Below are 57,671 nucleotides of genomic sequence, written 5' to 3' on the forward strand. Positions count from 1 at the left end.
CGTAGGACAGACGATGCTCGATATCCACGTTGCCGATGCGGTGGAAATCGAAGCGCTGGCAGCGCGAGAGGATGGTCTCCAGAATCTTTTGCGGATCGGTGGTGCACAACACAAAGATCACGTGCGCCGGCGGCTCCTCGAGCGTCTTGAGCAGCGCGTTAAACGCCGCCGTCGTGAGCATATGGACCTCGTCGATGATATAGATCTTGTACTTGCCACGCACCGGGGCAAAGTTAACGGAGTTGATGATCTCCTCGCGCACATTGTCCACGCCCGTACGGCTTGCGGCATCGAGCTCGTAGACATCGGGGTGGTTGCCCTCGGCGATGAGCTCGCACTCTTCGCAAGTGCCATCGGGCATGCAGCCGCTTGCGCCCTCGGCGCGCGCCGCCTCGGCATTGCGGCATAGCAGCGCCTTGGCCAGAATGCGCGCCATGGTGGTCTTGCCCGTGCCGCGCGGTCCGCAGAACAGGTACGCGTGGGACAGGCGTCCCTCGGTGATGGCGTGCTCGAGCGTCGAGACGATATGCTGCTGGCCCACCACGGAGTCGAAGGTGAGCGGGCGATACTTTCGGTACAACGATTCCATGGGTGCTCCCCCGGGTATACTGAGTTTTGTTGCCGCGACGGCCATGCGGTCGCACGGCATACTGCACTCATAATAACCCGTACGGCGAGCCCGCCGCGATAGGAGTCCAAAGAGCATGGCAGACGCAGAGAGCAACCTCGTTCCCTCCGAAGCAGCCGACCAGGTCGAGGTCGCGCTCGAGAAACAGGCAGCAGCCGACGACGGCATCCTGTACCTCAACGAGTATCAGTACGAAAACGACCTCGTCACCGACTTCGCCCGCTTGGTCGCCTCGCCCAGGCGTCGCGGCTCGCTGTATGTCGCCGCGGCAATTGCCGCGCTGCTCGGCATCGGCATGTTGGTGGCCGGCGGCAACTGGATCAAGTTTGGCGTCGTCCTGATCGTGTTCGGCGCCTTTTTGGCCTGGTGGAGCAAAAACCTGCACCACACGCTCGCCCGCGACTTTATCGACGCCGTCGAGGCCGACAAGTCCATGGGTGGCCGCTATCGCCGCGTCGCCGCCAACGAGGACGGCTTGATGGTTTGGGGCAAGAGCGGCAAGTCGCAGTTCTTCCCGTTTGAGAAGCTCGACCATGTACTCGACGGCGAGCGCATCTTTGTTGCCATGTTCGCAGACCAGGGCGTGACGATCCCCAAGGACACCTTTGTTCGCGGCGACGCCGAGCAGTTTGGCTCCTTCCTTAAGGCGCGCATCAACAAAAAGCTCCGCATCGAAACCAAGAAGAAGAAAATGAAGGCCGAGAAGGCTGCAGCCGAGGCCAAGCAGGGAGACAAGGCAGACAAGCCCCAGGACAACAAGGGCAAGCAGTGCAAGCAGAAGAAGGGCAAGAAGAAGCGCTAAGGCCAAGTCAGACAGGCAGCCTCGCATCCCGCTATCCTCCCCATGCACCAGAGCGTGCTACACTAGCAGCATCTATGCCACCGCGAATGGCTCGGCCCCGCGCCCGCCGCTCGCAAACGAACTTTAAACGCACGAGGGTTGGCCATGCCGCTTTTCTCGCAACATACCGCCCGGTTCTCGCCGGACGTCCCTTTGGAGGGCACCAGCTCTCGCGAGCTGCTCAAGCGGTACCAGCCGCTCGAGACGCTTGCGACCGGCGGTTTTGGCTCCATCGAGATTTGCCGCGACACGCACCTGCGTCGTCGCGTGGCCATTAAGCGCATCCCTCTTATCAACGGCTCCGGCATGCCCGCCAGCGACATCATGGATGTACTGCGCGAGGCGCATACCGCCGCCATGCTTCAACATCCCAATATCGTGCAGGTTATCGACTTTACGCATGACACCGCCTATGCCTACCTGGTCATGGAGTATGTCGACGGCATGTCGCTGGCCGAGTTTTTGCATCGCGTGGACGGCCACTCGCTCACCTTTGACGAGGCAGCGACCATTGCCGACGCGTTGGGTCAGGCGCTCACCTTTGCCCATGCAAACGGCGTGCTTCATCTGGACATAAAGCCCGCCAATGTGCTCATTGACCACTCGGGCAATGTAAAGCTCACCGACTTTGGCATGGCGCGGCTGTCATCTGCCGGCGGCTTTGGCGGATCGCGCGGCGGCACCATCGGCTACATGCCGCCCGAACAACTCGATATCGAGACCGGCACGGTCGACGAGCGCGCCGATGTCTTTGCCCTTGCCTGCGTGATCTACGAGGGCCTGTGCGGCAGCGCCCCCTTTATGGCGGCAACGCCTGCCGACTCGCTCGACCGCATCATCGGCGGCGCCACCTACCCCAGCGAGCTGATCCCGCACTTTCCCCCGGGAGCCGAGGCAGCGCTCATGAGCGCCCTCTCCCCTATGCCGCAAGACCGCCCCGATAGCATCGAGGCATTCTGCGACCAACTCCTTGCCGGCTTGGGGAGCGTGCGCGAAGGCCGTCGCAGCTTGGAGCAGATGGTAAGCGAGCTATCGGACGACGAGCACGCGGCAGACGATATGGAGTCGCTGCCTTACGAGGATAACGCCATCGAAGTCGACCCCGCGCTCGGTTGGGCGGGCACGCGCTGGAGCTGCGCGCGCGATTACACCATGCGCGGCATCTCGGCGCTAACGTGTGCAACCTTCAGCTTTTTGTTTATGCAGACAGCGGGCGTCGCGGCGCTTCCCGGGCTGGTCGCCGCGGCCATCGCTATTGGCGCGGCGGCAGGCTTGGCACCGCAGATCGGCTCGGCTATCTCGGCCGTAGGCTTTTTGGTGCTCATGGCCAACGCCACCATGCAGGCGCAGGGCATCCTGTCGATGCTGCCGGTCGCGGTCATTTTTGCCGCCGCCATGTCCGGATGGTGGATTGCCTGGGGACGCACCGAAGCGGCCGCGAGCGCGGCACTCACCTGCACGCTTGCGCTAGGTTGTCTAACCGGCGACGCCATCCTTGCCGCCGGGGCCGCCGCGGGCTTCGCGGCGTTTTGGCTCGGCCCGGCAAGCGCCGCTGCCGCCACGGGTATAGGCGCGCTTTTTGCCCGCCTGGCCGCAGCTGCCCTCCCTACGGGAGGCGTGCTGGGGCTTGGCAATGTCGCCGCAGCGCTGGGCGACGCGTTCCTCTGGGCCGCCTTCGCACTGATTGCAGCAGCAGCCGCGGCAACGTCGCTGCTGCTCAATGCCCATGCCAAGCGCGCCGAGCAGGGGTCAAACCTCGCCGCCATCGTCGCAATTGCCGTCGCCGGTATCGGCTCGGCCGTATCGTTTTGTCTTGCACACCATATGGAAATTGCCAGCCTTGCGGGCACGGTCGTCGCCAAGGCGGCGGTTGCGGGAATCCTATCCTCTATAATCGTTGGGATATGCCTGTATTTGCTCGGATACCAAAGAACCTATACGGAGAGTGATCTTTCGTGAACTTCCTGAACATCTTCGAGGACCACGTGGCCGGCATCTTCGGTGCCACCCGTGCCCCGTTCTCCTTTAAGAAGCTTGCCAAGCAGGCTGCTCGCGACATGGAGGATCAAACTCTGGTGATCAACGGCGTCAACACCGCGCCGGCGCTCTATACCATCCTGATCGCCACCGATGACGATCCCATGCTTGCCCCGTTCTATCCCGAGCTTTCGCGCGAGGTGCGCGAGTTTGTGAAGGCGCAGGCCGAAAAACGCCGCTACGTCTTTGTCGGCGAGCCCCTTGTTCGCTTTATGATCGACCCTCAGCTGCGCGCCGGCAAGTTCTCGGTCTTTGCCGAGAACGTCGACGCTCCCACACTCGGCCGTCTGTACGAGGAAGAGCGCGCCTATCAAAATGGCCTGGGACAGAACAGCTCGGCCACAAGCCGTGCCGCAAGCGCCCCCCGCGCCGGTCAGCAGCAGTTTGCATCGCCGCAGCAACACCCGGCCGCCATGCCCCAGCAGCAGCCGACACCCCGCGCTGCCACTCCCGACCCGCTCGCTGTGGCCGACCCCTTTGCACCCAATGTCCCCGATCCCGCAGCCCCCATCCCTGTGCCGCAAACCGTCTCGCGCGACGCACTTGCCGGTATGGGCGGAGCGGCTGCCACTGGCGCCGCCGTGGGCCTTGGCGCTGCGACCAGCATCGCCTCCAACATGGCAAGCCCCCGCGCCCCGCAGCGTCCGCTCGCCCAACTCGTCGACGTCGTGAGCGGCGAGAGCCACAACATCACCTCCGCGCAGGTGACCATCGGTCGTGAGCGCTCGGTATCCGACATCGCCCTGCGCGATCCCAACGTGTCGCGCCGTCATGCCCAACTCACCTTTACCGGCTCTGACTGGTCGATCGAGGACCTCAACTCCACCAACGGCACGCTCGTCAACAACCGCCGCATCACGCGCTGCCCGCTGCGCAACGGCGATCTGCTAACGTTTGGCCTGAGCACCTTTGAATTTAGGGGTTAATCGCTTATGAACATCGATATCGTCCTTTTTGCAGGCCGCATCGTACTGGTCGTCCTGCTTTATATCTTCTTGTTCGCCGTCATGAAGACCGGCGTGGGGCTCGTGCGCGGCCAGCGCCGAGACTCTGCCATCTGGACGATCGATGTGGACAAGGGCCCGCGCGGCATCCGCGGTATTCACGTGGATATGCTTGGCCCCGTCATCGTCGGTCGTTCGCCGTCATCTGACATCTGCATCAACGAGCCGTTTGTCTCTGCCTCGCATGCGCGTTTTTCGCTGCAGGGCCCGGCACTTATTATCGAGGACCTCAACTCGCTCAACGGCACCCTTGTTAACGGCCGCCAGCTGGTGGAGCCCGCAACGCTGCGCGAGGGCGACGAAGTCCAGATTGGCGACGTGGTCATGAAGGTGAACCGTCGATGATCGACGAGGAGAACAAGTCCACAACCATGTCCGAGGCGCTGGCTGCCCCCGCGGCCGTGCCGGCTCATGCCGCCCCGGCGGGCCCTGCGCCCGTTGAGCCCGAGGACACCGTGTTCTCCCTGCCTCTTTCGCATGTAACGCAAGACCATCCAATGCCCATCGATGGCCAGGATGAAGATAATTCCACCGATGCCCCCATCGGCGCGCACGCCGTTGCCGATCAACCTTCGGCACCGGAAACTACACCTGCGCCGGCCCACTTTGCCGAGTCTGTCGCCGCGGCAATCGATGAGAGCGCCGCGGTGTTTTTGGCCCCCGAGCCCACGGCACCGGTGTTTCCCGTAGTTCCAGCACCCACCGCAGCGCCCGAGCCCGCATCTACACCGGCACCCGCGGCGGCATCCTCCCCCGCGGCCGCATCGGCGCCCGAGGCCGTGCAGCCTACGGCCGAAGAGATGCCCGTCACAGCGACGGAGGACGCCTCTCAGCCCCACAGCACGCCCGCGCCCGCGCACTTCGCGGCACCCGAGCCCGCAGCCGTCGCCCCGCAAGACGAAGAGCCTGCCGACAACACAACCGAAGTGCCCGCCACGTCTAAAGTCGACGATCCGAGCAACGAGGCCAACGCCGTCTCGCCCGGCGACACGGCTGAGATTGATGTCGCCGCCGTGGAGGCCAAGCTCAAGGACCCTGGTTCGACCATGAGTTTTGAGCCGCTGGCCGACGAGCGCATCGAGACCGATTCGACCTACGATGCCGGCACCACCACGCAACTCATGTGGGGCGCCCGCTCCGATGTTGGCTGCGTGCGTCCGCACAACGAGGACTCCTACCTGGTACAGTCGCCGCTCTTTTGCGTGTGCGACGGCATGGGTGGTCACGCCGCCGGCGAGGTAGCCTCCTCCATCGCGGTCGAGACCATCGCCAAGACGGCGCCACAGGCTGCCGACGCCGCGCGCCTAGCCGCAGCCGTCGAAGCTGCCAACGCCGCCGTCATCGAGGCCGCACTCAACGGCCTGGGCAAGCCCGGTATGGGCTGCACGGCAACCTGCGCCTATATCGAAAACGACATGCTCGCCATCGCCCACGTGGGCGACTCGCGCGCCTACCTGCTCCACGAGGGCACGCTCATCCGCGTGACCCGCGACCACTCCTATGTGGAGGAGCTCGTGGACGCTGGCGAAATTACGGCCGACGAGGCGCGCGTCCATCCCAACCGCTCGGTTATCACGCGTGCGCTGGGTTCGGACCCCGCCATGTATGCCGACCACTTTACCCTGCACATCGAAGAGGGCGACCGCCTGATCCTGTGCTCGGACGGCCTTTCGAGCATGATTCCCGATAGCGAAATCGAAAACATCGCCACGCAATCGTCTACGGCGCAGATTTGCGTCGACAACCTGGTGGACGCCGCGCTCGCTGCCGGCGGCCACGACAACGTGACGGTAGTCGTTGTGGACCTGGTCGACGACGGCGTCATGCGCGAGGCAAAGCGTGTTCGCCGCCGCAACGTCACCATTGCCGCCATCCTGGGCATCGCTTTTGTGCTGGCGGCAACCATCTGGGCCTACGCGGGCGTCACCGGCTCGTATTACCTGGGCACCTACAAGGACACCGTCGCGGTCTACCGGGGCATTCCCGGCAAGCCGCTCGGCCTTAAGCTGCACTGGCTCGAGAGCACGACCGCCATCAAGCTATCCGACCTACCCGAAGACACGCAGAATCGTCTGAAAGCAGGCATTCCGCAAACGAGTGTCGACGACGCGCAGGACACTATCTCCAAGTACCGTCATCAGATCGATGAGGAACAGACCCGCCAGGTGATCGACGCGCAAACGATTCGCGACAACACCGACCAGGAATCGACTTCCAAATCGAATTCCGAAAAAACCGCCGAACAGTCCGCCGAGGCCGAAGCCTCCGATAAGAATTAGAAAGGGAGTGCCGCTTATGAGTCGCCGCAACACCGAAATGCTCTTGCTCATCGCCTCGGCGTTCCCCGTCATCCTGCTGTATGCGATGTACGTGCTCACCGCAGGCGCTTCCATCTCGTTTGAAACGCTCGCCGTGCCGATCGGTCTTTTTGCCGCCTTCGCCGCGGCGCATATCGCCGTGCGCATCCTGGCGCCCGGTGCCGATCCGGCCATCCTGCCCATCGTCTTTGTGCTTTCGGGTATCGGCATCACGTTCGTAACGCGTCTGGCACCCGCCCTCGCCATCTCGCAGCTCGTCATTCTGTTTGTCTCGGTGGCACTGATGGTGGGCACGCTCGCGATGATCAAGAATCTCGATGTGGTCATGCGCTACAAGTACACCTTTGGCATCATCGGCATCATCTTGCTGATGCTGCCCATCTTTATCGGCACCACCATCTCGGGCTCCAAGCTGTGGATTCGCATCGCCGGCTTCACCATCCAGCCCGGCGAGTTCGCCAAGATTTTTATCGTATTGTTCTTGGCCGGATACCTAGCCGAGAACCGCGAGCTACTCTCCATCTCCAATCGCAAGATCTTGGGCCTCAAGGTCCCGCGCCTGCGCCTGCTGCTACCGCTGTTCGCTGTGTGGGGTGTATGCCTTCTGGTCGTTGTCTTCGAGCGCGACTTGGGCTCCGCCGTGCTGTTCTACACCATCTTCTTGCTGATGCTCTACGTCGCCACGGGACGTTTCTCGTATGTCGTCATCGGCCTTGCGCTTTTGGCAGTGGGTGCCGTGGGCGCCTACAAGTTCCTGTCGCATGTCCAGGTACGTTTCCAGATCTGGGCCGACCCCTTTAAGGATGCCCAGGGCCAGGGCTACCAGATTGTGCAATCCCTTTTCTCGTTGGCTGACGGCGGTCTTATCGGCGTTGGCATCGGTAATGGCATGGCCAATAACATCCCCGTCGTCGAGTCCGACTTCATTTTCTCGGCCATCGGCGAGGAAATGGGCCTTTTGGGCGGCGGCGCCGTACTCGTCCTGTTTATGCTCTTTGCCGTGCGAGGCCTGACCACGGCCGCCCGCGCTAAGTCTGACCTTGCCGCATTTAGCGCCACGGGCCTCACGGCCGCCATTAGCTTCCAGGCCTTCTTGATCGTTGGCGGCGTTACCCGCCTGATTCCGCTGACCGGCGTCACCCTGCCCTTTATGAGCCAGGGCGGCTCCTCGCTGCTGGCGAGCTTTATCATTGTCGCGCTTTTGCTGCGCGCCGGCGATGAGGCCACCGGTCGCGAGGCCGAGCTCACCGGCACCGGCACCATGGCCGCCATCACTGACGACCAGGTCGCTTCTGCCGCGGCGCATGCCGGCACGCGCTTCGCTTCTTCGTCTTCCTACGGCCGTGGCAGCCACTCCACCGGCTCGCGCATGCGTCGTCGCCTGCTCGATACGCCCGAATCTGGCGTGCTCGGCCGCGTGGCGCTCGCTAACCGCCTAACCCGCGCGGTATTTGCCTTTACGGCCCTGTTCGCCATCCTCATCGGCAACCTCACCTATGTCCAGGTCATCAAGGCCAAGGATTACCAGGATATGCCGACCAACAATCACACCATCGCCCGTTCCAAGTACATCCAGCGCGGCTCCATCATCACGTCCGACGGCGTGACGCTGGCCGAATCGCTGCAACAGGAGGACGGCACCTACGTACGCTCCTACCCTAACGGCAACCTGGCCGCCCATGTGGTTGGCTATGTGAGCCAGCAGTACGGCACCGCCGGTATCGAGAGCGTGATGAACGACACGCTCACCGGTTCCAAGGATTACTCCAGCTGGAACAACGCCATCGCGTCGCTCGCGGGCCAAAACCAGCCGGGCAACACCGCCAAACTCACCATCGACTCCCGCATCCAGACGGCTGCCGAACAGGCTCTCAAGGGCTTTAAGGGCGCCGTTGTGGTCATGGACCCGCGCACTGGCGCGGTGCTCGCATGTGCCAGCTCGCCCACCTACGACAACACCAACATCGACGCCCTGCTGCAATCGGGTGGCGGTGAGGACGGTTCTATGTACGACCGCGCCATGGACGCCCTCTATACTCCGGGCTCCACGTTTAAGGTCGTCACGCTTTCGGCGGCGCTCGAGTCCGGTGCAGCGACGCTCGACACCACCTATAGCGCTCCGGCCGAGATGGAGATCGGCGGCGCTGCCGTCACCAATGCCGACGACATCGGCTACGGCACCATCTCGCTCCGCCGCGCGTTTGCCGTGTCGTCCAACGTCGCCTACGGCCAGCTGGCCCGCGACCTCGGCGCCGAGACGCTCGTCAACCAGGCGAACGCCTTTGGGTTTGGCCAGTCGCTCGGCCAAGACTTCTCCACCACGCCCTCCATCATGCCCGACCCGTCGGTGATGACGGAATGGGAGCTCGCCTGGGCCGGCGCCGGCCAGCCCGTCGGCATGGACCACACGCCGGGTCCGCAGACCACCGTCATGCAGAACGCCGTTATCGCGGCGGCCATCGCCAACAGCGGCGTCGTCATGGACCCGTTCTTCGTTGCCCAGGTGCTCGCCCCAGACGGAACCGTGGTCAAGACCACGCAGTCCCGCTCACTGGGCCAGGCCGTCAGCGCCACCACGGCCGAACAGGTCAAACAGGCCATGCTCGACGTCGTTCAATCCGGCACCGGCACCGATGCCCAGATTCCGGGCGTCAAGGTTGCCGGCAAGACCGGCTCTGCCGAGATCGTCGGCACCAAGGTCAACTCGATGTTCGTCGGTTTTGCGCCTTACGATTCACCCACGGTCGCCATCTCGGTAGCCTTGGAGGATTACGACAAGCACGACGTCGAGGCGGCAAAGATCGCCGGCATCGTCCTGACCGCGGCGCTTGCCGCCCAGGGAGCGTGATGCCCGTGATTGATGCGCAAGCATGGGGCGTGCCGCGGCCGATAACACTAGCGGCAATGCGCCACACGGCCCCAGCGGCCTCAAATTTGGTACTACACACATCGTTGAGCGAATAGTCATGTTAGGAGCAGGAATGGAACAGAGGGTCCTCGGGGGAAGATACCTCCTCAAGGATAAGGTAGGGACAGGCGGCATGGCGACCGTCTACCGTGCACAGGACCAGGTCCTCGACCGCACGGTAGCTATCAAAATCATGCTGCCGCAATATGCCGGCGACGCCACCTTTGCTGCACGCTTTAAGCAGGAGGCCCAGGCAGCCGCCGGCCTCTCCTCCCCCTATATCGTCGGCGTCTACGATTGGGGCAAGGACGGCGACACCTATTACATCGTCATGGAATACCTGCGCGGCACCGACCTTAAGAGCGGCATCAAGAGCCACGGCGCCCTTGATCCCAAAAAGGTCGCTCAGATCGGCTCGCAGATCAGCTCCGCACTTTCGGTCGCCCACAAGCACGAGATCATCCACCGCGATATTAAGCCGCAGAACATCATGGTGCTGCCCGACGGCAACATCAAGGTCATGGACTTTGGCATCGCGCGCGCCAAGAACAGCCACCTTACGCAGGACAACAACGTTTTGGGCACCGCCCACTACGTAAGCCCCGAGCAGACCCGCGGGCAGGATCTAGGCCCCACCTCGGACATTTACTCGCTGGGCGTCGTGATGTACGAGTGCGCCACCGGCCGCGTGCCTTTCGACGGCGACGATGCCATCTCGGTCGCACTCAAGCAGGTCAACGAGCTGCCCGTGCCGCCGAGCCAGATCAACTCCGGTGTCGATGCCGATCTTGAGCGCATTATCCTCAAGTGCATGGAAAAAGATCCGGCTAACCGTTTCCAGACGGCCGACGAGCTGCGTCAGGTGCTCAACAGCTACCTGTCTGGTCGCGCCGTCAACGTGCCGGAGCCTACGCGCGTTATCGGCGCCGTTGGCGACCTGGGTGCCACCAAGACCCGAGAGCTATCCGACCAGACGCGCGCCATGGTACGCCCCGTCTCGGGCGTGAGCGGACAAAATAACGCTCGCAGCTCCGTCTCGGGTTCAACCGGCTCTTACGCCACCGAGCAGCCCAAATCCAACAAGAACAAGATCATCGCCGCCGTAGTTGCTGCGGTAGCCGTAATCGGCGTCATCGTGGCCTTTGCCACCGGACTCTTTGGCGGCGAGCAGGTCCCGGTTCCCGATGTGTTGGGTAAGGACCAGGAGACCGCCGTCGAACTGATTAAGGATGCCGGCCTTGACGTCGGAACCATTGACCAGAGCTACAACGACGACGTCGACGAGGGAAAGGTTGTCGAGCAGACTCCTAACGGTCACACCAAGAAGCCCAAGGGCACCAAGGTGAATCTGGTAATCTCCAAGGGTCCCAAGCCCTCCGAGAAGGTTGATGTCCCGCAGCTCGTTGGTCTGACCAAGGACCAGGCAGAGGCGGCGCTGGCAAGCGTCGGCCTTAAGGGCAATGCCACCGAGGAAGCCAACGAGGCCGAAAAGGGCGAAGTCTTTGAACAGGGCACCGATGCGGGCAAGGAAGTCGAGAAGGGCACGACCATTTCGTACAAAGTCTCGAGTGGACCCGACACCACCTCCGTTCCCGATCTGACCGACATGACCGAGGCTCAGGCACGCAACGCCCTCGATATGGCCGGCTTCGGCGTCGATGTGACCTACCAGGAGAACGATTCCGTCACCGAGGGCACCGTCATTAGCTGGAACCCCAGCGGTAAGCAAAAGCCCGGCGCCACGATTACCGTCGTCATCGCCAAGAAGTCCGGCAAGGCAAACGTTCCGGGCAACCTGTACGGCAAGAGTATCTCCTCCGCCGTCACCGCGCTCAACAACGCCGGATTCTACAACATCGCATTCTGCGATCAGAACGGCAACCCCGTGAGTGGTAACGAAAACGCCACCGTGACGGGCGTCTCCCCCACTGGCAAGCAGTCCACCGACAGCACGATCACGCTGACGGTTTCGATTTCTGGCTCTGGCACCGATTCAGGCGACGATTCCGGCACGACCAACTAGTCATCGAGACATTGCCCACAGCGGCTGATGCCGCAAACATATTCGCTCACAGGCGCCCGCTTGCTCCCCCAGCAAGCGGGCGCTTTCTTTATCCGAAGCAGCGAAAACTACAGCATGCCTTTAAACCAGAAGAGCCCGGTACCGCAGCGGTACCGGGCTCGATATTACTCTGGTGCCCCCGGGCGGATTCGAACCGTCGACACCCGCTTTAGGAGAGCGGTGCTCTATCCCCTGAGCTACGGAGGCATGTTGTACTAGTGTAGCAGATTTACTGCATCGCCATACGCCCCATGAACAGACTTCAAAGTTGCGATGGAATAGTTCCTGCCTGATGCGTCTAAAGCCGCATTTAGGAACTTTTCCACCGCAACTTATGAGGAGCTAGTTGCCTTTGTGGAAAAGGCCTTTGATGACGGAGGGGATGCTCTTGGCGCCCTTGGCCGTCACATCGATAAAGTCGGGCGAACGCACAAGCTTATCCTCGTCGACGTACTTGCGAACTGCACGAAGCGTCTCTTTGTCGTCGCGCGTCGAAAACGTAAAGTGGCCGTTATCCTTGGTAAAGATAGCAAAACGCGTGATCTTCTTGGTGCCACGCAAAACCTCGGCGGCAATATAGTCGACCTCGTCCCACGGAATTTGAATAAAATCCTCGGGATTGCGCTCGTTATAGTACTCAAACGCCTTATTGCCCACCATCACGTTACCGTGGCTAGTAAGCCCCATCAGGCAGGTCGCCGGCGTTGCAAGATCGACCGTGCTGTTCTGAGATTGCGCCATACGCGCCTCGCCCTCCAATAAAAACAAAACCGGACCGCATCCAGTGTACCCACCGGGTGCGGTCCGTTTCAATGGCTCAAAAGCCCTTGCCTAGCAACTCTCGGTCTTAAGCCGAAGCGTGCTTACATGAAGCCGCAGACGCGACCGATGATGCCGACGGCGAAGAGAGCCAGGATGATGACGATCGGGCTGACCTTCTTCTTGAGCAGCTTGCAGACGAACAGCGTCAGGCACACGGCAGCAAGGCCGGGGATGAGCTGATCGAGGTTAGCCTGAAGCGTGGTGACCTTCACCTGATCAAGGGCGGTAGCACCGACGGAGTTGTACATCGTCAGCGCTTCCTTGATGCCCTCGGCACCGGAAGGCAGGTTAGCCCAGTCAATGAAGGCGCCGGCAGACTGCGTGACCTTGGAGACGACCGGGGTGAAGGAGATGGACACCCAGCGCTCGACCAGGGCGCCGATGATGAACATACCCAGGATGGAAGCACCCTCGGTGACCTTGCCCATCAGACCGCCGGAGAGGTCCTTGGCGATGGAGGAGCCGACCTTATAGCCAAACTCCTGCGTGTACCACAGGAAGGCGTAACGGATGATGTTCCACGCGAAGAAGAACAGCAGCGGACCGGCGATGCTGCCGGACAGGGCCAGGGAAGCGCCCAGAGCGCCCAGGATCGGGCGAAGGGTGAACCAGAAGGCGGGGTCGCCGACGCCGGCGAGCGGGCCCATCATACCGACCTTGACGCCCTGAATGGCGACGTCATCGATCGGTGCACCGTTGGCGCGCTCCTCCTCGAGAGCGAGGGTAACGCCAATGACGGGGGCGGAAACATAGGGATGGGTGTTATAGAACTCCAGGTGGCGCTTAAGCGCGGAAATCTGGTCGTCCTTGCTGGTGTAGAGCTTCTTGATCGCAGGGATCATTGCGAAGCACCAGCCGCCATTCTGCATACGCTCGTAGTTCCACGAGCCCTGAAGGAACTGATGACGGAAGCAAACCTTCTTGCGGTCAGCCTTGGTGAGCTGAATCTTGTTCTCTGCCATATGTATCACTCCCCTCCTACTCGTAATCGTTCAGAATGTCGCCGAGCGGGTCACCGGAGCCACCGCCCATGCCGCCACCCTGCTTGGCCAGATCCTTGAGGCCAAGGTAGATGAGGGCAAGGGAGATGCCAATGAGACCAAGAGCGATCAGCGTGAGCTGAGGGATGGCAGCAAGGACAAAGCCGAGGATGAAGAACGGCCAGGTCTCCTTGGTGGCCATCATGTTGATGACCATGGCGTAACCGACGGAAGCGACCATGCCGCCGCCGACAGCCATGCCGCCGGACAGCCAGTCGGGCATAGCGTTAAGCGCGTTGGTAACCGCCTCGGCCGGGATGATGCACAGAAGTACTGCCGGGATGGCGATACGAAGGCCCTGCATGAGGATGGCGGCGTACTGCCAGCGCTCGATGCCGGAGAAGTCGCCCTTCTCGGCGCAACCGTCCATGGCGTGAGCGATAGCGGTAGCCAGGGTACGGCAGATCATGGTCAGGAACAGACCAGCGACCGACAGCGGGACGGCGACGGCGATGGCGGCGGTAACGGCCTTGGCCGAATCGGTGGCGCCACCGTTGAGGGCGAGCACCATGATAATCGAAGAAGCGACCGAGGCCAGAGCGGCGTCAGGCGCGACGGCAGCGCCGACGTTAGCCCAGCCAAGGGCCATCATCTGGAGCGAACCGCCCAGGAGGATGCCCTCCTGAAGGTGACCGGTTACGAGACCGATAAGCGTGCATGCCACGAGCGGCTGATGGAACTGGAACTCATCCAGAATGCCTTCCATACCGGCAAGCAACGCGACAATCGCAACAAGCAGAATAGTGATTGCAGACATGTATCGGACCCTCCTTTACTATGCTTGAGCGGCCAGTTCGGCCTTAGCTTTCTTCAACATGGCGTCGAGATCCTCGGAGGAATCCGAAGGAACCTTGCGGACCTCGAACTTGACGCCCTTGGCCTTGAGGGCCTCGAGAGTCTTAACGTCGTCATCTCCCATAGCGACGGCGTTGGTGACGACGACTTTGCCCTTGGAGTGAGCCATGGAACCGATGTTGACTTCCTTGATGTCGACGCCGGCCTCGATAGCCTTGAGCAGATCCTGCGGGTTCTCAAAGAGCAGCATGGCCTTGGTGTCACCAAAGCGCGTGTCCTTGACAACCTCGGCCATCTTCTTGATGGGCACGACGTTGGCATGGACTCCCGGAGGGGCAGCCTGCTCGATCATGGTCTTGCGGAGCTCGTCGTGAGCAACGCCGTCGGAAACCACGATGATGCGGTTGGGGTTGATCTGCTTGGTCCACGTGGTGGCCACCTGACCATGCAGCAGACGGGTGTCGATACGGACGTGGGCGATCTTGATGTGCCCATCGCCGATGACCGTTCCCGGAGGGATGGCGCCTGCAGGAGCAGCGGCGGCCGTGGCCGGCTTCTTCTCCTCGGGCTCCAGAGACTCGGGCTTGACGCGCACGCCAGCCTTAGCCTCAGTCACGAGATGTTTTGCGATCGCATGTGCAGTGTTCTTTGCGTCAAAGCGCTGCGAATATGCCTCGATGAGCATAGGCAGGTTGACACCGGTGACGATAGCCCAGGAATCGTGGCCCTCGATGAGACCGCTGATCTGGTTGAACGGCGTGCCGCCCCACAGATCAACGAGGAAGAGCACCTGCTCCTGGTCCTCGAAGGAAGCGATTGCTTCCTCGACCTTGGCACGGAAGTCGTCGGGGCCCATGCTCGGCTCGAGCGAGACCACGGCCACAGACGGCTGATCGCCAAAGACCATCGAGCCCGTCTGCTTGATTCCGGCTGCCAAGTCCCCGTGGCTAGCAAGAACAATACTTACCATCACATAACCTCCTCTTTGTCTACGTATTTCCTACACGACATGAAAGGAGTATACCTGTTCGTCCTGTAAAATTATAGAGAAAAATGCGAATGATTGGATAATTTGTTTAAACGTCTAGGTTTGTTACAAGTTGATTACGTTACTGCTTTTTGACGGATTACGCGCCAAGGCGTCACTTATCAAGCCATTCATTTTACAGATACAAGCAGGCTGGTCATTAATATCGATTTTAGGCAAGCGCGAATGCGCTTGTACTGCAGTTATTTTGTTTAAACAGACATAACTTGACTATTAGCGTGACTTATGCACTAACGTAAGTAGTCATTGGGGACGTTCTTAAACGACTAGTCAAACAAGAACGTCCCCAACGACTAGGGGCTAGGCGATGTGGAGAGGGTTGGCGGCGTCGACGGCGTCGGAGGGGTCATCGGGAACAGTGTCTGCCGGGTCCTCGTCGGGGGTCTCAATCTGCTTGATCATGACCTCCTGGCCCTGCAGCAGGTATGTCTCGCCGCTACCGCAATGGGGGCAGATCTTGCCGTGCTCGACCGTCGCATAGTCGCGGCCGCACGCCTCGCAATGCGTCACGGCCTCGACAGGCTCCACGATAAGCTCCGCGCCCTCGGTGATAGGCTTTTTATCTGCCGCCCAGCGCCAAGCGTCGAGCAGCAAGTCGGGAACGACGCCCGAGACCTCGCCCAGCAGCAGCGTGACGCTCGAAACGCGACTCACGCCATTGGCGCGCGCCACGTTCTCGACATCGCGAATAATGTGATAGACGATTCCCAATTCATGCAAGGTAGAAACCTTTCAGCAACGGTTGATGCGATGTCAGCCAAACGTCAGCGAGCGGCGATCCAGGTGCCCCAGGTTGCCCCGAAACAAGGCGTCCGCTGGGCTTTTGCCCGCGGCGCCGCAGTTGAGGGGCAAGATGGGGTATCTGGGCGCCGCGCAGCGTCGGCAGTGCCGCCGTTCGTTAGAACGGCGGAACCTCATTACTTCTTCCCGAATTTGATCTTGATGGCACGCTTGAGCGCGTACTTGCCCAAGCTGGGGAGCTTTTGCTCGTATTTAACCATCGTGGAGCACTCGGGGCGGTCGCGATCCAGATGGATGGCGTCGAACGCGCACTTGGTGGTGCACAGACCGCAGCCGATACACTTGTTGGGGTCGACGATCGAGGCACCGCAACCCAGGCAGCGGGCGGTCTCGGCGCGTACCTGCTCCTCGGTAAAGGTCTCGACGTACTCGCTAAAGGGCGCGGCCTTCTCGCGCTCGCGGTCGACATGTGCCACCTCGCGGCTCGCGTTATCGTAGCTCTCGATCACGACATCGTCGCGATCGAGCGCGATGTAGCGGCGCTGGTTGCGGCCGATGGTGAGCGTGGAGCCCGGTTGCACAAAGCGGTGGATGGACACGGCGGCCTCGTGACCGGCAGCGATGGCGTTGATGGCAAAGCTCGGACCGGTGTAGACGTCGCCGCCCACAAAGATGTCGGGCTCGGCGGTCTGGTAGGTCTGAGGATCGGCAAGGGCACCCTGGCCACGGCCAAGCTCCACCTTGGAGCCAGCCAGCAGGTCGCCCCACACGATGGACTGACCGATCGACATGACCACGCGGTCGGCGTCGACACGACGCAGGTCGTTCTCGTCGTACTCGGGCGCAAAACGGCCCTCGTCGTCAAAGACACGCGTGCAGCGCTTGAAGGTGATACCGCACACACGACCGGCCTCGTCCAGATGGACCTCCTTGGGGCCCCAGCCGCAGCTGATGTGGGCGCCGTCCTCAACGGCCTCGCGACGCTCCTCCTCGCTGGCGGGCATCTGGGCCTCGCTCTCCAGGCAGAATATCTCAACGTGCTCGGAACCCAGACGGCAGGCGTTGCGCGCGACGTCGATAGCCACGTTGCCGCCGCCCACCACGATGGTGCGGCCGGACAGCGCGTCGATCTTGCCACTGTTGACCTTGCGCAAAAAGTCGACGGCCACGGTCACGTCCTCGGCATCCTCGCCCGGAATACCGGCGAGGCGGCCGCCCTGGCAGCCAATGGCAACATAAAAGGCCTTAAAGCCCTGCTCGCGCAGCTCGTCGAGCGTCACATCGCGACCGACCTCCACGCCATAGCGGAACTCGGCGCCCATCAGGCGAATGACCTCGACCTCGGCCTCGATAACATCCTTCTGCAGCTTAAAGCTGGGAATGCCATAGGTGAGCATGCCACCCGGGCGCTCATTCTTCTCGAACACGACGGGCTTGTAGCCCTTCTCGGCCAGGTAGAAAGCGCAGGACAGGCCGGCCGGACCGGCACCGATGATGGCGATCTTCTGGTCGAAGCCGCCGGCACGCGTCGGGGTCACCACAGGTGGGACATAGCGGGTCGCGGCATCCAGATCGCGCTGGGCGATAAACTTCTTGACCTCGTCGATGGCCACGGCCTCGTCCACGCGACCGCGAGTGCAGGCATCCTCGCAGCGGCGATTGCACACACGGCCGCAGATAGCGGGCAGCGGGTTCTCGCGCTTGATGAGCGCTAGCGCCTCGTCATAGCGGCCCTGCGCCGCGAGCTTCAGATAGCCCTGAACGGCAATGTGCGCGGGGCAGGCCGTCTTGCAGGGCGCGGTGCCGGAATCGTGTGTCTCGATGCGGTTGTCGTTGCGGTAGTTGGGCGACCACTTGGTGTGGTCCCACTTGGTGGCATCGGGCAGCTCCTGGCGCGGATACTCGGGCACCTGTCCGCCGGCCTTTTTGCTGCAGAGCTTCTGGCCGAGCTTGACGGCACCGGCCGGGCACACCTCAACGCAGCGACCGCAGGCCACGCACTTGTCCTTCTCGACCTTGGCGACATAGGCCGAGCGCGACAGGTTGGGCGTGTTGAACAGCTGCGAGGTGCGCAGGGCGTAGCACACGTTGACGTTGCAGTTGCAGATGGCGAAGATCTTGTTCTCGCCGTCGATATTGGTGATCTGGTGCACAAAGCCGTTGTCCTCGGCCTGGCGCAAGATGTCATAGACCTCCTCACGCGTCACATAATGGCCGCGGTCGGTCTCAACCACATAGTCGGCCATATCGCCCACGGCAATGCACCAGTCGGCGGGGTCGTCGGCGCAGCCCTCGCCCATCACACGACGGCTCGCGCGGCAGCTGCAGGTGCTGGCGGCATATTTGCCCTCGTATTTGTCGAGCCAATGCTCGATATGCTCGATCGGCACCGAGGTGCTCGAAGCATCGATAGCCTTCTCGACCGGAATGACGTGCATGCCGATGCCGGCGCCTCCGGGCGGCACCATCGGCGTGGCTTTGGACAGCGGCCCCTTGGACGCCTGCTCAAAGAACTTGGCATAGACCGGATGCTCCTCGAGCTGGTTCACGCGCATGTTGAGGAACTCGGCGGAACCCGGTACCAGCATGGGCAGCACCCACTGCTTGGCGCGCTCGGGATTTTCCCAGTTGTACTCGAGCAGACCCGTGTAGCTCATGTCGTCGAGCATCTTCTCGATCTGGGCCTCGGGCATGCCGGTGAGCTTGGCCATCTCGGGCAGCGTATAGGGACGGCGCATCTTCATCTTGCAGAGCACTTCGGCCTGCTCGTCGGTTGCGGCCTCGGCAAACGACCAGTACTCGTAGCCCAGCAGCTCGTTGCGATGCAGCAGACGGTTGGTGCAATGCTCGCACAGCTTGACAATGGCCTCGCGCGGATGCTCCGGCAGCGGCGGCACGAACTCCGAACCGATGTCGGGCTCGGTGTAGCTAATTCCCGGTCCGTTGAGAATCATGGTTGTCCCTTCTCTTGCCGCAGCCCGACGAGGCCGCAGCGCCCCTCTTTTTTGCAGGCCGGGCATGCCCCCATGCCGTTCACCCGCCATTGTTGACATTATGTCAAAAATAGTATTGACGAACCGTCAACACTATTCAAGACTATTAGGCGAACGGTCGGGCCCAAACGGATGAAAGGCAGCAAGCGCATGAGCGATAACGCAGCGAGCACCCCTGTGGCCGACGCCGTCCCCACGCCCGACAGCGCGGCAAAGCGCCTGACAGGTGACGAGCGCCGTCGCGAGATTCTCGCCGCCGTGCGCGCCGTGAGCTCCGAGCTGGGCGTGTCCCATCTATCCGTCTCGGCCGTGACCAAGCGAGCCGGCTGCACGCGCTCGCTGTTCTACCACTACTTCGTCGACATGGACGCTGCCGTCACCGCCGTCATGGACGAGGCAATCGACGGTTTTATCTCCGAGCTCGAGCAGTGGAATGCCAGCCGCATCGTCGGTGATATCGAGGGCGCACTCGACACCGTCGCCCCGCTCTTTAAGCGCCTGGTTGTGAGCGGCCACGAGCTGCCGAGCACGCTCACCTCGAGCAGCGGCGCGCTCTACGGCGGCTTTCTGCACAACGTGGTCCAGCGCGTGGCGCAATACATCTGCGACACCACCGTGGTGGACTTTGTCGCCCATCATGACCTGCGCATCGACCATGTCTACGAGACGTTTTACACCCTCATCATGGGACTGTTGATGTACATCCGCACGCACCCCGATGTGCCCGACGAGACGGTTAAGGAGATTATCGCCTCGACACTCCACATCGAGGGCTACACCGCCAAGTATTCCGAGCGCAAGCCCAGGAACTGATGACATTTGGCCAAACTGCCCGCGACGGAAGAGGGGCCGCGGGCGTATGAAAGGAGAGCAGCATGCTGTTCGATGTTTGGGGTAGCGATACCCTTATCCACTGGGCCGGCTGGGCGATGGTCTTTATCGGCTTGATCGTACTCAACGAGGTCGGCCGCCGTACCAAGCTCGGCGCGGCCATCATCTTTGGCGTGGCTCCGCTGGCCATGACCATCTACTGCATCGCCATCGCCGTCGGCGTTTCGCAGGGTGCCGAGTGGGCGCTCACCAACCCCACCCATGTATACCAGAACAGCTGGTTCCATTACGCCAAGGTATACGCGGCGCTGGCCGGCTGCTGGGGCTTCATTGCCATTAAGTACCAGTGGGGCAAGATCGGCAAGGCGCATTGGTTCCGCGCATGGCCGTTTGTGATCGTCGCCATCAACATCTTGATCGCCGTCGTGTCCGACTTTGAGAGCGCCTATCACTTCTTTGTCCTGGGCGAGTCCACCTGGGTCACCTCCGAAGGTGCTACGCAGCTGGCCGGCTGGAACAACGTGTTCAACGGCATCGCGGGTATCATCAACATCTTCTGTATGACCGGTTGGTGGAGCGTCTACGCCTCCGAGGACAAGACCGACATGCTGTGGCCCGACATGACCTGGGTCTACATCATCGCCTACGATATCTGGAACTTCTGCTACACCTACAACTGCCTGCCCACCCACTCCTGGTTCTGCGGCTTTGCGCTGCTGCTGGCGCCCACCGTCGCCGCCTTTATCTGGAACAAGGGCGGCTGGATCCAGAACCGCGCCTTTACGCTGGCCATTTGGTGCATGTTTGCCCAGGTGTTCCCCTACTTCCAGGAGGAGTCCATCTTTGTGACGCACTCCACGCTCGACCCCGGCGCCGCCACCGCGGTCTCGATCGTCGCGCTGGTCGCCAACATCGCCGCGATCATCTACGTCGCCTACCGTGCCAAGAAGCTCGGCCGCAACCCCTACAAGCAGGATGTCTTTGAGGGCACCAGCGATTGGGAGAAGGCCACTGCCCGTCGCGCCAAGGTTGATTACGCGCACGCCGAGTAACGCGCCTGACGCAAACATCGCTTGAGCACGAAGCGGCATAGCCGGCTCCGCGCAACTCAACGCACTGCAGAGCCCCCGGAATGTGATTCGTTCGCGTTCCGGGGGCCTTTTGCTGCCGCGAGGATGCGGCTGAACGATACGCTCGGGTTAAATCGGATCTTATATTTCGCATGCGCTTTATATGACTCCATTTTTGGGTACAGTGTTGAGCCGATATTGCATTGGGGGATATATGAGCGATGAGACACGTGGCCGCGAGGATGCGGCCCAGGATGCGGAAGCATGTGCCGAGGCCCTGGAGAGCCTTGACCGGATTGCTCTAGACGAGCTCTCGTTGAGCGATTTGGCCGTCGACGCGCAGGACGAGGTGTGCGAAGGCACTGAGGGCGAAGGCAGCGACGCCAAAGACGCTTCTGACGAGGCCGAAGCCGAAGAGGACGATAGCAAGGACGACGTCCAGTCGGAATCCGCCTCGGGAGAAGAGACCGCCCTGCTTGGCAGCTTGCCTGCCGATGACTCGCTCACCCGCGAGCTTCCTGGCCTGGGTTCTGCGCCGGCCGTCGACGAGACCATCGCCATGGGCGATATGCCCCTGCCGTCCGTTCCCTCGGCACGCGAAGCCGAGGCTCGCCATCACAAGATGTCGCCCAAGCGACGCAATTTGATGGTTGCCGGCGTCGTTGCCGCCGCGCTCGTTGCCGGCGGCGCGGGCTATGCCGCTTGGAACGGATACCAACAAGAACAGGCCGCCGTCGCTGCCGTCAACGCCCACACCATGATGTCGGTGCAGATTGGCGTACATGCCGCAGGGCTCGACTGCTCCACCGGCTCCAAGATTCCCATGCAGGTGAGCGGGCAAGACTCTGACGGCTCCTCCGTGAGCGAGACGCTCTATGTTGATGAGCACGGTCGCGGTATTAAGCTGCTGCCTGGCGACTATACGCTCTCCATCGCTGGGTCCCCCATCGCAGCTGACGGTACCATTTACACCGTGCCGGCCACCAAGGCGCAGGTTAGCGTAAAGAGCGACGGGCAGGACCTGAGCGCTCAGGCATCCTTTAAGCTTAAGGTACCTTCGGCAGACACGGTGACCGACGACCAGATCGATGCCGCGGCCAAGTACGCCGAGGAGGGTGGCGCGAGCTCTGCCGCGGTCGCAAAGGTGCTCCAGCAGGCGGCAACCGCGCGCCGTGACGCCGCCGTCAATGCCATGAGTTCCCGCGAGGCGCAGGCGGCCCGCGACGCCGATGCTCGGCATAAGGCAACGAACCTGTATCAGCTCGATATTCCCGTTGAGTGGTACGGCAAAGTCGCGACTTGGCAAAACGGCAATACGCTGTGCATCTATCTTGCCAGCGACAGCAATACACCGATCGTGACGCTTGTCGCAGTGCGCGACGGCGAGAGCTTTACACCCGATAAGGGCGATACGGTTTTGGGTGCGGCAAGCCTTGGCAACGGCTACACGGTCTACGCCAGCGGCCCCGTCTATCCGTATGTGGTGCCCCAGACCATCAACGGGCGCACGCAAGACCCCGTGTCGACCTACCCCATGGACACGGCCATCGATCTTGTCGAGCTTACAACCGGCAACCGCTATACCTATAGCCAGATCAAGAACGTACTGGTCGGCAAAGACGGCAAGGCAGACGCCGCCACCAAACTCGAGACCGACTACCTCGCTCAGATTCTGATGCCAAGCATCAAGGCCCAAGACTAGCCGGCCGCAGCGAGGGTAGCTAATTTGGGACGGGGCTTTTTTTTCTGCCCCGCCCGTTAAACGACTAAACCGGCCCATTACCAGCCGGGGCAGCTAAAAAAGCCCCGTCCCAAATTAGCTACCCTGCAGGAGTTAGCGCCACGGATCGGCTTCGAACATCGGCTCGCGCTCGGGGCGGCGATCGCTGTAGGGATCGTAGCCGTCGTCGTCCTCGTTCTCGGCACGGATGTAGGGGTCGCGCGGCTTGGGTGCGGGTTTGGGAGCAGCCTTCGGTGCGACCGGCGCGGCGGGCGCTGACTCAGGCGCCGGTGCGTTCGTCTCGTTCTCGTCTTTCATCTGCGTAGCTCCTTGCCATGTACTCATGTTCAACATCATCGATTGTCGCACGAAAAAGGGCGGCGGACCCAATTGGATCCACCGCCCTTGGCGTTTGGCTCAAAAAGTAGATTTTAAGGCATGGCCCAACAATCTACTCGGCGTCAGGCACCTCGTAGGTGGCAGACGGCGTGTTATCGCACACGACGGTAAAGGCACCGTCCTTGTCGACGTCAACCGTCACCTGATCACCCTCGCGCACCGTACCGTCGATGATAGCGGCGGCGATAGCGTCCACGACCTCGCGCTGCACCAGACGCTTGAGCGGACGGGCACCAAAGACCGGGTCCAGACCGCCCACGGCGAGCATCTGCTTGGCCGCCGGGGTGATGGCAAGCGTCATGCGCTCCTTGGCCAGACGTGCGCGGACGTCGGCGAGCTGAATATCGACGATCTTTTCGATCTGCGCCATGCCGAGCGGATGGAACACCACGATATCGTCGATACGGTTGAGGAACTCAGGGCGGAAAGTCTGAGCCATGGCCGCGTCGATCTGATGGCGCATCTCCTCCTCGTCCTTGCCCGAAAGATCGGCGATAGCCTTGGAGCCCACGTTGGACGTCATGATGATGATCGTGTTCTTGAAGGACACCTGACGACCCTGACCGTCGGTCAGACGGCCGTCGTCAAGTACCTGCAACAGCACGTTGAAGACATCCGGATGGGCCTTCTCCATCTCGTCGAGCAAGATCACGGAGTACGGGCGACGGCGCACGGCCTCGGTGAGCTGCCCGCCCTCGTCGTAGCCCACGTATCCCGGGGGCGCACCGATCAGACGCTGAACGCTGAACTTCTCCATGTACTCGGACATGTCGATACGCACGAGCGCGCGCTCGTCATCGAACAGGCACTCGGCCAGCGCCTTGGCGAGTTCGGTCTTGCCCACACCGGTGGGGCCCAGGAAGAAGAAGCTGCCGATGGGCTTGTCCGGATCGGAGAGGCCCGCACGGCTGCGGCGCACGGCCGCGGCGACGGCGGAGACGGCCTCATCCTGGCCGATGACGCGCTTATGCAGCTCGCCTTCCAAGCCCTTCAGCTTGTCGAGCTCACCCTGCATCATCTTGGAGACGGGCACACCGGTCCAGGCGCTCACGACCTCGGCGATCTCGTCGGAGGTCACCTGCTCGTTGAGGCCTTCACCGTCCTGCTGCTTTTGTGCCTCGAGCGCGGCCTCGGAATCCTGAATCTGCTGCTGCAGACCCGGAATCACGGAGTAACGCAGCTCGGACGCACGGCCCAAGTCTCCGTTGCGCGTCGCACGTTCCTCTTCGCTCTTGGCCTCATCGAGCTGGCCCTTGAGCTCCTGCACATGGTCGATGGCGTTCTTTTGGTTGAGCCAGCCGGCCTTTTGCACGTTGAGCTTTTCCTGGACCTCGGCGATTTCCTGGCGCAGGGTCTCCAGACGCTCCTTGGAGGCGTCGTCGGTCTCCTTCATGAGCGCCTGCTCCTCGATCTGCAGCTGGGTGAGCTGACGCGTGGTGGCGTCGATCTCGACCGGCATGCTGTCGAGCTCCATGCGCAGGCGGCTTGCCGCCTCATCGACCAGGTCGATGGCCTTGTCGGGCAGGAAGCGGTCGGCGATGTAACGATCGGAGAGGTCGGCGGCGGCCACGAGCGCGCTATCGGTAATGTGCACGCCGTGGAAGATCTCGTACTTCTCCTTGAGGCCACGCAGAATCGAGATGGTGTCCTCGACGGTAGGCTCGGAGACCATCACAGTCTGGAAACGGCGCGCGAGCGCCGCGTCCTTCTCGATGTACTTGCGGTACTCGTCAAGCGTGGTCGCGCCGATCGCGTGCAGGTCGCCACGGGCGAGCGCAGGCTTGAGGATGTTGCCGGCGTCCATGGAGCCCTCGGTGGCACCCGCGCCCACAATGGTGTGGAGCTCATCGATGAACAGGATGACCTTGCCTTCGGACTTCTGCACTTCCTTGAGCACGGCTTTCAAGCGGTCCTCGAACTCGCCGCGGTACTTGGCACCGGCGACCAGCGCGCTCATGTCGAGCTCGATGAGGTCGCGGTCGCGCAGCGTGCTCGGCACGTCGCCGGCCACGATACGCTGGGCGATGCCCTCGACGATGGCCGTTTTACCGACACCCGGCTCGCCGATGAGCACAGGGTTGTTCTTGGTGCGACGGGACAGGACCTGGATAGTACGACGGATCTCGTCGGTACGGCCGATAACCGGATCGAGCTTGCCGGCACGGGCCAGGTCGCAGATGTTGCGGCCGTACTGCTCCAGTGCCTCAAACTGTGTCTTGTCCTCGGCGGACGTCACGCGGTCATCGCCGCGCAGCTCCTCGTAGACCTGCTCGATACGCTCCTTGGTAACGCCGGCGTCGCGCAGCACGCGGCCCGCCTCACCTTTGTCCTCGGCAAGCGCCATCAGCAGATGCTCGGTCACTACAAAGCTGTCGCCCATCTTGGTGGCCTTCTTCTCGGCCTTCTCGATGACGCGAACGAGCTCGTTGGACAGGCCCATCTGCTGGCCCTCGCCCGAAACCTTGGGTGCGCGGTCGATGGCATCTTGCGTGGAGTGTGCAAGCTGGGCTGGGTCGGCGCCGATGCGCTCGATAATCACGGAGATATTGCGCTCGCCGGCACCGAGCAGGGCGGACAGCAGGTGAATCGGCTCCACCGCGCCGGCCTGTGCGTCGGCAGCCGTGCTCATGGCGGTCTGCAACGCCTCGCGCGACGTCATTGCTAGCTTATCGATTCTCATGGAATCACCTCTCTTGGGGCGGCCGCCCTACGGGGCGGCTTCACGTTGTCCGAGAAGTATTGTTGCCAGCTTTGTACGATCTTATACACAAATCTAAGTCTCTATATATAAGATTTTCTGAGTGATTAAGAGATAGGGGGCAGGCACGCTCACCCGCTGCGGTCTCGTCCCCTTACTATCTCAATCTGTAACATCTAGCGGCTGTTTATGGCTCCAGATGTTATAAATCAAGATGAAATGACCAGCGGCACCCGTTTGTCTCAATCTGTAACATCTACTCGGCAAATAGAGCTCTATCTGTTACAAATCGAGACGAACAGAAGACACCCGAATCGAAAATCTAAATCTGTAACACCAGGCCCACTTTTAGCGGCCAAGATGTTACAGGTCGAGAAAAACCGAGAACCGCCACAAAGGTGCCTGTCCCCTTTGTGGCGGTTCTCGACAAAAAAGAAGCCGCCCCATTAACAGAGGCGGCATCAAGCAAGTCTATTTATTAGCGTCCCTCAAGACCCAACGAGAACGTCGCGGTAGCCCCGGACACACCTTTCCCTCGGGCGACCCTCGCGAAGCGCGTGAGCACGAGGGAAAGGTGTGTCCGGGGCGTACAGCAACGTTACTCGGCAGCGGCCTTGAACTTGTTGTAGTTGATCAGGCAGCCGGCCTTGACGATGGCACGCTCCTCAGCCGTCATATCGGCAATGTAGAGCTCAATCTGCTCGACCGCACCATCGGCGCGCACCACGTAGGCGGCGATGTCCTTTAGGTCGCCGTCGAGCGCAGCGCGGATACCCGGCACGAAGACGTAGTCGCCCACCTCAAAGTTGGGCTCGGCCTCCATCTGGAAGGGCACCATGCCCCAGTTCATCACATTGGAGCGATAACGCTTGGTGGCGTACTCGTGGACGATGTTGGCCAGACCGCCAATCACGCGCTGGCAGCTCGCGGCCTGCTCGCGGGCAGAACCGTCACCGGGCTTCTTGGCATAGAGCATGGAGCCGTACTCGGTCGCCTTGGCATCGGCCACGACGCCGGCGCCGGCCAGCGCCTCAAACACGCCGGCAAGCTCGGCATCGAGCGCGGCCAAGTCGCCCGCGGCCTCGCCGGCAACGCGGCGCTTCTCCACCGCGTCGACCTCCTTGGAGCGGCCCACGTAGGCCGGATCGCGGCGGCTGAGCGTAAACTCTGCCAGGCCCAGCGGATTGGAGCGGAAGGAGCTCGTCTCGCCCGAGGGAATGAGCTCGTCGGTCGTGGTGACCGGGTCCATGATCTTGGAGCACACCTTGAGCAGGATATCGTCGCCGAGAGGCTCCATCGCGGGCCATGGCTTGATGTTGGGTCCTTCGACCAGCTCGTCGGCAGGCTCGGCCTTGCCAAAGCCCCAGTACACGCGCTTTTTATACGGCGCGTCGTCAAAGGTGTACTCGCAGGCCTCGTCCCAAGTCTCCTCGGGCAGGTCGGTCGCCGGCGTCAGGACGCCGCCGTTGGCGGCCGTCGCCGCAATGGAGCGAGCGTCCATTAGGGCCACGGCGCTCAGCTGACCATTGCCCGGCTTGGAACCCTCGCGGTTGGGGAAGTTGCGCGTGGTGTGGCGGATGGACAGGCCGTTGTTGGCAGGCGTGTCGCCGGCGCCAAAGCACGGACCGCAGAACGCCGTGCGCACGATCGCGCCGGCCTCCATAAGGTCGTAGATATAGCCACGGCGCGTAAGTTCGAGCGCCACGGGCTGGCTCGTGGGATAGACCGACAGCGAGAACTCGCCGCAGCCGGTATTGGCACCCTTGAGCACGCGGGCAGCCTGGACCACGGAGTCGTAGTTGCCGCCCGAGCAGCCGGCGATAACGCCCTGTTGCACATGCAGCTTGCCGTCGACGATCTTGTCGAGCAGGCTAAAGTGCGTCTTGCCCTCGCCGATCTTGGCGGCCTCGAGCTCCACCTCATGCAGGATGTCCTCGAGGTTCTCGTTGAGCTCCTCGATCTCAAAGCCGTTGGAAGGATGGAATGGCAGCGCGATCATGGGCTTGATGCTCGACAGATCGACCTCGACGCAACCGTCGTAGTAGGCGACATCGGCGGGCTTGAGCTCGCGGTAGTCGTCGCCGCGACCGTGCATGGCCAAAAACGCGTGCGTGTCCTCGTCGGTGGCCCAGATGCTCGACAGGCAGGTGGTCTCGGTGGTCATGACGTCGACGCCGTTGCGGTAATCGGTCGTCATGCTCGCGATGCCGGGGCCCACAAACTCCATGACCTTGTTCTTGACATAGCCCTTGGCAAAGACGGCACGGATGATGGCGAGCGCCACGTCGTGCGGGCCGACGCCGGGACGCGGGGCGCCCGTGAGGTAGATAGCGACGACGCCGGGATAGGCAACGTCGTAGGTGTCGCGCAGCAACTGCTTTGCCAGCTCGCCGCCGCCCTCGCCCACGGCCATGGTGCCCAGGGCGCCATAGCGGGTGTGCGAGTCGGAGCCCAGGATCATCTTGCCGCAACCGGCGAAGTTCTCGCGCATAAAGGAGTGGATGACGGCGATGTGCGGCGGAACGAAGATGCCGCCGTACTTTTTGGCCGCGGAAAGGCCAAAGACGTGGTCGTCCTCGTTGATGGTGCCGCCCACGGCGCACAGCGAGTTATGGCAGTTGGTAAGCACGTAGGGCAGCGGGAACTGCTCCATGCCCGAGGCGCGCGCCGTCTGGATGATGCCGACAAAGGTGATGTCGTGGCTCGCCATGGCATCGAAGCGAATCTTGAGCGCCTCGGGGTCGCCGGACGTATTGTGTGCCTGGAGGATCGAATACGCGATGGTGCCGCGCTTGGCATCCTCGGGCGTCTGCGTAATACCGCGCTCGGCAGCCTCGGCCGCAGGCACAACCTCGCTGCCGCCGCGCAGGTAGATGCCGTCCTCGTACAGCTTGACCATACTGTCTCCCACTCTGCCCAAAAGATTTGGGCGCATAGCATGCATTCGTTCAATATCGTGCCATAGAACGGTTGCGAATGGGTTACGAATCTGCACGTTCACTTTATCTCGGTAAAGTACAGGACGAGCCCGATGTGGGTCAGCAGATTTGGTGCAAGAGCGTCCCTTTCGACTAGTCATTTAAGAACGTCCCCAATGACTACCCATAACAACGCCGCTGCTTTGGCAACGACAGCGAGCGGGTCCCAATGACTACCAACGACTACCGCATCCGGAACAAGGCAACGCCGCAGGTAGAGGATGGACAGCGAGCGGGCCGCATTTCCAAAGTGAGGAACGTCCCCAAGTGCCGCATCCGGACCATGGCAACGCCGCAGGTAGAGGACGGACAGCGAGCGACGTCCAGAGCGAACAAGTTGGCATGAAAAAGGCAAGGCATAGACCTTCTGGTCATGCCTTGCCTTTTGAATGACAAATTGTCGCCCTGGGCGGCGCGCAGCGTCGACCGGTCCGCCGTTCGTTAGAACGGCGGAACCTAGAGATCCCCGCCGGCGCCCAGCAGCTTGCGCATGACCTGTTCGGGATTAACCGAGCCATCGCGCGGGGCCAGGGAGGTGATCTTCTTCTGCATCTTGTACTCGTGCAGCTCGTCCTCGAGCTGGCGCATGCGGGCGCGGAGCTTTTCGTTCTCGCGCTCGCGCTCCTCGGCACGCTCCTTCATATCGAGGATGCGCACCACGCCGGCAAGGTTGATGCCCTCGTCGGTCAGCTGGTTGATGAGCTCCAGGCGCTCGATATCGGCACGCGAATACAGGCGCGTGTTGCCGCCCGAGCGCTGGGGGTTCACCAGGCCCTTGGACTCGTAGACGCGCAGAGTCTGCGGATGCATGCCGGTCAGCTCGGCCGCCACGCTGATCATGTACAGCGGTTTGTTCCTATTGTCCTCGGCCATGCTACCTGACCCCTTTCCGTCTCGTTATCGTCCATCATAAGCCCGCAGGCGTGGGCGTGCACCGCGACCGCCCTAGAACGTCGCCTTGTAACGGTTGACCTTCTCGCGGTAGTCGCGCGTGTCGGCCTCGCGCAGCTTGGTCATGGCATCGCGCTCGTCATCGGATAGGTTCGTGGGAACCTGTACCTTGATCTCGACGAGCAGCGCGCCCGTACGGCCACGGTGCTTAACGTCGGGCGCCCCCATCTCCTTAAAGCGGAACTTCTTGCCCGTCTGGGTACCCGCAGGCACTTTCAAACGGACCGTCGCACCGCCGGGCGTGGGCACGTCCACCGTGCAGCCGAGCGCCGCCTCGTAGACCGAGACCGGTACCTCCATGGTCACGTCGGCGCCTTTGCGCTTAAACAGCGGGTGCTCCTCCACATGCGTGGTCACGACCAGGTCGCCGCGCTCGCCACCGGCGACGCCATACTCGCCGCGACGCTTGTAGCGTAGCTTGCCGCCGTCGACCGCGCCCGCGGGCACCGAGACCGTAATGGTCTGCTGCTCGCCTGTCGAGGGAATGCGATAGGTGACCTTGTGCGTCACGCCGCGAAACGCGTCCTCGGCCGTCACATCGACGGTCAGCGACAGGTCGCCGCCCTTGCGAGCGCGGCTGCGACCCGCGCCGGCACCGGCAGCGCCCGCAGCCCCGGCAAAGCCCGAGCCCCAATCGCTGCCCCAGGCGCCGTTGCCGCTAAAGATGCTGTCGAAGATGTCGCCCCAGCCGCTGGCACCCGCGCCGGCACCGTAGCCGCCGCCATACGCGCCGCCTGCGCCCGGCATGCCGCCAAACATGAGCATCTGGTCGTACTCTTTGCGCTTCTTCTCGTCCGAAAGCGTCTCGTAGGCCTCGCTGATCTCCTTGAACTTGGCCTCGTCGCCGCCGGCGTCAGGGTGATATTTTTGCGCGAGCTTGCGAAACGCGCTCTTGATCTCTTTGTCGGAGGCGCTCTTGGATACGCCCAGGATGTCATAGAAGGTTTTGCCTGCAGCCATCGTAGCTCCTCTCCTGTTTTATCCGTCGCCCAGCGGGCGGCGGTTCATGCTTTCATATGGCACTAGGCCAGAAAGGGCCCCGGGTGTTGCCCCGGGGCCCTTCTCAATTACTCCTCGGCGCTCTCGGCCGTATCGGCCGCAGCATCCTCGGGCGCCGCTTCGGGCTCCGGTGCGGGGCGCTTTTCGCCACCGTAGGTCACCGTCACCATCGCGGAACGCAGGATGCGGTCCGCCATGCGGTAGCCCTTCTGGTACACGTCGTTGACGGTCTCGTCGTACTGCGACGAGTCCTCGACGCGACCCACAGCCTGGTGCTCGAGCGGATCGAACGCCTCGCCCTTGGGGTCGATGGGCTCAACGCCCTCGTGCGCAAACACATCGAGTAGCTTGGCATGCACCGCGTCGACGCCGTCGACGAACTGCTTAAAGTCGTCGGCAAGCTCTTGGCTGCGGGCATGGTCGATCGCGCGCTCGATATCGTCGACCACCGGCAGCAGCGCAGTGACAAGCTTCTCGGTCGCGCGCTCACGCTCGGCGATACGCTCGCTGGCGGTGCGGCGACGGAAGTTCTCCCAGTCGGCCTGCAGACGGGCGGTGCGCTCGGTGGCGTCCTTCGCCTTGTCCTCGGCAGCCTTCTGAGCCTCTGTCGCAGCATCGAGCTCATTGCGCACGTCGGCAAGCTCCTTCTGGGCCTGCTCGAACTTGAGCTTAAAGTCGTTGTCGGCGGCTTCCTCACCGGCGCGGATAGCGGCTTCCACCATCTCGTCCTCGGTCATCGTCGCCTCCTTGTTGGAATCCTCTACCTGGTTCTCGACAGCCTCGGCGGCCTCGGCCTCGTTGGCCTCGGTATCGTCGACGGCCTCTACGGGAATCTTCACGTCCTTCTCCTCAGAGTCAACGGGGGCGGCTCCAACGGCAGCCGCCTCCGTGCGAGCTTTACGGGCGGACATGATTACTTGTCCTCGTCGTCCACAACCTCGTAGTCAGCGTCGACGACGTCATCGTCGGCAGGCTGGGCGCCGGCGGCACCGTCGGTCTGCTGCTGGGCGTCGGCGTAGACAACCTGAGCCAGCTCGTAGGCCACGGACTGCAGGGACTCGCCGGCGGCCTTGATGGCCTCGACGTCAGAGCCCTCGAGCGCCTTCTTGGCATCGGCGATAGCGGCCTCGGCCTTGGACTTCACGTCGGCGGAAACCTTGTCGCCCAGCTCGTTGAGGGTCTGCTCGGTGGAGTAGCACAGGCTGTCGGTCTGGTTGCGGACCTCGACCTCTTCCTTCTGCTTCTTGTCCTCCTCGGCATGAGCCTCGGCGTCCTTGACCATACGATCGACTTCTTCGTCGGACAGAGCGGTGGAGCCGGAGATGGTGATCTGCTGCTCCTTGCCGGTGCCCTTGTCCTTAGCGGAGACCTTGACGATGCCGTTGGCGTCGATGTCGAAGGTGACCTCGATCTGCGGCACGCCGCGGCGGGCAGCCGGGATACCGGTCAGCTGGAACTTACCGAGCGACTTGTTGTCGCGGGCAAGTTCGCGCTCGCCCTGGAGCACGTTGATCTCGACGCTGGTCTGGTTGTCGGCAGCGGTGGAGTAGACCTCGGTCTTGGAGGTCGGAATCGTGGTGTTGCGGTCGATCATCTTGGTCATGATGCCGCCCATGGTCTCGACGCCCAGCGACAGCGGGGTAACGTCGAGCAGCAGGATGCCCTCGACGTCGCCGGTGAGCACGCCGCCCTGGACGGCAGCGCCGTCGGCAACGACCTCGTCGGGGTTCACGGACATGTTGGGCTGCTTGCCGGTCATGGTCTTGACGAGCTCCTGGACGGCGGGCATACGGGTGGAGCCGCCGACGAGGATGACCTCGGTCAGATCGGAGAGCTTAAGGTTAGCGTCGCGCAGGGCGTTGGTGACAGGCTGCTTGCAGCGCTCGAGCAGGTCGCGGGTGATCTTCTCGAACTCGGCGCGGGTCAGCGTGTAGTTGAGGTGCAGCGGGCCGGACTGGTTCATAGTGATGAACGGCAGGTTGATAGTGGACTGCTGGGCGGCGGAGAGCTCCTTCTTGGCGTTCTCGGCGGCCTCCTTCAGACGCTGCAGGGCCATGGGGTCCTGACGCAAGTCGACACCGTTCTCCTGCTGGAACTTATCGGCCATCCAGTCGATGACGCGCTGATCCCAGTCGTCGCCGCCCAGGTGGTTGTCGCCCGAGGTGGACAGAACCTCAAACACGCCGTCGGCGAGGTCGAGGATGGAGACGTCGAAGGTACCGCCGCCCAGGTCGAAGACCAGGATGCGCTGGTCGGAGCCCTGCTTGTCCAGGCCATAGGCCAAAGCGGCAGCGGTCGGCTCGTTGACGATACGCTTAACGTTGAGGCCGGCGATCTTACCGGCGTCCTTGGTGGCCTGGCGCTGGGCGTCGTTGAAGTAGGCCGGGACGGTGATGACGGCGTCGGTGACGGTCTCGCCCAGATACTTCTCGGCGTCGGCCTTCATCTTTGCGAGCGTCATGGCGCTCACCTGCTCGGCGGTGTATTCCTTGCCCTCGATGTCGACGACGGCACGGCCACCCTGGCCCTCCTTGACCTCATACGGCACTGTCTTGAGCTCGGAGGTGCACTCGGAGTACTTGCGGCCCATGAAGCGCTTGATGGAGAACACGGTGTTCTTGGGGTTGGTGACCGCCTGGTTCTTAGCGGCCTTGCCCACGACGCGGTCGCCGTCGGCACGGAAGCCCACGACAGACGGGGTGGTGCGGTCGCCCTCGGCGTTCACGATGATGGTCGGAGAACCGCCCTCGAGAACGGCCATTGCGGAGTTAGTAGTACCAAGGTCGATACCAAGAATCTTGCCCATTAGAAATTCCCTCTCTCTTGTGCGTTTGCACCGACTCGGCGGTCTGCCAAGCGGTCTTTCGGTTTGTCTTTCAGGATGTAGTGTATCCCCTTATGGACCGGAATATACAAAATCTAAGTCAATTCATATAAGATTTCTTATCACTTAGAGTTTAGGTTCTCGAATGCGCAGGTAGATGCGCTGATTGAGTTCTCGGCAAATCTATCGAGATCTATGTAGAGATGGCTGAGGTTTGGGCCGGGGGTGCCTGGGGCTGCTTTACGGAAAGCTCGTCCCGGTTTGAGTGTGGATTCCGGGTCGTAGTTTCCGTCTGAAGGCTCAACCGGAAACCATATCCCGTTTTGAGAGCTGATACCGGGTCGCAGTTTCCGCTAGCGGGCCCAACCGGAAACTGTGACCCGTTTTTCGACCAGATAACGGGATGCGCTTTCCGAAAGCCCACTCAATTGCTCAATAATTCGAGTCACCTTTAGCTAACATCTGCACAGCTCACCAGCCTCACCTGTGCGTTTCTTAGTAAGCCGTGGCATACTCGGCGAATGGTATGAAGATGCCGGCCAGAGGGTATTGCAAACGGTCGCTCACGTGGTATGTTTTTGCCCGAATCAAACCGGCGCGCATCGCCTGTAGCGTCGGTCAACAGAGAGGAAACTACCATGGCTCATCCCGTAATTGATGCCGACGAGTGCATCGCTTGTGGCGTTTGCGTCGACTCCTGCCCCGCTGGCGTTCTGGAGCTCCAGGACGTCGCTACCGTTGCTGACGAGGACTCCTGCGTCGCCTGTGGCGCTTGCCAGGACGCTTGCCCCGCCGGCGCGATCACCGAGATCGTCGAGGAGTAACAACTCCCCCACTTGCACACTCACGAGTACACCGTGCACAAAAAAGGAGGCCTCCGCATCGCCGCAGAGGCCTCTTTTTTGTGCGGATAGCTAATTTGGCACCGTCGCAGGTTGAGCATAAGTCAGCGAAAACGCCCCTAAGCGAGCAAGGTGACGTGAAAGAGAAGGGAAGCGTACTTTTGTACGCGACCGACGATTGAACGTCAGATTGCCGCTTAGGGGCGTTTGCAGCGTCGGCTACGATAGATCGTCTTCGTAGGGCATCAGGTCTGCCAGATAGCCCCTCTCCTTGAGCATAGCCTCGATCTCGTCGAGGGTTTGCTCATCCTCTGCCGCGATGCGATGGAAGTGATAGCCGCTCGTCACCGTTAGTAGTGGAAAGCTCTTGCCGCTCTCGATATCGTGCAGGTAGCGCTCAACATCGCGACGATTGCGGATGTCCAGGTCGGCCGTGATTTTACCGTACACGCGGTGGTTGACGATCACGTTGAGCACGGCGCCTCCGGCGTCGACGATACTCGTGAGCTCATCGCCTGCCTGCTCCACGCTATGGCGAACCTTGACCAGGCGCGTGGGCACGGCGGGGCTGCTGGGGGCCTCCTGCAGCACGTAGCCGCGATTGGTCGCCACGATATCGTGCCCATCGGCGCGCAGCAGGGCGATGTCTTGCACGACAACCTGGCGGCTCACACCCACCTCGCGAGCAAGCGTACTGCCGGAGACGGGGTCTTTGGCTCGTTCGAGCACGCCCATGATGGCACGGCGACGCTCGCGGGCGTCCATTATTTACCGTCCAGCAGACGCAGGTGCTTAAGCGAGAGGTCGAGAATCGGCGCAGAGTGCGTCAACGCCCCCGAGCTAATAAAGTCAACGCCCAGGTCGGCAAGCGCACGGATATTGCTGGCATCCACGTTGCCCGAACACTCGGTCTTGGCGCGACCGGCAATAAGCTCAATCGCGGCAGCCATGTCATCGTGGGTCATGTTGTCGAGCATGATGATGTCGGCGCCGGCCTCCACGGCCTCGCGCACCATGTCCAGGTTCTCGCACTCGATCTCGACCGTCGCGGTAAACGATGCATGGGCGCGCGCCATCTCGATCGCACGCGTCACGCCGCCGGCGGCATCGATGTGGTTGTCCTTGAGCATGACGGCCGTCGACAGGTTGTAGCGGTGGTTGCTGCCGCCGCCGATCTCGACCGCGGCCTTCTCGAAGACGCGCATACCCGGCGTGGTCTTGCGCGTGTCGACGAGCACGGTCTTGGTGCCCTCGAGCGCCGCAGCCATCTGGTGCGTATAGGTAGCGATACCGCTCATGCGCTGCAGGTAGTTGAGCGCCACGCGCTCGCCCGAAAGCAGCACGCGCGCATCGCCGCGTACCTGGCCCACATGGTCGCCGGCGTGCACCTCGTCGCCATCGGCAACGTCAAACAGCACCGAGCTCTGCGAATCCAGCAGCTCAAAGGTGCGAGCGAACACATCCAGGCCCGCGATGATGCCATCGGCCTTGGCGATGAGCTCCACCGTGGCGGGACGCGCCGTGGGGCACACGCTCGCCGTGCTCACGTCCTCAAACGTAATGTCCTCGCGCAGAGCCTGCAGAATCAGATCATCGACGACGAGCTTCATGGTAATGGGGTTCATGGTCTACTCCTCCACGGCCTGCGTGCCGGCGGCACGGGCCAAATCATCGATTGCCAGGGTGTCGGCGCTCAGGGCGCGATGACGGCCATCGAGCGCGGGCTCGCCCGCCTGCTCCACGGCGAGCGACTCGCCGGTACGCATGTGCCACGCGGCGCGACGACCCCAGACCAGCGCCTCGAGCAGGCTGTTTGATGCAAGGCGGTTCTTGCCGTGAACGCCGTTGCAGGCCGTCTCGCCGGCGGCGTAGAGCTCGGGCATCGAGGTGCGGCCGTCCTTGTCGACCCACACGCCGCCCATAAAGTAGTGCTGCGTGGGTGTGACGGGAATGGGCTCGTCCAAGATGTCGCGGCCGTCCTCCAGGCAGCGTGCGCGAATGTTGGCAAAGTGTCCGGTCACCACGTCGCGCTCAACGGGGGCAAAGCTCAGCCACTCGTGCTCGGTACCATCCTGCTTCATCTGCTCGCGAATAGCGGCAGCGACCACATCGCGCGGCTGAAGCTCATCGGTAAAACGCTCGCCGGCGGCGTTGAGCAAAATCGCGCCCTCGCCGCGGCAGCTCTCGCTGATCAGGAAGGTGCGGCCCGGCTGCGGCGAGAACAGTCCCGTGGGGTGAATCTGCACGTAGTCCAGGTGCTCCATCTTAATGCCATGCTCCTGGGCAATGTAGCAGGCATCGCCGGTGAGCTGCGGGTAGTTGGTCGAGTGGTCGTACACGCCGCCGATACCGCCTGTAGCCCACAGCGTGTGGCGGGCATGGATCTTAAACGGCTCGCCGGCATGCACGCCCTCGGCGGCATTTGCCAGCTCGTCGGCGGGGCGAACCGAGTTGTCCTCGTCCACGGGAACGGCGACGACGCCGAGGCACGCCGTGGCGCCATCACGCTCGCCCGCCAGAATGTCGGTCATGGCCACGTGCTCCAAAATCTGCACGTTATCCAGCTTGCGAACGGCCTGGAGGAGCTTGGTCGTGATCTCCTTGCCCGTAATGTCGGCATGGAAGGCGATGCGCGGGCGACTGTGCGCACCCTCGCGGGTAAAGTCGAGGCTGCCGTCGGCCTTGCGCTCAAAGTCCACGCCCATGGCCAGCAGGTCGTTGATGACCGAGCGGCTCGAGCGGATCATGATGTCGACGCTCTCGCGGCGGTTATCGTAGTGGCCGGCGTGCATGGTGTCCTCAAAGAAGGCGTCGTAGTCAGAGCCTTCGGGAAGCACGCAGATACCGCCCTGCGCGAGCATCGAATCGCACTCGTCGACAGTGCCCTTGGAGAGCATGATCACGCGCGTGCTCGTCGGCAGATTGAGGGCCGCGTATAGGCCCGCCACGCCGCAACCGGCAATGACGACGTCGCACTCCATGTCGGGGCATTGTTTGGTTTCCACAGGAATCCTCTCCCTTGCAATGTGGCATAAGGGATGGTCCCTCATGTCACATCGTTCTAGCGCGCCGCGTATTCGAGCATGCGGTCGAGCGTGAGCTTGGCCTGGTCGGCGGCCTCATCCGACACGCCAATCTGCACCTCGCCCTCGCCCGTCTCCAGGCAGCGCACGAGCTTTTCGAGCGTGATGAGATCCATGTTGACGCAGGTGGGCTGCACCGCGGGGAAGTAGAACTTCTTGCCGGTGCCCTGGCAACGCCGCTCGAGCTCGTAGAGCACGCCGCGGACCGTCACGATGATAAACTCGCTCGCGTCCGACTCCTCGGCATACTTGATGATGCCGGCAGTGGAGCCGATGTAGTCGGCCTCGGCCAGGACGTCGGCCTTGCACTCGGGGTGCGCCAGCACGAGCGCGTCGGGGTGCGCCTCCTGCGCGTCGACGATCTGCTCGACGGTGATGATGTGATGGCGCGGGCAGTAGCCGTTGTTGAGGATGACGTGCTTTTGGGGCACCTGCTCGGCCACAAAGCGGCCCAGGTTCTGGTCGGGAATGAACAAGATGTGCTGCTGCGGCAGCTCGGAGACGATCTTGACGGCGTTAGAGCTGGTAACGCACACGTCACTCCAGCTCTTGATCTCGACCGTCGAGTTGACGTAACACACCACGGCCAGGTCGTCGCCATATTCGGCGCGCGCTGCGTCGACCGTCTCGTGCTTGACCATGTGCGCCATGGGACAGTCCGCGCCCGGATCGGGCAGCAGCACGGTCTTGGTGGGGTTGAGCAGCTTGGCGCTCTCGCCCATAAACTCCACGCCGCACAGCACGATAGTCTGCTGCGGCAGGCTCTTGGCAAGCTTTGCCAGGTAGAAGCTGTCGCCGACGAAATCGGCCACAGCCTGAACCTCGGGCGCCACATAATAGTGCGCCAGGATCACTGCGTCACGTTGGGTTTTTAGCTGATGAATGGCCTCGACGAGCTCTGCGGGCACCAGTGCCGCGCGCTCCGTTGCCGTCGTTGCCGATGCCAGGCCGGCCGCGATATCGCGTGCAAGCTCCGATGCATCCATGTTCGCGCTCTGTGCCATCAAGGCCCCTCTCTTTTGGCGAATCTTGGGGCTTTAGTATGACACCTGGCTTTACAGCTGACAAGACAGCTGTAAAGCCAGGTGTAAAGTTGGAATAAGGATTCAATCTTGGGGCGGGTCCATTTTCGAACTGGCAAGCTGAGGACAGTCGAAAATGGATCCGCCACACGGTTCGAGCGGCCCGTTTTATCTTAGTCCGAGAGGCGGTGGGCATAAAAGCGGGTCTGGATCGCTCGATCCGGACCCGCTGGGAGCTGGTGCGCGGTTAAGCGCGGCGCTTCATGATGGCCCACGCCAGCAGCAGGACTGCCACACCGGCAGCGAGCACGGCACCCGCAATGACATAAGTGCTGTCGCCGGACTCAGGCAACGCCTCCTTGCTAGCCCTCTTCTTAGGCTTGGAAGTCGTAGTCGTGGTGGTCTGGCCAGGAGCGGGCTTGGCAGCCTCGGCAACGGTAAAGGTCGTCTCGGCCGTGCCCGTGGTCGAAACCACGCTCAGCTTGTGTTCGCCCACGCCGAGCGTATTCAGGAAGCTCGCCTTAAGCGTCACGATCGTAGAGCCCTCGGTGAGCACGTAGTTCTCGGGCGCGACCTCCTTATCGTCGACCAGTACCTTCTGGAAGAACGCGAGCGGTGCGCTCGAACGGAAGCTCAGGTCCTTGGCGGCGTCAACCACCATCGTCTGACCCTTACCGTCGATGATCTCGGGTACCAGAATCGCAATTTCCTCGGTTGCGCCCTGATCGCCGCAGACGGTGCACTCCTGGTGTTTCTTGCCCTTGGCCTCGGTAGTCGCCGGTTTGTCGACAACCCACTTAAAGGTATGCGCGGCCTTGTCGATGATGTCGTCGCAGCGGCAGTTATGCCAGTGGTTCTTGGCATCGCGTGCCCAGCCGGAGCCGTCGGGCTCGTGCTTAAGCACGCCCTCGACTGTCACATTCACATCGCCCTCGACGTCCTTGAGCTCATAGGTGCCCTTGGCGGAAAGCTTAACGGACGTGCCGTTGACCTTGACGGCGTAGTCCTTGCCCGCAAAGTACGCGCTGTCGATGCCCATGGTGAGTGTTGCAGTCCCGTGCCAATCGAGCTCGGTTGCCGTCGAGGTGAGCGCGTAGCCCACCTGATTGCTCGGCAGCGTCACGACCAGCTTGGGACCGGCCGCCACGGTAACCTCGGTGGCGGAAGAAGCGTCGTAGTTGGCCTTGGCCTGGTAGCGCACCTCATACGTGCCGGCGGCAAGACCCGTAAGCTCGGTCACGCCCTCGTCCACCGCCTGATACTCGTCAGCACCCTTGGCACGCCACTCCATCGTCGCGTCGACGCCCGTGATCTTGCCGTCACGCTTGCCGCTCACGGTCTCGGCCGTGGCCTGGACTTTCGGCGCACCCTGGGGCGCCTTCTTGATGGAGAACTCGCACGTCAGGCCTTCGGCGGGAAGCTTGTAGTTACCCGCGTCGTCGCCCGTCAGCTCGGTGATTTTCGCCGTGTAGGTGCCGGCCTTGACCTTGGCGCCGTCGACGTACGCGGAGATATCGTCACCTTCGATGACATTGTGGAGCTTCGCCTGGGGGCAGTGCTCCTCGCCGTCGTAGGTGAACCCAGTAGTGGTGTCCCACGTTACGGCAAGCTCGCGCTTACCGATCGTAAAGGTGCCGTCCTTGAACGTGATCTTGTAGTTGGAGTTGGCGCCCTCAGGCTGCGTCAGGTGCAGAGCATAGCCACCGTCGTGCACGCTGTCGTCATCATCGCGCTCAATCTCAATACCCTGAAGGCTCTCGCCCTCAACGAGTTCGCCGGATGTGATCGCCCACGTAAACACGGGGTCGGCCTCGCCGTAGGTCTTAGAAGCGGCCTGGGCGGTGACCGTAATCGCGCGCGGCTTGACCTCGAGCGTGACCTCGCCCTCGGCGGTCGCACCGTCAATCGTCACCTGGTAAGCAACGGTCAGCGTGCCGACGTCCTTAATCTTGGGGGCCTCGAGGGACCATTTCTTGCCGTCGGTGCTGTACTGGGCCGTCGCGCCCTCGGGCAGACTCGTCGCATCAACCGTGTGATACGCACCGTCGTACTCGTCGGAGTAGCCCTTGATGCCGAAGGCGGGAATCTCGACAGACTCGCACTCGTAGCCGCACGTCTTGCAGCGCTCGTGCTTGGAACCGGGCTTATCGGCCGTGGCGTCCTGGTCGACGACCCACTCAAAGTCGTGCTGGGCGCGGTCAACGTCCTCCTTGCCGCAGGTGCAGGTGTTCCAGTGCTCGGCGTCGTCGTGCTTCCAACCGCTACCGTCGGCCTTCTTGGGGCCGTCCTTGACCTCAACCGTCAGGGCCTCAGAGGCGTTATGGTTACGGTCGGCCTTAAGACGAACGCTGTATTTGCCAGCGGCGAGGCCCTTAACCGACGTCTCGCCTTCGGCAATCCACTGATAGTCGCCGGCGGCCTCGGCTTTCCACTCGTAGGTGTTATCAATCCCGTCGATGCTGCCATCCGCCAAGGCATGTCCGGTCGCGGCCGTCGTCTTAACGTCCTTGGGAGCAGCCTGTTCGGCGGGGGTGATTTTTATCTCGAGCTCGCCCTCCACCGGCACGTAGTCGGGTGCGGTAATACGGTACTTAATTGTCTCGGCACACACGTTGTAATAGATATCGCGCGTGACATTGGTATAGGAGGGGATTTGGTCTTCGTACAGCGAGCCACCATCGACGCTATATTCGATCTTCATGCCCTCGGGGGCGTTGTCGACCGTCACCGACGGCGAGTGAGCCTTGCCATCATAGGTGCCGTCAAAGCCCTTGGCCTGAACATTCTCGAACTGGGTGCCGTAGATGCTCCAGTAGAAAAACTTGCAGGAGTAAATTGACTCGTAGGATGAGAAGTTTCCCAGGCCCCAGAGCTGGCTCCGGTACGCACCTGGATCTTTCTCCGAAACCGATTCGCCCCAAGCGAGGCGTTCGAAATCGACGCCCTCTTTAAGCTCAATCCATTCGTCGCCAAGCTTATACGTCACCTTAATGCGAGGCGTTATCTCCTCACCCGTCCACTCATAAGACGGAACGTCGTTGAGCACGTCACCGTTGCTGAACCTGACGTTATCCTTCAACTTGTCGTAGCCAATGATTTCGACCTTGCAAAGATCCTTGCGGCTGGAGTCCTTCTCCGCAAGCGAGGCGGGGTTAATCTTGAACACGCGCTCGAGCGTAACATCGCTCTGTCCCTCGATGGCAACCGTCGCCACCACGCGATAGGTACCCGCATCGCACGGCTGCGACCCTTCCATCTCGATGCCCACGGTGTCATTCTCATCCACGAAACGGTAAAAGCGTGCGCTCACAATCGTTACCTTGCCCTGGGCTACAGCGTTGTCCTTTTGAGACGGCTTAGTCGTAGCAAGCACGGCATCGCGCGGCTTGCCGTTGTAGGTAAAGCTCAGGTCGCCGCTCTTGGACGACATCAGCGAGATCTTCTCGCCATCCCCGGAGTAGACACAGTGCGAGGCCTCATACTGTCCGTTGCACGTAGCCGCGATGCTGTACCCATCCTTGTTGGTGGAATAGATCCACTCGTGCTCGTGCTTGCGATGGATAACCTTGACCTTGCCATCGGTAACGTCGTATGCAAGGTTTTCGTTGGCGAGCTTGAGCCTGCTCGCGAGATCCTCCTGCGAAAGATCGCTCGTGACAAGGTCCACATACTCATAGTAGTAATACTGCTTATTGGACTCGGGATCGAACTTGGTATCGTCGATAGACAGGACGGCTGTGCCCGTAAAAGACTCATCGACGTGAACCTTACCGTAGCTACCGACATCGGACGCGACATCGGACGCATCGACGCCCTTCGCCTTGGCCGTAGTGACCTTCGTGTTGCCGGCGAGCGTCACAGAACCAAGGGCGTAAACCGCGCAGCGCTTCTCGTCCTGACCGCTTATGTCGCGACCGTTGAATCTATCAGAGGGGAACACGAACGAATCGTCGATAACCGTACCGTTTATGGTGCACGACGCATCCTTTGCCACCGCAATGGCACTCGTCATGTGCATCTGATATTGAATACCCCACACATTGAACATATAAGAGCAGGGTCCATTCCATGACGTGTTATTTGTTGAACGGATACTGCAGTTATTCAGGGCGACTATGGCATTTTTGACGCCAATATTGCCCGCATGCACATGACCGCTCTCAACCTTCATCTCGTCGCACGCAATCATTCCCTGACTGTTGTTTTCGAACGTGCAGCCGTTCAACGTAACTTTTGGAGTCTTCGACCGCCCGACCACGCTCAAGGCGCCGACGCAGTCATCACTATTATTCTTAAACGTACAGTTGACAAACGTTGCATCCACCGCGACCTGGCTGCCTCTGATAGTTACAGGCGCCGGCGAGGCTTCGTAAATTTCATTACCCTTGTCAACCTTGAATGCGCTGTTCTTGCAGCATTTCCAACCGCTGACACTCACGTTCGTGAAGCTGGCCGTCTCCCCCGCACCCATGGTTCCATAGAGCGTGATTGCCCGATCGGTATCTTTGTTCTCGGTCCTTGAAACAAGCTTGAGGTTTTCCACGGAAAGGTTGAGGCTCTTGCCCGTATTCGGTTTATCGACACCTCCACGCGCTTCGTAATCATTGCTATCGCTCAAAAACGTTTTTCCATCGCAGCGTACCTCGGTCGGGACACCCGAATCACCGATAAACTCGACATAACCGCCCTTGAGCACAAAGAGCGGGTGTTGCGAATATGTAAGGTCACGCTCGACGGTCAGCGGACCGCCCAGAGACGAGCTGTCAGTGAAATATAGGCGGGTCGGGTTCTCCTTGGTGCCACCCTCGACCTCATAGTGGTCGATATCAACCGTGCCGGCAAACCGATAGTCTTTGCCGCCGGAAAGTTGGATTACATCACTTTCGCCATACGAAAGCTCGCTTTTCAGGTGTTTCGGTTTGATCGCGGCGGACGGATACGCCTCGGCTACCGTAGGCGTGGCGAGCGTCGTCGCCACGCCCCCAAGCGCCAGCGCTGCAGCCAGCACGCAAGCAGCAAGTCTGCGCATCCCCATCTTCTTCTCCCTCATCACGGCTCCCCTTACCCCTATGCTTTCGCAATGTTCGCTATCGCTTGGCGCCGGCGGGCGGCCTGACTCCCCGTCCGACCGCCGGCATCGATTGACATGTGTATCCATGAAGTATTGTGCGGCCGTCAAAACTGACGCCCTGCCGCTCAGCGCGAGTTGCGCACCGTGGGGCGCAAACGGGGTGTTCCTCCGCGGGCAGTGCGCACCCAATGTGGCAAAATCGAACTACTAAGGGGGCCCGAATGCTCAAGATCATCGCCTGCGACGACGACGTCGCTTTTCTAGATAGACTGCACCGGATGATCGACCGCTGGTCGACCGAGACGGGCACGGCGGTCGACGTTGCACTCGTCACGCGCGGCGAGGGCCTGCTGGCCCGCCATGCCGCATCGCGCGCCGACATCATTCTGCTCGACGTGATCATGCCGCTCGTCAACGGCATGGACACCGCGCGGGAGTTGCGCCAATCCGATACAGCCGTGCGTCTGGTGTTCCTCACCTCATCGCCCGAGTTCGCGCTGGAGTCCTATGAGGTCCGCGCCTTCGACTACCTACTCAAGCCTGTAGCGTACGAACGCCTAGCGCAACTGCTCGACGAGCTTTCGAGCATGCGACCTGACGCGACCGATGAGCTCGTGACCAAAACGTCCTTTGGATACCATGCTCTGCGCCTGTCCGATATCGAATACGCCGAGGCCCGCAACAAGCACGTGGTATTCCACCTGCGCGACGGGCGCGACATCGAAGCGCTCGAGCCGTTCCGCAACATCGAGGACCAGCTGGCCAAAAACGCGAACTTCTTTAAATGTCACCGTAGCTACCAGGTCAACCTGCGCAATATCGACCACTTCAACCGCACGGATATCGTCATGCGCTCGGGCGCTTGCATCCCGCTGGCGCGCAGTTGCAAGCAGGGTTTCCAGGATGCCTACTTTGCGGCACGGTTCGAGAGCGGGAGGCGCTAATGCTCCCCGCGGCCAAGATGGTACTTTGGGCAATCCACCACGCAACGACCCTGCTTTTTGGCGTTTTTGCCTCGGCGGCGCTCTGCGGTATCGAGATCAACCGGCGTCATGCGCTTGAGCTGGTGATGGTCGGCGCCGTAACCGGATGCGCATTCGGCCTCGCCAATGCCGTCGGCGGCGAGCTTTTCGCCCGTCAGGTATATCCGCTCGTCGTGCATCTGCCGCTCGTCATCTACCTGTGCGCGCGCTATCGCCTGAACCCCCTGCTCGTTATGCTGGGCGTCACCAGTGCTTATCTGAGCTGCCAGTTCAGCAACTGGATGGGCATCGCCGCGCTCGCCGCCACCGACTCGCAAATCGCGTACTACGCGGCACGCATTATCACCACGGCCGTCGTCTTTGCAATCCTGCTGCATTGGGCCAGCGACATCGGTCCGCGCCTGGCGGTTAAAACCCCCACCGAGCTCGAGATTCTGCTCATCCTGCCGCTCGTCTATTACATCTTTGACTACGCCACCAACGTCTACACCACGCTCTTCCACTCGGGCTCCGTGGTGACGGTTGAGTTTTTGGCGTTTGCGCTTTGCGCGTTCTACCTCATGTTTCTTACTGTGTATCTGCGCGAATACGAGGCAAAGGAAATCGCCGAGCGCGAGCGCTGGATGCTCGCGACCCGCGACAGCGCAGCCATCAAGGAGCTCGAGGCCTGGCGCCAATCTGGACGTGAGCTTTCGGTTCTCCGCCACGACATGCGGCACTTCCTGCGCGGCCTTGCGGCTTTGATCGAGGAGGGCCGCATCGACGAGGCGCTCGAGCGCATCGACGAGCTCTGCGAGACAAACGACCGCACCGCTGTGCGCCGCTACTGCGCCAACGACACGGTCAATATCGTGCTTTCGTCATTTAGCTCCGATATCAACCGAAACGGCATCAGCGCCGATTTGCGCGCCGCCGTGCCCGAGAGCGTCCATGTAGCCGACGTCGATCTGTTTAGCGTACTCTCAAACGCCCTGGACAACGCCATCGTCGCCGCAAGCGCCGCTCCCCAGGGCAAGCGATTTGTCGATCTGGACCTGCGTTGCGAGGACGGACAACTGCTACTTTTGGTCTCCAACACGTTTGGGCGCCCGCCGCGCATGGTCGACGGCATGCCCGTGGCCGAGCACACCGGACACGGCTTTGGAACCAGGAGCATTAAGCTTGCCGTCGAGCGCATGAACGGCAACTGCCAGTTTCGCATTCACGGCGATCGGTTTGAGTTTCGCGCAGTGATGTAAGGGCGCGACAAGTCGGCGCCGCGCTCGACCCATCAGGACCGCCTTGCCGGCGCCAGTCCGCTACAGCGGCGCGGCGGCCGGGGTCAGCTGCTTGATGTAGGCCCACATGCGCTGCTTGGCGGCCTTGTCGGTCAGCGCGGCCTCAAAGCCGTCGAGCGCGAGTACACGACGACCCTGCACGTGGGCGACCAAGCCGGGCTTGAGCATGGCGGTATCAAAGTCGTCGATCGCCACGAGCATGTCTGCGTAGGTCTCGCGCATGGTATCGGCCGCGCGATCATCCAACAGCAGGACCGCCTCGGGGTCCAAGGCCTCGAGCGCCTCGCGGAACAGCTCGCACGGCAGGTCCTCGCCTATCGCAACCGCTCCGTCGCCCGCGCCGGCAACACTTGCCAGCACGCAGAAATCCTCGGGCGCGTAACCGATGGCGCCGAGCGCCTTACGCAACGCGGCGCCGTCTGGACCGGCAGCCAGCTCGCCACCCGCACGCTCGGCATCGTCTAAATCACCTTTTACCAGCACAATCGGCGAGCATGCGTTACCCGCGATACGCACGCCGCGACCCGCGAGCGATGCGAGCTCCTGCTCGGCCGCCTGGGCGATGGCTTCTTTTTTCTGGCTTTGTGACGTGGGCATGCGCTCTCCAATCGTTTGCATGCCCACCATTATATAAAAGAGCCGCCCGCGAGTGGTTGCATTGCGGGCCGTTGGGTATAAGCACGGTCGTACTGAGTTTTACGCGGCCGAGCCGCGTCGCACTATGGAGGTCACTATGGCTGACATTAAGCAGATTACCCCCGAGAATTTCGATTCCGTCGTTAACGGCAGCCTTCCCGTGCTTGTTGATTTTTGGGCACCGTGGTGCGGTCCCTGTCGTTCGCTCTCGCCTATCGTTGACGAAGTGGCCGACGAGCTGGCCGGCAAGATTACCGTCGCCAAATGCAACGTCGACGACAATCAGGACCTGGCCATGAAGTTTGGCGTTATGAGCATCCCCACGCTGATTGTCTTTAAGAACGGCGAGGAAATCGACCGCTCCGTCGGTGCGCTGCCCAAGGCCAGGCTGCAGGCGCTGCTTGAGAAGCACCTGTAATACGCCGGTCATGTGTTGCCGTCCATGAGCGGTTTTGTGCCGCTCGCCGGAGAGCCGGGTGTTGCGCCCGCGACCACGGATAGTATGGTAATCACAAACAGCCCCCAGTGAACGGGTGCGGGTCAGACGGACTCGCACCCGTTTTCTTATGCGGCGATGCGCAAAGCGGGCGTAGTAGAATCTGAACCAATGATTAGACCCGTACAAAAGGAGATTTCCCATGCATGACGTCGGAATGAACATGAGCCAGCTTGCCATGAGCGTCAAACAGGTCGACGACACCATTGAGCTCGCCCACGAGTGGAGCCATCAGCTGCTGCATGCGACCGAGAACTTTGACATGGAGCGCATTGGCGCCAAGCTCGAGGCCGCCATGGCGGCGCTCCACGAGGCGCACGACGCACTCGAGGGCTACGAGGAGGCCATCGAGGCCGACCATAACTCCGTTGGCTCCGTAAAGCTGGTGTAGCGTGGCCGAGCACGAGCACGCCTGCGAGCACGAGCATCCGCACGGGCCGACCGGCGACGTGGGCTGCCGTTGCAGCGGCTCCGCCTCCGAGCTGGTCCGTTTTTCGGTCACCGCTCCCGACGACCTGTTGCGCCGCTTTGACGAGCAAATCGCGCGCCGCGGCGACGTTGCCAACCGCTCCGAGGCCGTGCGCGACCTGATACGCGCCTCCATTGCCAAGGAGCAGATGCGAACGCCCGACGAGCAGGTCATCGGGTCGCTCACCATGATCTATGACCACCATACCGGCGACCTGACGCGCCGTCTGGACGAGGTGCAGCACGACTACACCGACGAGATTGTCTCGACCATGCACGTGCATCTGGACCACCACAACTGCTTGGAGATTCTGGCGCTCAAGGGTCACGGCGAACGTGTCTACGAGCTGGCTGACCGCCTGCTGGGCCTGCGCGGCGTTAAGCACGGCGAGCTCACCTGTGCCGCCACCGAGCAGAGCCTGGGGCTGTAGCGGGATTTCCCGCAGCGCACCTGCCAAAAAGGGACAGGTTTGTTTTGGCAGGTTTAACGTTTTACCTACCAAAATAAACCTGTCCCTTTTTGGCAGGTCTCGATGAAGGAGGGTCGCATGCGACATGCGCATATCCATGTAACGGGCATTGTGCAGGGCGTTGGCATGCGGCCATTTGTGTATCGCGAGGCCATGGCGCATGGCATTTGCGGATGGGTGCTTAACGCGGGCGATGGCGTGCATATCGAGGCGCACGCCCTAAGCGAGGCGCTCGACGAATTTGTCGCCGCGCTTTCCGAGCATGCGCCTGCGGCGGCTCGTGTGGAGCATGTCGAGGTTATGGACCTAGCGCCCGGCGACTGGGACGCCGCCAACGAGCGGGGCTTTCGCATTGTGGCATCGCAGGATCAAACCGCCCACACGACGCTCGTCTCGCCCGACATCGCCACGTGCGACGACTGCCTGCACGAGCTGTTCGACCCCGCCGACCGACGCTTTCACTATCCCTTTATCAACTGCACCAACTGCGGACCGCGCTTTACCATCATCCGGTCGCTGCCCTATGACCGAGCGGCCACCTCGATGGATTGCTTTCCCATGTGCCCCACCTGTGCCGCAGAGTATGGCGACCCGCTTGACCGGCGGTTTCACGCGCAGCCCGATGCCTGCTTTGATTGCGGGCCGCACATTACGTGGCGCGAGGCCGGCGAAGCCGCCGCGTCGCTGACCGTCGGCACCACGCGCGAAGCCAGCGACGCCATTATCGACCGCTGTGTTGAGCTGCTGGCCAACGGCGGTATCGTCGCCATCAAGGGTCTGGGCGGATTTCACTTGGTATGCGACGCCTCCAACGAGAAGACGGTAGCCGAGCTGCGCCGTCGCAAGCGCCGCAGCAACAAACCGCTTGCCGTTATGGTGCGCAACCTTGCAGATGTTGAGCGCCTGTGCCATGTCAACGACGTTGAGCGCGGCCTGCTGGCCGGCAGCATTCGCCCCATCGTGCTGCTGCGCCGACGTGCCGTTTGCGAGAGCGGCGGCTCCCCCAACGCGCTCGCACCGTCCGTCGCGCACGATCTACCCGAGCTCGGCGTTATGCTCCCCTACACCCCGCTTCAGCATCTGTTGCTTGCCGCGGCAGACGCCCGCGGTATGCACGCACTCGTCATGACCAGCGGAAACCTGAGCGAAGAACCCATCGAGACCGATGATACCCTTGCATGGGAGCACCTTGTTGCCGCCGGCATCGCTGACGCGCTACTTGGCAACGACCGTGCGATTCTCTCGCGCTACGATGATTCCGTGGTGCGCGTGGTCGGTGGGGTCGCCATGCCCGTTCGCCGCGCTCGCGGATATGCACCCCAGCCGCTGCCGTTGCCGGCGCTCGACGGCGCTCCGTCCTGCGTGCTCGCCTGCGGGCCACAACAAAAGGCCACGATTGCGCTCACGCGTGAAGGGACGAACGGTGAGGCAACCTGTTTTGTATCGCAGTATATCGGCGTTGTTGAAAACGGCGGGACCTTCGATGCCTGGAACGCCGCGCGCACGCGCTTGGAAGATCTCTTTGACTTGGCGCCCGCCGCCTTGGCCTGCGATCTACACCCCAGCTATCTATCGAGCCAGTGGGCGCGCGAGCAGGCGCGAAAATGCAATCTGCCGCTCGTCGAGGTGCAGCACCATCATGCGCACATCGCGAGCGTAATGGCCGAGGCTATCGCCGCGGGCCAGCTTACAACCGACGCGCGCGTCCTTGGCATCGCCTTTGACGGCACCGGCGCCGGCACCGATGGGACCATTTGGGGCGGCGAGTTTCTTGTTGCCAGCCTTGGCGGCTTTGAGCGCGCCGCGCATTTGCGCACCTGGACGCTCCCCGGCGGGGCGGCCTCCGTGCGCGACGCCCGCCGCAACGCCTTTGCCCTGCTCAGTGAGCTCGGCCTGCTTGAACATCCGGGGGCCGAGCGGCTCTTGGACGGCCTAGACGAGCAAACACGCAGCGTGACGGCAACGATGATCGAGCGGAACATCAACAGCCCACGCACGAGCAGTATGGGGCGTCTCTTTGACGCCGCCGCTGCAGTTTTGGGCATTTGCGGGCAGGCAACCTACGAAGGCGAGCCCGCCATCGAACTCGAAGCCGCCGCCTGGCGCGCGCTCGGCAGCAAAATTACCCATGTTCCCGGCGATAAAGACGGCTGTTCCGCATCTGACCCATTGCGACTGGACAGTTTGTTCAGATTTGTATTAAAAACAGACCCTCTAACCAACGGTTTTGGCTCAGATTACCCCGAAGAGGGCTCTCCAGGCACCTCATTTGCGGTTAATACGCCCGCCGGATACCCCAAATCAACCCATTCGGGGCCCTCGCAGACGATCTATACCACCCATTACCACTCTAAAAAGTACAAATCTGAACCAACTGTCCAAACTACCTCGAGCAGGTCTCTCGTCCTGAGCCCCAGCTCACTTTTTGCGGCGCTTTTGGAGGGAACCAGAGCCAGTGTGCCCGCCGACAGGCTCGCACTCGACTTCCATGTCGCCGTCGCGCGCTCCTCGGCACGCATCGCCAGCGAGATCTGCACCCGTGAAGGCCTCGATACCGTTGCGCTCTCGGGCGGTGTGTTCATGAACCGACTTCTGCTCCAGCTCCTCACCCGCGAGCTCAAAAGCGCAGGTCTTACTGTCCTTATCCCCCATACCGTGCCCGTCAATGACGGCTGCATCGCCTACGGTCAGGCGGCGGTCGCAAGCGCTCGTCTTGCGCAGATCGCATCGCAGTAGCTCGCTCTCGCACACCGCTGTGCCCAGCCGTCTCACAGGCGTAACGCGTTTGCCCGCGAACCCCGCGAGCGCTACCATCAACTGATGGATTATTGAGCGCCTATCCAGCGCAAAACGTCTAAAAGGGGAACAATATGTGCCTTGCCGTTCCCGGCAAAGTAGTCAAACGCGACGACGACCTCAAGGCCACCGTCGATATGATGGGCATCGAGCGCCCCGTGTCGCTGCGACTCGTGCCAACGGCGCAGGTTGGCGACTATATTCTCGTACACGCCGGCTTTGGCATCCAGATCGTCGACGAGCAGGAAGCGCAAGAAACACTCGAGCTCGTTAATGCCATGACCGAACTGACCGAAGAAGACCAACTGGCCAGCAACCCGGCCGAGGCATACTAGTGGCGGCCGGACAGCCGGCTCGCTCCGGTATCGACTTTTCGGCATTTCGCGACCCCAAGCTGGCTCGCGAGCTCATCGAACGCATTCGCGGTCTTGTCGGCGACCGTACCATCAACCTTATGGAAGTCTGCGGCACACACACCGTGAGCATCGGCCGCTATGGCTTTCGCTCCATTATGCCGGCCGGGCTCAAGCTGCTGAGCGGCCCGGGCTGCCCCGTCTGCGTTACCGCCAACCGTGACATCGACCACGCGATCGCGCTCGCCAACATAGACGGCGCCATCATCACCACCTTTGGCGACATGATACGCGTGCCCGGATCGTCCACCTCGCTCGCTGCGCAAAAGGCGGCAGGGCGCGATATCCGCATCGTCTACTCCCCGCTCGATGCGCTCGACATTGCCGAGCAAAACCCCGATCGTCCGGTCATTTTTTTGGGCGTGGGCTTTGAGACTACGACGCCCACCATCGCCGCTGCCATCTTGGAGGCCGAGGCGCGCGGGCTTTTGAACTTTTCGGTCTATTGCGCCCACAAGACCACGCCGCCGGCGTTGCGCGCCATCGCCAACGATCCCGAGACCGCCATCGACGGCTTTATCCTGCCGGGCCACGTCGCCACCATCACGGGCTTGGCGCCCTTTAGCTTTTTGGTCGACGAGTTCGATACCCCGGGCGTGGTCACGGGATTTGAACCGGTCGATATCCTGCAAGGCATCTGCATGCTGGTCCAGATGGCTGTCGAGGGCAGGCCCGCGATCGACAACGCCTACCGCCGTGGCGTCAACGCAGACGGCAACCCCGTGGCGCGACAGCTGGTCGAGCAAGTGTTTGAGCCATGCGACACCACATGGCGCGGGCTGGGGCCAATTGCCAACTCGGGCCTTTCCATCCGCCCTGAGTTCTCGCGCTTTGATGCCCATGCTCGCTTTGACGTGCCCGTTGAGGCGACGGTCGAGCCGCGTGGGTGCCGCTGCGGCGACGTGCTGCGCGGGGCCATTACGCCGAGCGGCTGCCCGCTCTTTGGCCGCACTTGCACGCCCGAGCACCCCATCGGCCCGTGCATGGTGAGCTCCGAAGGCAGCTGCGCGGCGTACTACCGCTACCGCGACTATTAGGTTCCGCCGTTCTAACGAGCGGCGGACTGGTCGACGCTGCGCCTCACCCATATAATTCCACCCACGATTGGAGTTTTGGATATGTCCCATAGCATCACCGATAGCAACGTCCTTTTGGGCCATGGCTCCGGCGGTCAGATGATGAAACGCATCATCGATGAGGTCTTTTTGGATGCCTTTGGGACGCCCGAGTTGCTCGAAGGCAACGACGCCGGCGTCGCCGCGCTGCCCGCGAGCGGGCGCATCGCCATGTCGACCGACAGCTTTGTAGTCTCGCCGCAGTTCTTCCCCGGTGGCAACATCGGCCGTCTCGCCGTGTGCGGAACCGTCAACGATGTCGCGACCTCGGGCGCCAACGTGCGCTACCTATCGTGCGGTTTTATCCTCGAAGAGGGCTATCCCATGGATAAGCTCCGCCAGATTGTGCAGACGATGGCCGAGACGGCGCGCGAGGCGGGCGTGTCCATAATCACGGGCGACACCAAGGTGGTCGAGCGCGGCGGGGCCGACGGCGTCTACATCAATACCGCCGGCGTGGGCGAGGTTCCCACGGGCGTGGCGCTCAGCGGCGCCAACTGCCGCCCCGGCGACGTTATCCTGGTGTCAGGCACACTCGGCGACCACGGGATCGCCATCATGAGCCAACGCGAGGGCCTGGCATTTTCGAGCACGATCGAAAGCGATGCCGCGCCGCTCAACCACCTGATTGCCGACGTTTTGGCCGCAGCGCCCGGCACGCGCTGTTTCCGCGACCCCACGCGCGGCGGCCTGGCATCCACACTCAACGAGTTTGCCCAGGCCAGCGGTGTTGCCATGGAGATCGACGAGGATGCCGTGCCCGTGCGCCCCGACGTGCAGGCCGCATGTGAGATGCTCGGCTACGATGTGCTGCAGGTGGCAAACGAGGGCAAGATGGTTGCCGTGGTGCCGGCCGAGCAAGCCGATGCCGCGCTGAGCGCCATGCGCGCCGCCCGCTACGGCGAGAATGCCGCCATCATCGGTCGCGTGCTGCCGCTTGGATCGGACGCCCGTCCCGCCGTGCGCGTTCGCACCGGCTGGGGCTCGACCCGCATCCTCGACATGCTCGTGGGAGAGCAGCTGCCAAGGATTTGCTAGGGCGGAATCGCACGGTCGGCGTGATGTCACCTGATATCCCTGGAGATGTTCAGATTCCAAGCACACCCAACGCGTAAGCCCAGTATTATGGGGTGCGTTTTGAAGCCCAATGACGGGAGCTTTCATGGCAGCAGCTTTTTCCCATGTGATCTTTGATCTGGACGGCACCATCCTCAACACGCTCGAGGACCTGGCAGCCGCCGGCAACCATACCTGCGAGGCGCACGGCTGGCCCACATTTGCCGTTGACGAGTACCGCTACAAGGTGGGAAACGGCATGCTCAAGCTGGTTGAGCGCTTTATGCCCGCCGAGTACGCGGGCGACGGCCGTATGTTTGAGCAGACGCTTGCCGAGTTTAGGGCTTATTACGGCGAGCACAAGGAGGACCACACCGCCCCCTATGCCGGCACGACCGAGATGCTCGACCGCTTGCGTGCCGCGGGTGTGCAGCTTGCCGTGCTCACTAACAAGGACCACGTCTCGGCGGCCCCGCTTATCGAGAAGTATTTTGGTTCCGAGCGCTTTGCGCTGGTACAGGGCCGTGTCGATGCGTTTCCGCCCAAGCCCGAAGCACCCGTCACGCTGCATGTGATGGAAGAGCTGGGCGCCGACCCGGCGACCACGCTCTACGTAGGCGATTCCAATGTCGATATCCTGACCGGCCACAACGCCGGTCTTAAGAGCGCAGGCGTCAGCTGGGGCTTCCGCGGCCGCGCAGAGCTGGAAGCCGCCGGCGCCGACTACGTGGTGGACAGCCAGGCAGAGCTCGCGGCGCTGGTGCTGGGCGAGTAGCGAGCGGGCACCAGAGCGAACAAATTGGCATGAAAAGAGGACGGCATAGACCTTCTGATCATGCCGTCCTCTTTGAATGACAAGTTGTCGCTCTGGTGCCCACGCAACGTCGAGCAGTTGCGGCGTTTGGTAAAACGCCGCAACGAACTAGTTCATCATCGCATTCATCATCTCGGTGGTTGCGGAATCGTCGGCAGACCACTCGTTATCCTCGTTGGCGGAATACTTAAAGGTGACCTTGGTGTCCTTGGTCTTAGCGGCCTTGGTCACGTCGACCATCACCTGGCCGGCCATCTTGTACAGCTCGTCCTCGGAAGGCATCGTATCGAGTGCGGAGATCTTCTCCTGATACTGGGTGGCGAAATCTTCGACGATCTTGTTCATGGACTTGCAGGTGATGGTGACCTCGGCGGTCGCGGTGCCCTTGTCCTCATCGACCGTCACATCACCGATCTTGTAATCAAAACCCTCGAGATAGCTCTTGGCATACTCCTCGGGATCGATGCCCAGCTGCTCAAACTCGTCGCCCGAAGCCTCTTCCAGGCCGGAGAGGAAATCATCGCCGCCGTTCTTGATCTCGTCAAACTGACTCGTAAGGTCGTCGGTGATGAGCTCCTCCACCGAAGGCCCTCCGCAGCCGGAAAGCAAAACCACGCACGCGACCAGGGCAGCCATCAAGGGCGCAAGCAGCAGCTTCTTTTTCATGACATTCCTCCAAACAAGCGGCGCTGCGTTTCCCGCGCAGCGCACGTCGTAACAGTAGGTCCATATTAGCGGCTCCGTTCAACCCCCTACGTCGCAAAAGCGTGGGCGGCTCAATTTGACGAGTGAATGGCCCATAAAGCAAGCCCCCTGCAATAAAATGCGCCTACTCGGCCTATTAAAAAAGGGTGGCCGGATAACCCGACCACCCTTGTGCATCTTCTGGATGCCGCAGACTACTTGCGGACGACCTTAACGATGGCGTCACCGGCGGCGACGGCAGACTCGGCCTCGACGGCGAGCTCGACATCGGCAAACTCGGCGGTGTTGGACACGGCCACGACGACGCAGTCCTTGTAACCGGCGGCAGCGATCTTGGCGCGGTCGATCTTGAGCAAGGGCTGGCCGGCCTTCACGACGTCGTCGGCCTTGACGAAGCCCTCGAAGCCGTCGCCATTCATGTTGACGGTATCGACGCCAACGTGCACCAGAACCTCGATGCCGCTATCGGACTGCAGGCCCACGGCGTGACCCATGGTGACGGTCACCTTGCCGTCGCAGGGAGCGTAGACCAGGTCGTCCTCGGGCCACACGGCGCAGCCCTTGCCCAAAACCTCGCCAGCAAAGACGGGATCGGGCACGTCGGCCATCTTGATGACCTTGCCCTTGACGGGCGAACACAGCACGTCGGCGCCGGCAGAAGCAGAAATGGAGGCCGGAGCAGCGGCAGCCACGGGCTCAGCCTTCTTCTTGAACATATCAAACAGACCCATACGTTTTCTCCTCTTGATTAAGCGCAACGTTATGCGCATACCTATGGTGATTATAGTGCCAAATGGCCAAAATGCTAAGGCGAGGACCCGAATCACAAGCCCTTCCAAGCCCTTCCAAGCCCTTCCAAAACCTTTTCCCATGGGCACTCATATTGTCGATTAAGCCTCGATAAGCCCCAGGTGAACAAAAGCGTTCCAGATGCCGTCGTCATCGACGTCGGTGGTCACGTAGTCGGCGGCCGGTCCGGCGTTCAGCGGAACGCCGGGGCTCAATTATTCCAAGCCCTCGGTGCCGTTGGACTTGATGATCTTCTGGTATGCGAAGAAGCTGTCCTTGCGGCGGCGCTCATAGGTACCGGTGCCGTCGTCGTACTTATCGACGTGGATGAAGCCGTAGCGCTTGCGCATCTCGCCAGTGCCGGCGGAAACCAGGTCGATGGGACCCCACCAGGTGTAGGCTATCAGGTCAACGCCATCGGCAATGGCCTCGCCCATGGCCTTGATGTGGCTCTGCAGGTAGGCGATGCGATACGGGTCATGGATGGAGCCGTCCTCCTCGACCTCGTCGTAGGCGCCCATGCCGTTCTCGACCACCATCAGCGGAATCTCGTAGCGGGCGTAAATCTCGTTGAGGGCGATGCGCAGGCCCAGCGGATCGATCTGCCAGCCCCAGTCGGTGGACTCCAGATAGGGATTCTTGCCGCCAAAGGTCATGTTGCCCTCGGTCATCTCGTGGTCCTTGTGGGTGCCCACGGTGCCGGACATGTAGTAGCTAAAGGTGTAGAAGTCAACCTTGCCGTCGGCGATATCCTGCAGGTCGCCGTCCTCCATCACGAGCTCGACATCGTTCTCGGCCCAGAAGCGCTTGGCATAGAACGGGTACTTGCCGCGCACCTGCACGTCGGAGCAGTACCAGTTCATGGTATTCATCTCCTGCTGCGTGGCGAACACGTCGGCCGGATCGCACGTGGCGGCATAGGAAAGGATGAAGCAGTCCATGTTGCCCATCTTAAACTGCGGGTAATGCTCATGGGCATAGCGCACGACGCGGCCGCTGGCGACAAACTGGTGATGCAACGCCTGCATACGAGCCTGCGGCGTGGTGTGGACCGCCGACGCCGGACCCTCAAAGCCCTGAATCATGCTGGTCTCAAAGAGGTTGCCCATGTCCTGAGTACCGCAGTTGATCTCGTTGAAGGTGAGCCAGAACTTGACCTTGTCCTGATAGCGGTCGAAGACGGTCTGGCAGTACTTCTCAAAGAAGCCGATGAGCTCGCGGCTCGCCCAGCCGTTGTATTTCTCGACCAGGTGATAGGGCATCTCGTAGTGCGAAAGGGTCACGAGCGGCTCGATATTGTGGGCGCGCAGGCAGTCGAAGACACGGTCGTAGAAGGCGAGGCCGGCCTCGTTGGGCTCAGCGTCGTCGCCGTTGGGAAAGATACGGCTCCAGGAGATGGACATGCGAAACATATTGAAGCCCATCTCGGCGAACAGCGCGATGTCCTCCTCGTAGTGGTGGTAGAAATCGATACCGTCATGATTGGGGTAGAAGCGGTTGGGGTCGATATCGGTCGTAATCTGACGCGGCTCCTTGTAGCTGCCGCCCAAGAAATGGTCGTCGACGGAAGGACCGCGGCCGTCCACGTTCCAAGCGCCCTCAAACTGGTTGGCGGCGGTGGCGCCGCCCCAATAGAATCCCTCGGGGAACTTGATGTTTGCCATGAGCATCTCCTTTGCATCGCGGATCGATAAGCTGAGTATCGCCCACGCGCGGGACGGGCAGAAGCGGGCGCACCAAACCCGACACTTCTTTTCGCCCTTGCGCCCCGTCATCGCCCCGCCCCTGACACTTCCTGATACCTGCCAAAAAGGGACAGGTTTATTTTGGCAGGTTTTATCTGGGCAAACGCCGGCGGTAGACGGCCGGCGTGCAGCCATAGCGCTCGGCAAACTTTTTGTAGAAGAAGCTCATGTTGGCGTAGCCGG

General features: G+C 61.7%; 45 protein-coding genes and 1 tRNA gene (2 of these 46 cut by a window edge). 21 read left to right on the forward strand and 25 right to left on the reverse strand.

The window, feature by feature from the left end; all coding sequences use genetic code 11:
• On the reverse strand, window positions 1–589 hold the start of the coding sequence (dnaX, locus tag ACTQ0H_RS01715; protein ID WP_441537694.1) for a DNA polymerase III subunit gamma/tau. The gene continues 1,907 nt to the left of window position 1, outside the view; the window shows 589 of its 2,496 coding nt (coding positions 1–589); it begins with the start codon at window positions 587–589; its stop codon lies beyond the left edge, outside the window.
• Window positions 590–704: 115 nt separating this feature from the next.
• Between dnaX and ACTQ0H_RS01720 the strand changes: the two genes are divergently transcribed.
• From ACTQ0H_RS01720 to pknB, 7 genes are all read left to right on the forward strand, one after another.
• Window positions 705–1,430 carry a hypothetical protein gene (locus tag ACTQ0H_RS01720; protein WP_427719328.1) on the forward strand — a complete coding sequence of 242 codons (726 nt, stop codon included), beginning with the start codon at window positions 705–707 and terminating at the stop codon, window positions 1,428–1,430.
• Between the two features lie 144 nt (window positions 1,431–1,574).
• A complete protein-coding gene (locus ACTQ0H_RS01725) occupies window positions 1,575–3,428 on the forward strand; it encodes a serine/threonine-protein kinase (protein ID WP_441537695.1) in 1,854 nt (617 codons plus the stop codon).
• Window positions 3,425–4,432, forward strand: a complete 1,008-nt coding sequence (locus tag ACTQ0H_RS01730; RefSeq protein WP_427719325.1) for an FhaA domain-containing protein — start codon at window positions 3,425–3,427, stop codon at window positions 4,430–4,432. Before ACTQ0H_RS01725 ends, ACTQ0H_RS01730 begins: the two co-directional genes overlap by 4 nt.
• A gap of 6 nt (window positions 4,433–4,438) precedes the next feature.
• A complete protein-coding gene (locus ACTQ0H_RS01735) occupies window positions 4,439–4,855 on the forward strand; it encodes an FHA domain-containing protein (RefSeq protein WP_055250779.1) in 417 nt (138 codons plus the stop codon).
• Window positions 4,852–6,789 (forward strand): Stp1/IreP family PP2C-type Ser/Thr phosphatase, encoded by a 1,938-nt coding sequence (locus ACTQ0H_RS01740; protein ID WP_441063848.1) that lies wholly within the window; start codon window positions 4,852–4,854, stop codon window positions 6,787–6,789. The genes ACTQ0H_RS01735 and ACTQ0H_RS01740 overlap by 4 nt, the downstream gene beginning before the upstream one ends.
• A 16-nt stretch (window positions 6,790–6,805) precedes the next feature.
• Window positions 6,806–9,676: an FtsW/RodA/SpoVE family cell cycle protein gene (locus ACTQ0H_RS01745; RefSeq protein WP_441041749.1), complete on the forward strand. Its 2,871-nt coding sequence runs from the start codon at window positions 6,806–6,808 to the stop codon at window positions 9,674–9,676.
• Window positions 9,677–9,809: 133 nt separating this feature from the next.
• Window positions 9,810–11,759: a Stk1 family PASTA domain-containing Ser/Thr kinase gene (gene pknB / locus ACTQ0H_RS01750; RefSeq protein ID WP_427795137.1), complete on the forward strand. Its 1,950-nt coding sequence runs from the start codon at window positions 9,810–9,812 to the stop codon at window positions 11,757–11,759.
• 170 nt (window positions 11,760–11,929) lie between these two features.
• Here the strand turns inward: pknB and ACTQ0H_RS01755 are convergent.
• The 7 genes from ACTQ0H_RS01755 to ACTQ0H_RS01785 all read right to left on the reverse strand — a co-directional run bounded on the left by ACTQ0H_RS01755 (window position 11,930) and on the right by ACTQ0H_RS01785 (window position 19,198).
• Window positions 11,930–12,005, reverse strand: a tRNA-Arg gene (locus tag ACTQ0H_RS01755).
• Window positions 12,006–12,140: 135 nt separating this feature from the next.
• On the reverse strand, window positions 12,141–12,539 hold the full coding sequence (locus tag ACTQ0H_RS01760) for a DUF956 family protein (RefSeq protein ID WP_427719318.1): 399 nt from the start codon (window positions 12,537–12,539) through the stop codon (window positions 12,141–12,143).
• A 122-nt stretch (window positions 12,540–12,661) separates the two neighbouring features.
• Window positions 12,662–13,582, reverse strand: a complete 921-nt coding sequence (locus tag ACTQ0H_RS01765; protein WP_154518429.1) for a PTS system mannose/fructose/sorbose family transporter subunit IID — start codon at window positions 13,580–13,582, stop codon at window positions 12,662–12,664.
• A gap of 16 nt (window positions 13,583–13,598) precedes the next feature.
• Complete coding sequence (locus ACTQ0H_RS01770; protein WP_055285302.1) at window positions 13,599–14,417, reverse strand: PTS mannose/fructose/sorbose transporter subunit IIC; 819 nt, start codon at window positions 14,415–14,417, stop codon at window positions 13,599–13,601.
• A gap of 18 nt (window positions 14,418–14,435) precedes the next feature.
• Entirely contained in the window at window positions 14,436–15,425 is a 990-nt protein-coding gene (locus tag ACTQ0H_RS01775; protein ID WP_154518426.1) for a PTS sugar transporter subunit IIB, read from the reverse strand.
• Window positions 15,426–15,803: 378 nt separating this feature from the next.
• Window positions 15,804–16,223, reverse strand: a complete 420-nt coding sequence (locus tag ACTQ0H_RS01780) for a hydrogenase maturation nickel metallochaperone HypA/HybF (RefSeq protein WP_441537696.1) — start codon at window positions 16,221–16,223, stop codon at window positions 15,804–15,806.
• A gap of 197 nt (window positions 16,224–16,420) precedes the next feature.
• Entirely contained in the window at window positions 16,421–19,198 is a 2,778-nt protein-coding gene (locus tag ACTQ0H_RS01785) for an FAD-dependent oxidoreductase (RefSeq protein ID WP_441537697.1), read from the reverse strand.
• A 189-nt stretch (window positions 19,199–19,387) separates the two neighbouring features.
• Here ACTQ0H_RS01785 and ACTQ0H_RS01790 point away from each other — a divergent pair, with 189 nt between their 5' ends.
• The 3 genes from ACTQ0H_RS01790 (at window position 19,388) to ACTQ0H_RS01800 (ending at window position 22,840) form a co-directional block, all read left to right on the forward strand.
• Window positions 19,388–20,050 carry a TetR/AcrR family transcriptional regulator gene (locus ACTQ0H_RS01790; RefSeq protein WP_427727359.1) on the forward strand — a complete coding sequence of 221 codons (663 nt, stop codon included), beginning with the start codon at window positions 19,388–19,390 and terminating at the stop codon, window positions 20,048–20,050.
• Between the two features lie 62 nt (window positions 20,051–20,112).
• Window positions 20,113–21,120, forward strand: a complete 1,008-nt coding sequence (locus ACTQ0H_RS01795) for a DUF5692 family protein (protein WP_154518417.1) — start codon at window positions 20,113–20,115, stop codon at window positions 21,118–21,120.
• 232 nt (window positions 21,121–21,352) lie between these two features.
• On the forward strand, window positions 21,353–22,840 hold the full coding sequence (locus ACTQ0H_RS01800) for a hypothetical protein (protein ID WP_441537698.1): 1,488 nt from the start codon (window positions 21,353–21,355) through the stop codon (window positions 22,838–22,840).
• A 132-nt stretch (window positions 22,841–22,972) separates the two neighbouring features.
• On the opposite strand, the gene ACTQ0H_RS01805 is transcribed toward ACTQ0H_RS01800, so the two are convergent.
• The 7 genes from ACTQ0H_RS01805 to dnaK all read right to left on the reverse strand — a co-directional run bounded on the left by ACTQ0H_RS01805 (window position 22,973) and on the right by dnaK (window position 33,689).
• Window positions 22,973–23,176 carry a hypothetical protein gene (locus ACTQ0H_RS01805; RefSeq protein WP_441537699.1) on the reverse strand — a complete coding sequence of 68 codons (204 nt, stop codon included), beginning with the start codon at window positions 23,174–23,176 and terminating at the stop codon, window positions 22,973–22,975.
• 133 nt (window positions 23,177–23,309) lie between these two features.
• Entirely contained in the window at window positions 23,310–25,937 is a 2,628-nt protein-coding gene (gene clpB / locus ACTQ0H_RS01810) for an ATP-dependent chaperone ClpB (RefSeq protein WP_441537700.1), read from the reverse strand.
• Window positions 25,938–26,553: 616 nt separating this feature from the next.
• A complete protein-coding gene (locus ACTQ0H_RS01815; RefSeq protein WP_441537701.1) occupies window positions 26,554–28,854 on the reverse strand; it encodes a hydratase in 2,301 nt (766 codons plus the stop codon).
• A gap of 535 nt (window positions 28,855–29,389) precedes the next feature.
• The gene (locus tag ACTQ0H_RS01820) at window positions 29,390–29,806 is read right to left on the reverse strand and encodes a heat shock protein transcriptional repressor HspR (protein ID WP_427719306.1); all 417 of its coding nucleotides are present in this window, start codon (window positions 29,804–29,806) and stop codon (window positions 29,390–29,392) included.
• Window positions 29,807–29,878: 72 nt separating this feature from the next.
• Window positions 29,879–30,844 carry a DnaJ C-terminal domain-containing protein gene (locus tag ACTQ0H_RS01825; RefSeq protein ID WP_154518131.1) on the reverse strand — a complete coding sequence of 322 codons (966 nt, stop codon included), beginning with the start codon at window positions 30,842–30,844 and terminating at the stop codon, window positions 29,879–29,881.
• Between the two features lie 107 nt (window positions 30,845–30,951).
• Window positions 30,952–31,794, reverse strand: a complete 843-nt coding sequence (locus ACTQ0H_RS01830; protein WP_441537702.1) for a nucleotide exchange factor GrpE — start codon at window positions 31,792–31,794, stop codon at window positions 30,952–30,954.
• A gap of 2 nt (window positions 31,795–31,796) precedes the next feature.
• A complete protein-coding gene (dnaK, locus tag ACTQ0H_RS01835) occupies window positions 31,797–33,689 on the reverse strand; it encodes a molecular chaperone DnaK (protein WP_154518137.1) in 1,893 nt (630 codons plus the stop codon).
• Between the two features lie 590 nt (window positions 33,690–34,279).
• Between dnaK and ACTQ0H_RS01840 the strand changes: the two genes are divergently transcribed.
• Entirely contained in the window at window positions 34,280–34,531 is a 252-nt protein-coding gene (locus tag ACTQ0H_RS01840; RefSeq protein ID WP_158564522.1) for an indolepyruvate ferredoxin oxidoreductase subunit alpha, read from the forward strand.
• A gap of 237 nt (window positions 34,532–34,768) precedes the next feature.
• On the opposite strand, the gene ACTQ0H_RS01845 is transcribed toward ACTQ0H_RS01840, so the two are convergent.
• The 5 genes from ACTQ0H_RS01845 to ACTQ0H_RS01865 form a co-directional block, all read right to left on the reverse strand.
• Complete coding sequence (locus tag ACTQ0H_RS01845) at window positions 34,769–35,314, reverse strand: transcription repressor NadR (RefSeq protein WP_441537703.1); 546 nt, start codon at window positions 35,312–35,314, stop codon at window positions 34,769–34,771.
• Window positions 35,314–36,174: a carboxylating nicotinate-nucleotide diphosphorylase gene (gene nadC, locus ACTQ0H_RS01850; protein WP_427719300.1), complete on the reverse strand. Its 861-nt coding sequence runs from the start codon at window positions 36,172–36,174 to the stop codon at window positions 35,314–35,316. The genes ACTQ0H_RS01845 and nadC overlap by 1 nt, the downstream gene beginning before the upstream one ends.
• A 3-nt stretch (window positions 36,175–36,177) precedes the next feature.
• The gene (locus ACTQ0H_RS01855) at window positions 36,178–37,554 is read right to left on the reverse strand and encodes an L-aspartate oxidase (RefSeq protein WP_441537704.1); all 1,377 of its coding nucleotides are present in this window, start codon (window positions 37,552–37,554) and stop codon (window positions 36,178–36,180) included.
• 56 nt (window positions 37,555–37,610) lie between these two features.
• Window positions 37,611–38,636 (reverse strand): quinolinate synthase NadA, encoded by a 1,026-nt coding sequence (gene nadA, locus ACTQ0H_RS01860; protein ID WP_441015368.1) that lies wholly within the window; start codon window positions 38,634–38,636, stop codon window positions 37,611–37,613.
• Between the two features lie 265 nt (window positions 38,637–38,901).
• Window positions 38,902–43,704 (reverse strand): MBG domain-containing protein, encoded by a 4,803-nt coding sequence (locus tag ACTQ0H_RS01865; RefSeq protein WP_441537705.1) that lies wholly within the window; start codon window positions 43,702–43,704, stop codon window positions 38,902–38,904.
• A 242-nt stretch (window positions 43,705–43,946) separates the two neighbouring features.
• On the opposite strand from ACTQ0H_RS01865, the gene ACTQ0H_RS01870 reads away from it, so the two are divergent.
• Both ACTQ0H_RS01870 and ACTQ0H_RS01875 read left to right on the forward strand, forming a co-directional pair.
• Complete coding sequence (locus tag ACTQ0H_RS01870) at window positions 43,947–44,669, forward strand: LytR/AlgR family response regulator transcription factor (RefSeq protein ID WP_441537076.1); 723 nt, start codon at window positions 43,947–43,949, stop codon at window positions 44,667–44,669.
• A complete protein-coding gene (locus ACTQ0H_RS01875) occupies window positions 44,669–45,946 on the forward strand; it encodes a sensor histidine kinase (RefSeq protein ID WP_441537077.1) in 1,278 nt (425 codons plus the stop codon). Before ACTQ0H_RS01870 ends, ACTQ0H_RS01875 begins: the two co-directional genes overlap by 1 nt.
• A 60-nt stretch (window positions 45,947–46,006) precedes the next feature.
• Here the strand turns inward: ACTQ0H_RS01875 and ACTQ0H_RS01880 are convergent, their stop codons facing one another.
• Window positions 46,007–46,603 carry a hypothetical protein gene (locus tag ACTQ0H_RS01880; RefSeq protein WP_441547700.1) on the reverse strand — a complete coding sequence of 199 codons (597 nt, stop codon included), beginning with the start codon at window positions 46,601–46,603 and terminating at the stop codon, window positions 46,007–46,009.
• A gap of 115 nt (window positions 46,604–46,718) precedes the next feature.
• Here ACTQ0H_RS01880 and trxA point away from each other — a divergent pair, with 115 nt between their 5' ends.
• From trxA to ACTQ0H_RS01920, 8 genes are all read left to right on the forward strand, one after another.
• Entirely contained in the window at window positions 46,719–47,039 is a 321-nt protein-coding gene (gene trxA, locus ACTQ0H_RS01885) for a thioredoxin (RefSeq protein ID WP_427719294.1), read from the forward strand.
• A 220-nt stretch (window positions 47,040–47,259) separates the two neighbouring features.
• Window positions 47,260–47,508 carry a hypothetical protein gene (locus ACTQ0H_RS01890; protein WP_006235225.1) on the forward strand — a complete coding sequence of 83 codons (249 nt, stop codon included), beginning with the start codon at window positions 47,260–47,262 and terminating at the stop codon, window positions 47,506–47,508.
• Window position 47,509: 1 nt separating this feature from the next.
• Entirely contained in the window at window positions 47,510–48,016 is a 507-nt protein-coding gene (gene nikR / locus ACTQ0H_RS01895; protein ID WP_441537707.1) for a nickel-responsive transcriptional regulator NikR, read from the forward strand.
• A gap of 117 nt (window positions 48,017–48,133) precedes the next feature.
• Window positions 48,134–50,791, forward strand: a complete 2,658-nt coding sequence (gene hypF / locus ACTQ0H_RS01900) for a carbamoyltransferase HypF (protein WP_441537708.1) — start codon at window positions 48,134–48,136, stop codon at window positions 50,789–50,791.
• Window positions 50,792–50,925: 134 nt separating this feature from the next.
• Window positions 50,926–51,186 carry a HypC/HybG/HupF family hydrogenase formation chaperone gene (locus ACTQ0H_RS01905; protein WP_441537709.1) on the forward strand — a complete coding sequence of 87 codons (261 nt, stop codon included), beginning with the start codon at window positions 50,926–50,928 and terminating at the stop codon, window positions 51,184–51,186.
• A complete protein-coding gene (gene hypD / locus ACTQ0H_RS01910) occupies window positions 51,186–52,301 on the forward strand; it encodes a hydrogenase formation protein HypD (RefSeq protein WP_441537710.1) in 1,116 nt (371 codons plus the stop codon). Before ACTQ0H_RS01905 ends, hypD begins: the two co-directional genes overlap by 1 nt.
• A gap of 81 nt (window positions 52,302–52,382) precedes the next feature.
• A complete protein-coding gene (hypE, locus tag ACTQ0H_RS01915) occupies window positions 52,383–53,417 on the forward strand; it encodes a hydrogenase expression/formation protein HypE (protein ID WP_441041778.1) in 1,035 nt (344 codons plus the stop codon).
• A gap of 124 nt (window positions 53,418–53,541) precedes the next feature.
• The gene (locus ACTQ0H_RS01920; RefSeq protein WP_441547701.1) at window positions 53,542–54,210 is read left to right on the forward strand and encodes an HAD family hydrolase; all 669 of its coding nucleotides are present in this window, start codon (window positions 53,542–53,544) and stop codon (window positions 54,208–54,210) included.
• 147 nt (window positions 54,211–54,357) lie between these two features.
• Here ACTQ0H_RS01920 and ACTQ0H_RS01925 read toward each other — a convergent pair whose 3' ends face one another.
• The 4 genes from ACTQ0H_RS01925 to ACTQ0H_RS01940 form a co-directional block, all read right to left on the reverse strand.
• A complete protein-coding gene (locus ACTQ0H_RS01925) occupies window positions 54,358–54,915 on the reverse strand; it encodes a hypothetical protein (protein ID WP_441547702.1) in 558 nt (185 codons plus the stop codon).
• A gap of 233 nt (window positions 54,916–55,148) precedes the next feature.
• Window positions 55,149–55,685: a PTS sugar transporter subunit IIA gene (locus ACTQ0H_RS01930; protein ID WP_427719835.1), complete on the reverse strand. Its 537-nt coding sequence runs from the start codon at window positions 55,683–55,685 to the stop codon at window positions 55,149–55,151.
• A 273-nt stretch (window positions 55,686–55,958) separates the two neighbouring features.
• A complete protein-coding gene (locus ACTQ0H_RS01935; RefSeq protein WP_427747645.1) occupies window positions 55,959–57,407 on the reverse strand; it encodes a glycoside hydrolase family 1 protein in 1,449 nt (482 codons plus the stop codon).
• Between the two features lie 172 nt (window positions 57,408–57,579).
• Window positions 57,580–57,671: the end of an AraC family transcriptional regulator gene (locus tag ACTQ0H_RS01940; protein WP_441547703.1), read on the reverse strand. 916 nt of this gene lie beyond the right edge of the window; 92 of the gene's 1,008 nt are visible here — the last part of the coding sequence; its start codon lies off the right edge, out of view; the stop codon is at window positions 57,580–57,582.

Source organism: Collinsella sp. LCP21S3_A3 (genome assembly GCF_052118905.1).
Classification (GTDB): domain Bacteria; phylum Actinomycetota; class Coriobacteriia; order Coriobacteriales; family Coriobacteriaceae; genus Collinsella.

Excerpts from the sequence above, each read along its gene's own strand:
- ACTQ0H_RS01720 (WP_427719328.1), top strand. The coding sequence starts at position 705 with ATGGCAGACGCAGAGAGCAACCTCGTTCCCTCCGAAGCAGCCGACCAG.
- ACTQ0H_RS01725 (WP_441537695.1), top strand. The coding sequence starts at position 1,575 with ATGCCGCTTTTCTCGCAACATACCGCCCGGTTCTCGCCGGACGTCCCT.
- ACTQ0H_RS01735 (WP_055250779.1), top strand. The coding sequence starts at position 4,439 with ATGAACATCGATATCGTCCTTTTTGCAGGCCGCATCGTACTGGTCGTC.
- ACTQ0H_RS01740 (WP_441063848.1), top strand. The coding sequence starts at position 4,852 with ATGATCGACGAGGAGAACAAGTCCACAACCATGTCCGAGGCGCTGGCT.
- ACTQ0H_RS01745 (WP_441041749.1), top strand. The coding sequence starts at position 6,806 with ATGAGTCGCCGCAACACCGAAATGCTCTTGCTCATCGCCTCGGCGTTC.
- pknB (WP_427795137.1), top strand. The coding sequence starts at position 9,810 with ATGGAACAGAGGGTCCTCGGGGGAAGATACCTCCTCAAGGATAAGGTA.
- ACTQ0H_RS01760 (WP_427719318.1), bottom strand. The coding sequence starts at position 12,539 with ATGGCGCAATCTCAGAACAGCACGGTCGATCTTGCAACGCCGGCGACC.
- ACTQ0H_RS01765 (WP_154518429.1), bottom strand. The coding sequence starts at position 13,582 with ATGGCAGAGAACAAGATTCAGCTCACCAAGGCTGACCGCAAGAAGGTT.
- ACTQ0H_RS01770 (WP_055285302.1), bottom strand. The coding sequence starts at position 14,417 with ATGTCTGCAATCACTATTCTGCTTGTTGCGATTGTCGCGTTGCTTGCC.
- ACTQ0H_RS01775 (WP_154518426.1), bottom strand. The coding sequence starts at position 15,425 with ATGGTAAGTATTGTTCTTGCTAGCCACGGGGACTTGGCAGCCGGAATC.
- ACTQ0H_RS01785 (WP_441537697.1), bottom strand. The coding sequence starts at position 19,198 with ATGATTCTCAACGGACCGGGAATTAGCTACACCGAGCCCGACATCGGT.
- ACTQ0H_RS01790 (WP_427727359.1), top strand. The coding sequence starts at position 19,388 with ATGAGCGATAACGCAGCGAGCACCCCTGTGGCCGACGCCGTCCCCACG.
- ACTQ0H_RS01795 (WP_154518417.1), top strand. The coding sequence starts at position 20,113 with ATGCTGTTCGATGTTTGGGGTAGCGATACCCTTATCCACTGGGCCGGC.
- ACTQ0H_RS01800 (WP_441537698.1), top strand. The coding sequence starts at position 21,353 with ATGAGCGATGAGACACGTGGCCGCGAGGATGCGGCCCAGGATGCGGAA.
- ACTQ0H_RS01805 (WP_441537699.1), bottom strand. The coding sequence starts at position 23,176 with ATGAAAGACGAGAACGAGACGAACGCACCGGCGCCTGAGTCAGCGCCC.
- clpB (WP_441537700.1), bottom strand. The coding sequence starts at position 25,937 with ATGAGAATCGATAAGCTAGCAATGACGTCGCGCGAGGCGTTGCAGACC.
- ACTQ0H_RS01815 (WP_441537701.1), bottom strand. The coding sequence starts at position 28,854 with ATGGTCAAGCTGTACGAGGACGGCATCTACCTGCGCGGCGGCAGCGAG.
- ACTQ0H_RS01820 (WP_427719306.1), bottom strand. The coding sequence starts at position 29,806 with ATGGCCGAGGACAATAGGAACAAACCGCTGTACATGATCAGCGTGGCG.
- ACTQ0H_RS01825 (WP_154518131.1), bottom strand. The coding sequence starts at position 30,844 with ATGGCTGCAGGCAAAACCTTCTATGACATCCTGGGCGTATCCAAGAGC.
- ACTQ0H_RS01830 (WP_441537702.1), bottom strand. The coding sequence starts at position 31,794 with ATGTCCGCCCGTAAAGCTCGCACGGAGGCGGCTGCCGTTGGAGCCGCC.
- dnaK (WP_154518137.1), bottom strand. The coding sequence starts at position 33,689 with ATGGGCAAGATTCTTGGTATCGACCTTGGTACTACTAACTCCGCAATG.
- ACTQ0H_RS01840 (WP_158564522.1), top strand. The coding sequence starts at position 34,280 with ATGTTTTTGCCCGAATCAAACCGGCGCGCATCGCCTGTAGCGTCGGTC.
- ACTQ0H_RS01845 (WP_441537703.1), bottom strand. The coding sequence starts at position 35,314 with ATGGACGCCCGCGAGCGTCGCCGTGCCATCATGGGCGTGCTCGAACGA.
- nadC (WP_427719300.1), bottom strand. The coding sequence starts at position 36,174 with ATGAACCCCATTACCATGAAGCTCGTCGTCGATGATCTGATTCTGCAG.
- nadA (WP_441015368.1), bottom strand. The coding sequence starts at position 38,636 with ATGGCACAGAGCGCGAACATGGATGCATCGGAGCTTGCACGCGATATC.
- ACTQ0H_RS01865 (WP_441537705.1), bottom strand. The coding sequence starts at position 43,704 with ATGAGGGAGAAGAAGATGGGGATGCGCAGACTTGCTGCTTGCGTGCTG.
- ACTQ0H_RS01870 (WP_441537076.1), top strand. The coding sequence starts at position 43,947 with ATGCTCAAGATCATCGCCTGCGACGACGACGTCGCTTTTCTAGATAGA.
- ACTQ0H_RS01875 (WP_441537077.1), top strand. The coding sequence starts at position 44,669 with ATGCTCCCCGCGGCCAAGATGGTACTTTGGGCAATCCACCACGCAACG.
- ACTQ0H_RS01880 (WP_441547700.1), bottom strand. The coding sequence starts at position 46,603 with ATGCAAACGATTGGAGAGCGCATGCCCACGTCACAAAGCCAGAAAAAA.
- trxA (WP_427719294.1), top strand. The coding sequence starts at position 46,719 with ATGGCTGACATTAAGCAGATTACCCCCGAGAATTTCGATTCCGTCGTT.
- ACTQ0H_RS01890 (WP_006235225.1), top strand. The coding sequence starts at position 47,260 with ATGCATGACGTCGGAATGAACATGAGCCAGCTTGCCATGAGCGTCAAA.
- hypF (WP_441537708.1), top strand. The coding sequence starts at position 48,134 with ATGCGACATGCGCATATCCATGTAACGGGCATTGTGCAGGGCGTTGGC.
- ACTQ0H_RS01905 (WP_441537709.1), top strand. The coding sequence starts at position 50,926 with ATGTGCCTTGCCGTTCCCGGCAAAGTAGTCAAACGCGACGACGACCTC.
- hypE (WP_441041778.1), top strand. The coding sequence starts at position 52,383 with ATGTCCCATAGCATCACCGATAGCAACGTCCTTTTGGGCCATGGCTCC.
- ACTQ0H_RS01920 (WP_441547701.1), top strand. The coding sequence starts at position 53,542 with ATGGCAGCAGCTTTTTCCCATGTGATCTTTGATCTGGACGGCACCATC.
- ACTQ0H_RS01925 (WP_441547702.1), bottom strand. The coding sequence starts at position 54,915 with ATGAAAAAGAAGCTGCTGCTTGCGCCCTTGATGGCTGCCCTGGTCGCG.
- ACTQ0H_RS01930 (WP_427719835.1), bottom strand. The coding sequence starts at position 55,685 with ATGGGTCTGTTTGATATGTTCAAGAAGAAGGCTGAGCCCGTGGCTGCC.
- ACTQ0H_RS01935 (WP_427747645.1), bottom strand. The coding sequence starts at position 57,407 with ATGGCAAACATCAAGTTCCCCGAGGGATTCTATTGGGGCGGCGCCACC.